This is a genomic window from Streptococcus halitosis (genome assembly GCF_003143695.2).
GTDB lineage: Bacteria > Bacillota > Bacilli > Lactobacillales > Streptococcaceae > Streptococcus > Streptococcus halitosis.
The window spans coordinates 286,943-342,924 of the sequence record NZ_QEMY02000001.1 but is presented as its reverse complement, the minus strand read 5'-3'; the positions used below and the strand labels follow the sequence as shown (position 1 = coordinate 342,924).

General features: G+C 42.0%; 63 protein-coding genes and 1 riboswitch (2 of these 64 running past the window's edge). Of the genes, 46 read left to right on the top strand and 17 right to left on the bottom strand.

Going from position 1 to position 55,982, the window contains the following annotated elements:
- The 3 genes from DB729_RS01790 to tig all read left to right on the top strand — a co-directional run.
- Positions 1-328 carry the 3' portion of a response regulator transcription factor gene (locus DB729_RS01790; RefSeq protein ID WP_070800113.1) on the top strand. It extends 305 nt beyond the left edge of the window, so 328 of the gene's 633 nt are visible here — the last part of the coding sequence; its start codon lies off the left edge, out of view; it ends in the stop codon at positions 326-328.
- Positions 329-985, top strand: coding sequence for a DNA alkylation repair protein (locus DB729_RS01785; RefSeq protein ID WP_109289664.1), 657 nt, complete (start codon positions 329-331; stop codon positions 983-985).
- Positions 986-1,075: 90 nt separating this feature from the next.
- Complete coding sequence (tig, locus tag DB729_RS01780) at positions 1,076-2,359, top strand: trigger factor (protein WP_109289665.1); 1,284 nt, start codon at positions 1,076-1,078, stop codon at positions 2,357-2,359.
- 47 nt (positions 2,360-2,406) lie between these two features.
- On the opposite strand, the gene recD2 is transcribed toward tig, so the two are convergent.
- The 3 genes from recD2 to rnhC form a co-directional block, all read right to left on the bottom strand.
- Positions 2,407-4,773, bottom strand: a complete 2,367-nt coding sequence (gene recD2 / locus DB729_RS01775) for an SF1B family DNA helicase RecD2 (protein ID WP_109289666.1) — start codon at positions 4,771-4,773, stop codon at positions 2,407-2,409.
- Between the two features lie 129 nt (positions 4,774-4,902).
- Complete coding sequence (lepB, locus tag DB729_RS01770) at positions 4,903-5,517, bottom strand: signal peptidase I (protein ID WP_001083992.1); 615 nt, start codon at positions 5,515-5,517, stop codon at positions 4,903-4,905.
- A gap of 3 nt (positions 5,518-5,520) precedes the next feature.
- Entirely contained in the window at positions 5,521-6,402 is an 882-nt protein-coding gene (gene rnhC / locus DB729_RS01765; RefSeq protein ID WP_109289667.1) for a ribonuclease HIII, read from the bottom strand.
- Positions 6,403-6,488: 86 nt separating this feature from the next.
- Here rnhC and zapA point away from each other — a divergent pair, with 86 nt between their 5' ends.
- From zapA to DB729_RS01735, 6 genes are all read left to right on the top strand, one after another.
- Positions 6,489-6,791, top strand: a complete 303-nt coding sequence (gene zapA, locus DB729_RS01760; RefSeq protein WP_000002028.1) for a cell division protein ZapA — start codon at positions 6,489-6,491, stop codon at positions 6,789-6,791.
- Positions 6,788-7,336 carry a CvpA family protein gene (locus DB729_RS01755; RefSeq protein ID WP_109289668.1) on the top strand — a complete coding sequence of 183 codons (549 nt, stop codon included), beginning with the start codon at positions 6,788-6,790 and terminating at the stop codon, positions 7,334-7,336. The genes zapA and DB729_RS01755 overlap by 4 nt, the downstream gene beginning before the upstream one ends.
- A 100-nt stretch (positions 7,337-7,436) precedes the next feature.
- On the top strand, positions 7,437-9,773 hold the full coding sequence (locus tag DB729_RS01750; RefSeq protein ID WP_109289669.1) for an endonuclease MutS2: 2,337 nt from the start codon (positions 7,437-7,439) through the stop codon (positions 9,771-9,773).
- Positions 9,774-9,938: 165 nt separating this feature from the next.
- Positions 9,939-10,027, top strand: a riboswitch (glycine riboswitch).
- Positions 10,028-10,116: 89 nt separating this feature from the next.
- Positions 10,117-11,439 carry an alanine/glycine:cation symporter family protein gene (locus DB729_RS01745; protein ID WP_033583764.1) on the top strand — a complete coding sequence of 441 codons (1,323 nt, stop codon included), beginning with the start codon at positions 10,117-10,119 and terminating at the stop codon, positions 11,437-11,439.
- A 131-nt stretch (positions 11,440-11,570) separates the two neighbouring features.
- Positions 11,571-12,119 carry a carboxymuconolactone decarboxylase family protein gene (locus tag DB729_RS01740; RefSeq protein WP_000206775.1) on the top strand — a complete coding sequence of 183 codons (549 nt, stop codon included), beginning with the start codon at positions 11,571-11,573 and terminating at the stop codon, positions 12,117-12,119.
- 109 nt (positions 12,120-12,228) lie between these two features.
- Positions 12,229-13,128: a TDT family transporter gene (locus tag DB729_RS01735; RefSeq protein ID WP_033583761.1), complete on the top strand. Its 900-nt coding sequence runs from the start codon at positions 12,229-12,231 to the stop codon at positions 13,126-13,128.
- 23 nt (positions 13,129-13,151) lie between these two features.
- On the opposite strand, the gene serS is transcribed toward DB729_RS01735, so the two are convergent.
- The 3 genes from serS to DB729_RS01720 form a co-directional block, all read right to left on the bottom strand.
- Positions 13,152-14,426, bottom strand: coding sequence for a serine--tRNA ligase (gene serS, locus DB729_RS01730; RefSeq protein ID WP_033583760.1), 1,275 nt, complete (start codon positions 14,424-14,426; stop codon positions 13,152-13,154).
- Positions 14,427-14,638: 212 nt separating this feature from the next.
- Positions 14,639-15,010, bottom strand: a complete 372-nt coding sequence (locus DB729_RS01725) for a DUF956 family protein (protein ID WP_000079370.1) — start codon at positions 15,008-15,010, stop codon at positions 14,639-14,641.
- Positions 15,011-15,012: 2 nt separating this feature from the next.
- The gene (locus DB729_RS01720) at positions 15,013-16,377 is read right to left on the bottom strand and encodes an aspartate kinase (RefSeq protein WP_109289670.1); all 1,365 of its coding nucleotides are present in this window, start codon (positions 16,375-16,377) and stop codon (positions 15,013-15,015) included.
- Positions 16,378-16,659: 282 nt separating this feature from the next.
- Between DB729_RS01720 and DB729_RS01715 the strand changes: the two genes are divergently transcribed.
- From DB729_RS01715 to DB729_RS01650, 14 genes are all read left to right on the top strand, one after another.
- Positions 16,660-17,445 carry an enoyl-CoA hydratase gene (locus DB729_RS01715; RefSeq protein WP_109289671.1) on the top strand — a complete coding sequence of 262 codons (786 nt, stop codon included), beginning with the start codon at positions 16,660-16,662 and terminating at the stop codon, positions 17,443-17,445.
- Between the two features lie 90 nt (positions 17,446-17,535).
- Positions 17,536-17,970 (top strand): fatty acid biosynthesis transcriptional regulator FabT, encoded by a 435-nt coding sequence (gene fabT / locus DB729_RS01710; protein WP_109289672.1) that lies wholly within the window; start codon positions 17,536-17,538, stop codon positions 17,968-17,970.
- Complete coding sequence (locus tag DB729_RS01705) at positions 17,970-18,944, top strand: beta-ketoacyl-ACP synthase III (protein WP_109289673.1); 975 nt, start codon at positions 17,970-17,972, stop codon at positions 18,942-18,944. The genes fabT and DB729_RS01705 overlap by 1 nt, the downstream gene beginning before the upstream one ends.
- 57 nt (positions 18,945-19,001) lie before the next feature.
- The gene (locus DB729_RS01700) at positions 19,002-19,226 is read left to right on the top strand and encodes an acyl carrier protein (RefSeq protein ID WP_000257840.1); all 225 of its coding nucleotides are present in this window, start codon (positions 19,002-19,004) and stop codon (positions 19,224-19,226) included.
- A 117-nt stretch (positions 19,227-19,343) separates the two neighbouring features.
- Positions 19,344-20,318, top strand: a complete 975-nt coding sequence (gene fabK / locus DB729_RS01695) for an enoyl-[acyl-carrier-protein] reductase FabK (RefSeq protein WP_084872551.1) — start codon at positions 19,344-19,346, stop codon at positions 20,316-20,318.
- Positions 20,311-21,231, top strand: coding sequence for an ACP S-malonyltransferase (gene fabD, locus DB729_RS01690; RefSeq protein WP_109289674.1), 921 nt, complete (start codon positions 20,311-20,313; stop codon positions 21,229-21,231). The genes fabK and fabD overlap by 8 nt, the downstream gene beginning before the upstream one ends.
- A gap of 45 nt (positions 21,232-21,276) precedes the next feature.
- Complete coding sequence (gene fabG, locus DB729_RS01685) at positions 21,277-22,008, top strand: 3-oxoacyl-[acyl-carrier-protein] reductase (RefSeq protein WP_001177612.1); 732 nt, start codon at positions 21,277-21,279, stop codon at positions 22,006-22,008.
- A 28-nt stretch (positions 22,009-22,036) separates the two neighbouring features.
- The gene (gene fabF, locus DB729_RS01680; protein ID WP_000774050.1) at positions 22,037-23,272 is read left to right on the top strand and encodes a beta-ketoacyl-ACP synthase II; all 1,236 of its coding nucleotides are present in this window, start codon (positions 22,037-22,039) and stop codon (positions 23,270-23,272) included.
- 2 nt (positions 23,273-23,274) lie between these two features.
- Positions 23,275-23,763 (top strand): acetyl-CoA carboxylase biotin carboxyl carrier protein, encoded by a 489-nt coding sequence (accB, locus tag DB729_RS01675; RefSeq protein WP_001052309.1) that lies wholly within the window; start codon positions 23,275-23,277, stop codon positions 23,761-23,763.
- Positions 23,760-24,182 (top strand): 3-hydroxyacyl-ACP dehydratase FabZ, encoded by a 423-nt coding sequence (gene fabZ, locus DB729_RS01670; protein WP_000565515.1) that lies wholly within the window; start codon positions 23,760-23,762, stop codon positions 24,180-24,182. The genes accB and fabZ overlap by 4 nt, the downstream gene beginning before the upstream one ends.
- An 11-nt stretch (positions 24,183-24,193) precedes the next feature.
- Positions 24,194-25,561 (top strand): acetyl-CoA carboxylase biotin carboxylase subunit, encoded by a 1,368-nt coding sequence (gene accC / locus DB729_RS01665; protein ID WP_000488663.1) that lies wholly within the window; start codon positions 24,194-24,196, stop codon positions 25,559-25,561.
- A gap of 35 nt (positions 25,562-25,596) precedes the next feature.
- Positions 25,597-26,463, top strand: a complete 867-nt coding sequence (accD, locus tag DB729_RS01660; RefSeq protein WP_001173379.1) for an acetyl-CoA carboxylase, carboxyltransferase subunit beta — start codon at positions 25,597-25,599, stop codon at positions 26,461-26,463.
- Entirely contained in the window at positions 26,460-27,227 is a 768-nt protein-coding gene (locus DB729_RS01655; RefSeq protein WP_001017374.1) for an acetyl-CoA carboxylase carboxyl transferase subunit alpha, read from the top strand. Before accD ends, DB729_RS01655 begins: the two co-directional genes overlap by 4 nt.
- 147 nt (positions 27,228-27,374) lie before the next feature.
- Positions 27,375-28,076 carry a CPBP family intramembrane glutamic endopeptidase gene (locus tag DB729_RS01650; RefSeq protein WP_065371592.1) on the top strand — a complete coding sequence of 234 codons (702 nt, stop codon included), beginning with the start codon at positions 27,375-27,377 and terminating at the stop codon, positions 28,074-28,076.
- 49 nt (positions 28,077-28,125) lie between these two features.
- On the opposite strand, the gene nusB is transcribed toward DB729_RS01650, so the two are convergent.
- The 9 genes from nusB to gatC all read right to left on the bottom strand — a co-directional run bounded on the left by nusB (position 28,126) and on the right by gatC (position 35,451).
- A complete protein-coding gene (gene nusB / locus DB729_RS01645) occupies positions 28,126-28,548 on the bottom strand; it encodes a transcription antitermination factor NusB (protein WP_000203659.1) in 423 nt (140 codons plus the stop codon).
- Positions 28,541-28,930 carry an Asp23/Gls24 family envelope stress response protein gene (locus tag DB729_RS01640; protein WP_000510584.1) on the bottom strand — a complete coding sequence of 130 codons (390 nt, stop codon included), beginning with the start codon at positions 28,928-28,930 and terminating at the stop codon, positions 28,541-28,543. The genes nusB and DB729_RS01640 overlap by 8 nt, the downstream gene beginning before the upstream one ends.
- A 21-nt stretch (positions 28,931-28,951) precedes the next feature.
- Positions 28,952-29,512: an elongation factor P gene (gene efp / locus DB729_RS01635; RefSeq protein WP_109289675.1), complete on the bottom strand. Its 561-nt coding sequence runs from the start codon at positions 29,510-29,512 to the stop codon at positions 28,952-28,954.
- Positions 29,513-29,592: 80 nt separating this feature from the next.
- Complete coding sequence (locus DB729_RS01630; protein WP_109289676.1) at positions 29,593-30,720, bottom strand: SPFH domain-containing protein; 1,128 nt, start codon at positions 30,718-30,720, stop codon at positions 29,593-29,595.
- 8 nt (positions 30,721-30,728) lie between these two features.
- Positions 30,729-31,685, bottom strand: a complete 957-nt coding sequence (locus DB729_RS01625) for a zinc-ribbon domain-containing transport protein (RefSeq protein WP_033583741.1) — start codon at positions 31,683-31,685, stop codon at positions 30,729-30,731.
- A gap of 99 nt (positions 31,686-31,784) precedes the next feature.
- Positions 31,785-32,180, bottom strand: a complete 396-nt coding sequence (locus DB729_RS01620) for a hypothetical protein (protein ID WP_109289677.1) — start codon at positions 32,178-32,180, stop codon at positions 31,785-31,787.
- A gap of 57 nt (positions 32,181-32,237) precedes the next feature.
- Complete coding sequence (gene gatB / locus DB729_RS01615) at positions 32,238-33,683, bottom strand: Asp-tRNA(Asn)/Glu-tRNA(Gln) amidotransferase subunit GatB (RefSeq protein ID WP_109289678.1); 1,446 nt, start codon at positions 33,681-33,683, stop codon at positions 32,238-32,240.
- On the bottom strand, positions 33,683-35,149 hold the full coding sequence (gene gatA, locus DB729_RS01610) for an Asp-tRNA(Asn)/Glu-tRNA(Gln) amidotransferase subunit GatA (protein ID WP_109289679.1): 1,467 nt from the start codon (positions 35,147-35,149) through the stop codon (positions 33,683-33,685). Before gatA ends, gatB begins: the two co-directional genes overlap by 1 nt.
- Positions 35,149-35,451 carry an Asp-tRNA(Asn)/Glu-tRNA(Gln) amidotransferase subunit GatC gene (gene gatC, locus DB729_RS01605; RefSeq protein ID WP_109289680.1) on the bottom strand — a complete coding sequence of 101 codons (303 nt, stop codon included), beginning with the start codon at positions 35,449-35,451 and terminating at the stop codon, positions 35,149-35,151. The genes gatA and gatC overlap by 1 nt, the downstream gene beginning before the upstream one ends.
- A 165-nt stretch (positions 35,452-35,616) precedes the next feature.
- On the opposite strand from gatC, the gene DB729_RS01600 reads away from it, so the two are divergent.
- From DB729_RS01600 to DB729_RS01560, 10 genes are all read left to right on the top strand, one after another.
- Complete coding sequence (locus DB729_RS01600) at positions 35,617-36,309, top strand: YwaF family protein (RefSeq protein ID WP_033606022.1); 693 nt, start codon at positions 35,617-35,619, stop codon at positions 36,307-36,309.
- Between the two features lie 143 nt (positions 36,310-36,452).
- The gene (locus DB729_RS01595; protein WP_109289681.1) at positions 36,453-37,997 is read left to right on the top strand and encodes a peptide chain release factor 3; all 1,545 of its coding nucleotides are present in this window, start codon (positions 36,453-36,455) and stop codon (positions 37,995-37,997) included.
- Positions 37,998-38,502: 505 nt separating this feature from the next.
- Positions 38,503-38,988 (top strand): immunity protein YezG family protein, encoded by a 486-nt coding sequence (locus DB729_RS01590; protein WP_000437677.1) that lies wholly within the window; start codon positions 38,503-38,505, stop codon positions 38,986-38,988.
- Between the two features lie 144 nt (positions 38,989-39,132).
- Positions 39,133-39,942, top strand: coding sequence for an Imm47 family immunity protein (imm47, locus tag DB729_RS01585; protein ID WP_000527079.1), 810 nt, complete (start codon positions 39,133-39,135; stop codon positions 39,940-39,942).
- Between the two features lie 331 nt (positions 39,943-40,273).
- Positions 40,274-40,423, top strand: a complete 150-nt coding sequence (locus DB729_RS09485; RefSeq protein WP_244201070.1) for a hypothetical protein — start codon at positions 40,274-40,276, stop codon at positions 40,421-40,423.
- Positions 40,424-40,426: 3 nt separating this feature from the next.
- On the top strand, positions 40,427-40,726 hold the full coding sequence (locus DB729_RS01580) for a YrhA family protein (protein WP_244201074.1): 300 nt from the start codon (positions 40,427-40,429) through the stop codon (positions 40,724-40,726).
- 302 nt (positions 40,727-41,028) lie between these two features.
- The gene (locus tag DB729_RS01575) at positions 41,029-41,601 is read left to right on the top strand and encodes a suppressor of fused domain protein (protein WP_000872726.1); all 573 of its coding nucleotides are present in this window, start codon (positions 41,029-41,031) and stop codon (positions 41,599-41,601) included.
- A gap of 377 nt (positions 41,602-41,978) precedes the next feature.
- Positions 41,979-42,464: an immunity protein YezG family protein gene (locus DB729_RS01570; RefSeq protein ID WP_000437676.1), complete on the top strand. Its 486-nt coding sequence runs from the start codon at positions 41,979-41,981 to the stop codon at positions 42,462-42,464.
- Positions 42,465-42,644: 180 nt separating this feature from the next.
- Entirely contained in the window at positions 42,645-43,121 is a 477-nt protein-coding gene (locus DB729_RS01565; protein WP_001047046.1) for a hypothetical protein, read from the top strand.
- Between the two features lie 3 nt (positions 43,122-43,124).
- A complete protein-coding gene (locus DB729_RS01560; RefSeq protein WP_109289682.1) occupies positions 43,125-43,667 on the top strand; it encodes a T6SS immunity protein Tdi1 domain-containing protein in 543 nt (180 codons plus the stop codon).
- A 100-nt stretch (positions 43,668-43,767) separates the two neighbouring features.
- On the opposite strand, the gene DB729_RS01555 is transcribed toward DB729_RS01560, so the two are convergent.
- Together DB729_RS01555 and sstT are read right to left on the bottom strand one after the other, a co-directional pair.
- Positions 43,768-44,721 carry an aromatic acid exporter family protein gene (locus tag DB729_RS01555; RefSeq protein ID WP_049550255.1) on the bottom strand — a complete coding sequence of 318 codons (954 nt, stop codon included), beginning with the start codon at positions 44,719-44,721 and terminating at the stop codon, positions 43,768-43,770.
- 49 nt (positions 44,722-44,770) lie between these two features.
- Positions 44,771-45,982 (bottom strand): serine/threonine transporter SstT, encoded by a 1,212-nt coding sequence (gene sstT / locus DB729_RS01550; protein ID WP_049550256.1) that lies wholly within the window; start codon positions 45,980-45,982, stop codon positions 44,771-44,773.
- Positions 45,983-46,131: 149 nt separating this feature from the next.
- Between sstT and DB729_RS01545 the strand changes: the two genes are divergently transcribed.
- The 13 genes from DB729_RS01545 to DB729_RS01485 all read left to right on the top strand — a co-directional run.
- A complete protein-coding gene (locus DB729_RS01545; protein ID WP_001150569.1) occupies positions 46,132-46,692 on the top strand; it encodes a mechanosensitive ion channel family protein in 561 nt (186 codons plus the stop codon).
- Between the two features lie 57 nt (positions 46,693-46,749).
- Positions 46,750-47,658: a magnesium transporter CorA family protein gene (locus tag DB729_RS01540; protein WP_049550257.1), complete on the top strand. Its 909-nt coding sequence runs from the start codon at positions 46,750-46,752 to the stop codon at positions 47,656-47,658.
- Between the two features lie 17 nt (positions 47,659-47,675).
- Entirely contained in the window at positions 47,676-48,203 is a 528-nt protein-coding gene (locus tag DB729_RS01535) for a YqeG family HAD IIIA-type phosphatase (protein WP_061588413.1), read from the top strand.
- Between the two features lie 2 nt (positions 48,204-48,205).
- Positions 48,206-49,312: a ribosome biogenesis GTPase YqeH gene (yqeH, locus tag DB729_RS01530; protein WP_109289683.1), complete on the top strand. Its 1,107-nt coding sequence runs from the start codon at positions 48,206-48,208 to the stop codon at positions 49,310-49,312.
- A 220-nt stretch (positions 49,313-49,532) separates the two neighbouring features.
- The gene (gene yhbY, locus DB729_RS01525) at positions 49,533-49,844 is read left to right on the top strand and encodes a ribosome assembly RNA-binding protein YhbY (protein WP_000060171.1); all 312 of its coding nucleotides are present in this window, start codon (positions 49,533-49,535) and stop codon (positions 49,842-49,844) included.
- A gap of 50 nt (positions 49,845-49,894) precedes the next feature.
- Positions 49,895-50,524, top strand: a complete 630-nt coding sequence (locus DB729_RS01520) for a nicotinate-nucleotide adenylyltransferase (RefSeq protein ID WP_084872588.1) — start codon at positions 49,895-49,897, stop codon at positions 50,522-50,524.
- Positions 50,524-51,117: a bis(5'-nucleosyl)-tetraphosphatase (symmetrical) YqeK gene (gene yqeK, locus DB729_RS01515; RefSeq protein ID WP_109289684.1), complete on the top strand. Its 594-nt coding sequence runs from the start codon at positions 50,524-50,526 to the stop codon at positions 51,115-51,117. The genes DB729_RS01520 and yqeK overlap by 1 nt, the downstream gene beginning before the upstream one ends.
- Positions 51,118-51,468 carry a ribosome silencing factor gene (rsfS, locus tag DB729_RS01510; RefSeq protein WP_109289685.1) on the top strand — a complete coding sequence of 117 codons (351 nt, stop codon included), beginning with the start codon at positions 51,118-51,120 and terminating at the stop codon, positions 51,466-51,468.
- A 313-nt stretch (positions 51,469-51,781) separates the two neighbouring features.
- Positions 51,782-52,522 carry a class I SAM-dependent DNA methyltransferase gene (locus tag DB729_RS01505; RefSeq protein WP_109289829.1) on the top strand — a complete coding sequence of 247 codons (741 nt, stop codon included), beginning with the start codon at positions 51,782-51,784 and terminating at the stop codon, positions 52,520-52,522.
- A gap of 9 nt (positions 52,523-52,531) precedes the next feature.
- Positions 52,532-53,629: a nucleotidyltransferase gene (locus DB729_RS01500; RefSeq protein WP_109289686.1), complete on the top strand. Its 1,098-nt coding sequence runs from the start codon at positions 52,532-52,534 to the stop codon at positions 53,627-53,629.
- Between the two features lie 132 nt (positions 53,630-53,761).
- Positions 53,762-54,016 (top strand): type II toxin-antitoxin system Phd/YefM family antitoxin, encoded by a 255-nt coding sequence (locus DB729_RS01495; RefSeq protein ID WP_000388572.1) that lies wholly within the window; start codon positions 53,762-53,764, stop codon positions 54,014-54,016.
- 3 nt (positions 54,017-54,019) lie between these two features.
- Positions 54,020-54,274, top strand: coding sequence for a Txe/YoeB family addiction module toxin (locus DB729_RS01490; protein ID WP_084940058.1), 255 nt, complete (start codon positions 54,020-54,022; stop codon positions 54,272-54,274).
- A gap of 444 nt (positions 54,275-54,718) precedes the next feature.
- Positions 54,719-55,982, top strand: the 5' portion of a protein-coding gene (locus tag DB729_RS01485; RefSeq protein WP_244201069.1) for a P-loop NTPase fold protein. The gene runs 74 nt beyond the window's last position; the window shows 1,264 of its 1,338 coding nt (coding positions 1-1,264); it begins with the start codon at positions 54,719-54,721; its stop codon lies off the right edge, out of view.

Here is a 55,982-nt window from a genome sequence, read left to right as displayed (position 1 = left end):
TAAGACTTCAAGTGCAGATGAATTGCTCCATGCTGTCCGTAAGGTGGCTGCTGGCGAGCTGGCCATTGAACAAGAGGTCAGCAAGAAGGTTGAATACCACCGTAATCATATGGAGCTTCATGAGGAGCTGACTGCGCGTGAGCGAGACGTACTTCAACTCATCGCCAAGGGCTACGAAAATCAACGCATTGCAGATGAACTCTTTATCTCTCTCAAGACGGTCAAGACCCATGTGTCCAACATCCTTGCCAAGCTTGAGGTCAGCGATCGCACTCAGGCGGCGGTCTATGCCTTTCAGCACCACTTGGTCGGGCAGGAGGACTTTTAGATGAGTCTTGCAGATTTACTTGAGGAGCTAGAAGCAGCAAAAGACCCTGAAAAAGCAGGGCCTATGGAAGCCTATATGCGCCATCAATTTCCCTTTCTAGGTATTGCAGGTCCTGAAAGAAATGCCCTCTATAAAAAGTATTTTCCAGAAGCGAAAAAAACAAGAGTTATTGACTGGGATTTTGTAGATATCTGCTGGGAAAAGGAGCCTAGAGAATACCAATATGTAGCTGCCAACTATTTGAAAGCCATGCAGTCTTATCTAACGAAGGATGATTTGCCTAAGCTTGAGCGTCTGGTCGTGACCAAGTCTTGGTGGGACACGGTAGATATCCTAGATCGAGTAGTAGGAAGTTTGGTAGCCGACCATCAGGAGCTTGAAGAAGTGCTTTTAAAATGGAGCCTATCAGATAATATCTGGTTGAGGCGAGTCGCTATTGACCACCAGTTGTTAAGAAAAGAAAAAACAAACGTTCAACTGATGGAAAAGATCCTGGTCAACAATCTGGACCAGACAGAATTTTTTATCAACAAAGCCATCGGCTGGGCTCTAAGAGACTACTCTAAAACCAATCCCGAATGGGTAGCACGTTTTATTGAAAAAAATAAGAAGAGAATGGCTGAACTTAGTATCAGGGAAGCGAGCAAGTACCTCTAGCACTATTGAAAAGCGCATTCATTACTTGAAAAAAGTCGCTATTATATGGTATAATGGACTGTATTAAAAATTTTAAGGAGAAATGACAGAATGTCTGTATCATTTGAAAACAAAGAAACAAACCGTGGTGTCTTGACTTTCACTATCTCTCAAGACCAAATCAAACCAGAATTGGACCGTGTATTTAACTCAGTAAAGAAAACTCTTAACGTTCCAGGTTTCCGTAAAGGTCACCTTCCACGCCCTATCTTCGACCAAAAATTTGGTGAAGAAGCTCTTTATCAAGATGCAATGAACGCACTTTTGCCAAACGCTTATGAAGCTGCAGTAAAAGAAGCTGGTCTTGAAGTGGTTGCGCAACCAAAAATTGACGTAACTTCAATGGAAAAAGGTCAAGACTGGGTTATCACTGCTGAAGTCGTGACAAAACCTGAAGTAAAATTGGGTGACTACAAAAACCTTGAAGTATCAGTTGATGTAGAAAAAGAAGTAACTGACGCTGACGTTGAAGAACGTATCGAACGCGAACGCAACAACTTGGCTGAATTGGTTATCAAAGAAGGCGCTGCTGAAAATGGCGACACTGTTGTCATCGACTTCGTTGGTTCTATCGACGGTGTTGAATTTGACGGTGGAAAAGGTGAAAACTTCTCACTTGGACTTGGATCAGGTCAATTCATCCCTGGTTTTGAAGACCAATTGGTTGGACACTCAGCTGGCGAAACTGTTGATGTTATCGTAACATTCCCAGAAGACTACCAAGCAGAAGACCTTGCAGGTAAAGAAGCTAAATTCGTAACAACTATCCACGAAGTAAAAGCAAAAGAAGTTCCAGCTCTTGACGATGAACTTGCAAAAGATATCGACGAAGAAGTGGAAACTCTTGATGAATTGAAAGAAAAATACCGCAAAGAATTGACTGCTGCGAAAGAAGAAGCATACAAAGATGCCCTTGAAGGTGCAGCAATTGATAAAGCTGTAGAAAACGCTGAAATCGTAGAACTTCCAGAAGAAATGATCCACGAAGAAGTTCACCGTTCAGTAAATGAATTCCTTGGAAACTTGCAACGCCAAGGGATCAACCCTGATATGTACTTCCAAATCACTGGAACTACTCAAGAAGATCTTCACAAACAATACGAAACAGAAGCTGAGTCACGTACGAAGACTAACCTTGTTATCGAAGCAGTTGCCAAAGCTGAAGGATTTGACGCTTCAGAAGAAGAAATCCAAAAAGAAATCGAGCAATTGGCAGCAGACTACAATATGGAAGTTGCACAAGTACAAAACTTGCTTTCAGCTGATATGTTGAAACACGATATCACTATCAAAAAAGCTGTTGAATTGATCACAAGCACTGCAACAGTAAAATAATCTTAAAAGAGAAAAAGCCCACCTGACTAGGTGGGTTTTCTGCTTGTCTATTTTCCAAAAATCTCTTTGAGGTCTGCATCTGTAATTCCAATCATAGCGGGAATACTAGACCAGTTTTCTTCGGTGAGGATGTAGGATTGTTCAGAGTCACTTGCTGTGGCAGTTTCAGAGAAGGCTTGTTTACTTTCTTCAATATTTTCAATTAAATCACTGAAGCGCTCAATCAGATAGGTCTTGCGGGCAGTTCCGATGTGCTTGACTGCATAGTCAAAGGCCTGTAATTCACCAAGAAGGATGAGCTTGCTCTTGGCCCGTGTGATAGCTGTGTAGATGAGATTGCGTTCCAGCATGCGCTTGCTAGCACTGGTGATGGGTAGGATGACAACAGGAAACTCACTTCCCTGAGACTTATGGATGCTCATGGCATAGGCCAGGCGAATCTTGTACCATTCGTTACGTGGGTAGATGACCTCATTGCCATCAAAATCAATGACAATCTCGTCTTGTTTGGACTCGGTGTATTTTCCAGGAATCAGGTCTGTGATGTAGCCTAGGTCTCCGTTAAAGACATTGACCTCGGCATCGTTGACTAGGTGAATGACCTTGTCCCCTGTTCGATAGTGACACTGAGTTGCTTCAAAGCTAACTTGCCTCTTTTGCTGAGGATTGAGCAGGTCTTGCATGAGTTGGTTGATGGCGTCAATGCCAGCAGTTCCTCGATACATAGGCGCTAACACCTGAATATCATGAGCCGGAATGCCACTTCTGAGGGCAGCACCGAGGATTTTCTCAATGGTAGCTGGGATATGGCCACTAGCGATTTCAAAGTAGGAGCGATCAGCTTTTTTCTGGGTGAAATCTGCTGGCAAGATGCCTTGTCGAATCTGGCTAGCTAAGGTGACGATAGTTGATTCTTCACTCTGACGATAAATCCGTTCCAAGCGCGTCTGCGGAATCAGAGGTATCTGGAGCAGGTCAGCCAGGACTTGTCCAGGACTAACAGAAGGTAACTGGTCGCTATCACCCACGATGAGAATTTTGCTGTTAGAGGAGATATTGGAGAAGAGTTGGTTGGCTAGCCAAGTGTCCACCATAGAAAACTCGTCCACGATGATGAAGTCGGCATCCAGATAATCTTCCAGATGGCTGGTATCATCGTCACCCGTCATTCCCAAATGGCGGTGTATAGTAGCGCTAGGCAAACCTGTCAATTCATTCATGCGCCGAGCCGCTCGACCAGTTGGTGCAGCGAGAAGAATCGGCAGGTTGCTTTTTTTCCTGAGGTCAAGTCCTTCTAAGAGTGCATAAACAGTGATAATTCCATTGATAACAGTCGTCTTACCTGTACCAGGCCCACCTGTTAGGATAAAGACCTTGTTCTGGATAGCGTCGCAGATAGCTTGTTTTTGAATAGTATCGTACTGAATCCCCAGTTCTTGCTCGACAGTAGAGATATGCTTGTGAATGGTTTCCAAATCCTGACTTTTCTGCTTTTCTTTTTCAAGGATACGAACCAAGTGACTGCGGATGCCTTCTTCGGCGAAAAAGAGGCTGTTATCAAAGATTTTGGTATCAATCTGCTGAACCTTATCTTCTTCAATCAGATGAGATAATTCCTGAGCTACTTGGCTGGGATCGAGTTCCACGGGGCGAGAAGATTCAAGGAGAGTCAGGGTTTGTTCCAGCAAATCTCGGGCTTCCATATAGGTATCGCCCGTATCCATACATCCCTGAAAAAGACTATGGACAAGGCCAGCACGGAAGCGTTCAGGAGCTTGACTTTCGATGCCTAGTTCGGCAGCTAATTGGTCAGCAATGGTAAAACCCAAGCCCTTGATATCTTCAACCAGTTGGTAGGGATAATTTTCAACCACATCCAGTGTTTCTTCCTTGTAAAAGTCTTGAATCTGAAAGGCTAGTTTATTGGGAATCCCGTAGTTGGCTAGTTTGGCTAAGACCATTTCTGTCCCATAGTTGAGACGGAGGGTGGAGACAAAAGCCTCACGGTTTTTGGCAGAGAGTCCAGCAATGCTTTCCAGCTTTTCAGGATGCTCCAGAATTTCGTCTATGGTATTGTCACCATAGCTATCAACAATTTTTTGGGCCGTTTTGAGACCAATCCCCTTGAAATGACTGCTAGAAAAGTATTTGACTAGCCCATTCTTAGTGGGTTTTGCTCGCTCATAACGACTGATCTGTAGCTGTTCCCCATACTTGGAGTGCTGAACGATTTGTCCCCAAAAAGTATAGTCTTCACCCTCGATCACGTCCGCCATGGTTCCGGTAACGATGATTTCAAAATCGTCAAAGTCCTCCGCATCGGTATCTTCGATATCTAGGAGGAGAATGCGATAAAAATTACTGGGATTTTCAAAAATAATCCGTTCAATGGTGCCTGAAAAATAAACTTCCATAGGTTTCCTTTACATGAGTTCGTGAGAGTTGGACCCTTAGCTTCTTTCAACAAGCTAGGAGACTAAAAGTCCTTCTTCTCGCAATAGAAAAAGAGACTGAGACTTAGCATTCTCGGCCTCTTCCTTATCTTAAAAAGTTCCGATACGGTTAAGTGGCCAGAAACGGAATTTTGCTTCGCCTTTGATATCGCTGGCCTTGAAGGTACCAACGTGGCGGCTGTCGCTAGAGACTAGACGATCATCACCAAGGAGAAGGTACTCACCTTGAGGGACAGTAAAGCTGAAGCTGGTATTGGAATTGACATCGACTGTAAAGGCCTGTGCCTTTTGAGCAAGTTCTCTAAAGTAAACTCCCTTATTGCCTTCAAATCCTTTTCCAGTATAGGTGTTTTGCAACTTTTCTGTTTTGAACAAGTTGAGGTATTCAGCTAGGTAAGGTTCATTCGTTTCTTCACCGTTGATAAAGAGTTTGTCATTTTCGTAGCGGATGGTATCACCAGGCATGCCGATAACCCTTTTGACAATATCTTTATTTCCGTCTTCCTCATGCGCAACCACGATGTCGAAGCGGTCAATTGGGAGATGTTTAACAACGAAGAGAACTTCTCCGTCGGCTAGGGTAGGGTCCATCGAGTGTCCTTCTACACGGACATTGCTCCAAAGAAAGATACGGCTAAGACCGACCAGTGCGATAATCAGGAAGAAAACTCCCCATTCTTTTAGAAATGTTTTAAACGAATTCATAATTTACCTTTCTAGAAGTGTTTTTGCTTTTTCAGTGTTTTTAAAATGTAGTTTGGCACAGAAATGAAGTCCCTTCATGCCATAGGCCTGAAGGATTTTGCTAGCAACCTTATCAGATGCAGTTCCAGCACCACTTGGCAGTTGATAGCCTAGTTCTCGTCCAAGATTTTCCAAGTTTTCGAGGAAGAGATCCCGCGCGATGATAGAGCTAACTGCAACAGCCAGGTATTTGCCCTCGGCTTTTTCTTCTAAGCTAATTTTGTTTGGAAAACGGTTGGCTTCTTGTGCCAAGTACTTGTCATAGTTTTTAGGACTTGTAAAAGCATCAATCACGATTTTTTCTGGCTGGACTCCTTTTTGAAGAAGGAGAAAGATAGCCTGATTGTGAAGGGCAACCTTTACAGAAACAGCATTGTAACGCTCTCCAATAATTTCGTTGTACTTGCTCGGTGAAAGGAGGAGCGCTTGGTGCTGGATTTTTTCCTTGAGGATAGGGGCAATCTGACGAATCTTTTGGTCTGTCAGGGTTTTTGAATCCCCCACACCGAGTTTTCGCAAGAAGTCGTGCTGGTCCGGTGTCACAAAGGAAGCTACGACAGCTAGCCCACCAAAGTAGGAACCATTTCCCACCTCATCGGTTCCAATTATAGGAAAATCTTGTCCACTGTTTTCTTGTTGAACTTGGTAGCCAAAGAAACTGGCGTACTGCTCAGCAGCTTCGCCCTGCAGGAGGACTTTTCCAGAAGTATAGATGGAAACTGTTGCCTGAGGCAGTCTCAAAAAATAGCGAATATAAGGATTTTTACTAGGACTGAGAGCCTTCTGATACTGACTTAAAAAGCTCTGAATTTCCTGTTCACTTGGTGTGAGTGTGATACTTGCCATAGTCTCTATTGTACCACAAAAGCAGGAGAATTGGTAAAAACTGACAAAGTTAGCGAAATTTGGTATAATATCGTGAGGTGAATTTTATGGCAAATCTAAATCGATATAAGTTTACATTCGGGAAAAAGACATTAACCTTGACAACCGAGCATGACAACCTCTTTATGGAGGAAATTGCCAAGGTTGCGACTGAAAAATACCAAGCAATTAAAGAACAAATGCCTGGGGCGGATGATGAAACCATTGCGCTTCTTTTGGCGGTCAATTGTCTGTCTACACAGCTCAACCGTGAGATTGAATTTGATGACAAGGAGCAAGAGTTGTTAGAACTCCGCCACAAGTTGATTGCTGTCAAACAAGAACAGAGCAAGATTGAGGACTCCCTATGATTTCAATCCTACTCTTATTGGTTCTGGCTTGGGGCTTTTACATCGGCTACCGTAGAGGCTTGGTCCTGCAAGTTTATTATTTCCTCGTGGCAGTGATTTCAGCCTTTGTTGCGGGACAGTTTTATAAATCATTGGGAGATCACTTCCACTTGCTTGTCCCTTATGCCAATCCTCAGGAAGGACAGGGAACCTTTTTCTTCCCTTCAGACCAGCTGTTTCATCTAGACAAGGTCTTTTATGCGGGCCTAGCCTACCTTTTAGTTTTCGGAATTTGTTATAGTATCGGACGTTTTATCGGTTTGTTCCTGCACTTGATTCCAACTAAAAAGCTCGATGTCAAATGGTTGCGTATCGGAGCAGGCCTTTTATCTCTATTGGTAACCTTATTTGTCTTGCAAATGGCTCTGACCATCCTTGCAACGGTGCCTCTGGCAGTCATTCAAAATTCACTCGAAAAAAGTATAGTAGCCAAACACATCATCCAAAGTGTCCCTTTTACGACAAATCTTATCAAACAACTCTGGGTGACAAATTTAATCGGATAAAAAGGGCGGGATTTTTCCTAGCCCTTTGTTTACAGATTGGACGACTAAGTCAAAACCCCTAGTTGCTATAATCTTGTAAACCAGTATACAAGGAAAAAATATGAATACAAAAATACTAGAAACCTTAGAATTTAATAAAATCAAAGCCTTGTTTGAACCGCATCTCCTGACAGAACAAGGACTAGAGGAGCTAAAAGGCTTGGCCCCAACTGCCAAGGTGGATAAGATCAAGCAAGCCTTTACAGAGATGGAGGAAATGCAAGCTCTATTTGTGGAGCAACCCCACTTTACCATCCTAGCGACACGTGAGATTTCAGCTGTCTGCAAGCGTCTGGAGATGGGGGCGGACCTCAATATTGAGGAGTTCCTGCTCCTCAAACGGGTCTTGCTTGCTAGCAGAGAGTTGCAAGGTTTTTATGCCAATCTTGAAAATGTACGTTTGGAGCAGTTGGCGAGATGGTTTGAAAAACTACATGATTTTCCACACTTGCAAGGAAGTCTCCAAGCCCTAAATGATGCAGGATTTATCGAGAATTTTGCCAGCGAAGAACTGGCACGCATCCGTCGGAAAATCCATGATAGCGAGAGTCAAGTTCGAGATGTCTTGCAAGACTTACTCAAGCAAAAAGCGCAGATGTTGACGGAAGGTATAATCGCTAGCAGAAATGGCCGTCAAGTTTTACCAGTAAAGAACACCTATCGCAATAAGATTGCAGGTGTTGTCCATGACATCTCTGCCAGTGGGAATACGGTCTATATCGAGCCACGTGAGGTGGTCAAGCTGAGCGAAGAAATCGCTAGTCTGCGAGCAGACGAACGCTATGAGATGATTCGCATCCTGCAGGAGCTCTCAGAACGCGTCCGCCCTCATGCTGCTGAGATTGCTAATGACGCTTGGATCATCGGCCATTTAGACTTAATTCGTGCCAAGGTACGTTTCATCCAAGAAATGCAAGCAGTTGTTCCTCAACTTTCAGAGAATCAAGAGATTCAACTCCTTCATGTTCGCCATCCTTTGGTCAAAAATGCTGTTGCAAACGATGTACACTTTGGTAAGGAATTAACAGCCATTGTCATTACAGGTCCTAATACTGGTGGGAAGACCATCATGCTCAAAACCCTGGGCTTGACTCAACTCATGGCCCAATCTGGCTTGCCTATTTTAGCTGATAAGGGGAGCCGTGTCGGTATTTTTGAGGAAATCTTCGCAGATATTGGGGATGAGCAGTCTATCGAGCAAAGCTTGTCTACCTTCTCCAGCCACATGACCAATATCGTAGATATTCTTGGCAAGGTCAATCAGCACTCGCTCTTATTGCTAGATGAGCTCGGGGCAGGTACCGACCCGCAGGAAGGAGCAGCGCTTGCTATGGCTATTCTGGAGGATCTTCGTCTCCGTCAGGTCAAGACTATGGCGACGACCCACTATCCAGAACTCAAGGCTTATGGTATCGAAACAGCCTTTGTGCAAAATGCCAGCATGGAGTTTGACACAGCCAGCCTGCGTCCGACCTATCGCTTTATGCAGGGAGTTCCTGGTCGAAGCAATGCCTTTGAAATTGCCAAACGTCTGGGCTTGTCAGATGTCATCGTAGGAGATGCCAGCCAGCAGGTCAACCAAGATAATGATGTCAACCGTATCATTGAGCAATTGGAAGAGCAAACGCTTGAAAGTCGCAAACGCTTGGACAATATCCGTGAGGTGGAGCAAGAAAACCTCAAGATGAACCGAGCACTCAAAAAACTCTATAACGAGCTCAATCGTGAAAAGGAAACTGAGCTCAACAAGGCGCGTGAACAGGCTGCCGAGATTGTGGAACTCGCTCTAAGTGAGAGTGACCAGATTCTCAAGAATCTTCACAGCAAGTCTCAACTCAAGCCCCACGAAATCATTGAAGCCAAGGCAGAACTGAAAAAACTAGCTCCTGAAAAAGTCGACTTGTCTAAAAACAAGGTTCTTCAAAAGGCCAAGAAAAAACGAGCTCCAAAGGTGGGGGATGATATCATTGTTCTCAGTTATGGTCAGCGTGGTACCCTGACCAATCAGCTTAAGGATGGTCGCTGGGAAGCCCAAGTTGGCTTGATCAAGATGACCTTGGAAGAGAAAGAATTTGACCTTGTTCAGGCCCAGCAAGAAGCCCCAGTCAAGAAGAAACAAGTCAATGTTGTGAAACGAGCTTCTGGTCGTGGTCCGCAAGCCAGACTGGATCTTCGTGGCAAACGGTACGAAGAGGCCATGAACGAGCTGGACGCCTTTATTGACCAAGCCCTGCTCAATAACATGGCGCAAGTCGATATCATCCATGGTATCGGAACAGGTGTCATCCGTGAAGGAGTCACCAAATACCTACAAAGAAACAAACATGTTAAGACTTTCGGCTATGCTCCACAGAATGCTGGCGGTAGTGGCGCCACCATTGTGACCTTTAAAGGTTAAAAAAGAGTACGTCTCTTTTTTTGAAAAAGAAGTGAAAATCCATCTTTTTTCAAATAATATATTGACAAAGACTAACTTTTCTTGTAAAATAATAAAAAATTAAATACCAACACCGAATGAAGTTTAATAGAAGTGGAGAAAGGTTTGTTTTCCATGACTGTAAATGGACGGAACTCTGGAGAGACCGTAAAGGCACCGAAGGGGCAAGGCAGGCAACTGCTCAAACTCTCAGGTAAAAGGACAGAGCTAAGATAGACCGCTTTTTGGCATTTATCTAAGCATTCCAGAGTACATGTATCTTGCATGTGCTCTTTCTTTTGGGGTTGAAAGATAGGAGAAGGATATGTTAGAATTGCTAAAAGCGCTTGATGCTTTCGTTTGGGGGCCTCCCCTCTTGATCTTATTGGTCGGAACGGGTATCTATTTGACCATCCGACTGGGTATTTTGCAGGTAGCTCGTCTCCCTATGGCCTTTCAGCTGATCTTTACCAAGGATAAGGGGCACGGCGATGTGTCGAGCTTTGCTGCTCTCTGTACGGCTCTAGCAGCCACAGTTGGTACGGGAAATATCATCGGGGTAGCGACAGCAATTAAGGTTGGAGGACCAGGGGCCCTCTTTTGGATGTGGATGGCAGCCTTTTTTGGGATGGCGACCAAATATGCCGAAGGCTTGCTGGCCATCAAATACCGTACTAAGGATGCAAATGGAGCTGTAGCTGGAGGACCCATGCATTACATCCTTTTGGGGATGGGAGAAAAGTGGCGTCCACTTGCTATCTTCTTTGCCCTAGCGGGTGTATTGGTAGCCCTTCTAGGGATTGGTACCTTTACCCAAGTCAATTCGATTACAGAATCCATTCAAAATACAGCTCAAGTTGATCCAGCTATCACAGCTCTTATTTTATCCATTTTTGTAGGGATTGCCGTCTTTGGTGGCCTCAAATCCATATCAAAAGTTTCGACAGCAGTGGTTCCTTTTATGGCTATTGTCTATATTTTAGGAACTCTTACAGTTATTCTCTTTAATATCGAGAAAATCCCAGCCACACTTGCACTGATCTTTACTTCAGCCTTTAGTCCAGCTTCTGCGGTAGGTGGTTTTGCAGGTGCCAGCATTCGGATGGCTATCCAAAATGGTGTGGCGCGAGGAGTCTTCTCTAACGAATCTGGCCTTGGTTCAGCTCCCATTGCAGCTGCTGCAGCTAAGACTAATGAGCCTGTCGAGCAAGGCTTGATTTCCATGACAGGAACCTTTATTGATACCCTCATTATCTGTACGTTGACTGGTTTAACAATCTTGGTAACTGGGGTTTGGAGTGGTGATTTGAATGGAGTTGCCTTGACTCAGTCAGCCTTCTCAACAGTTTTTTCACACTTTGGACCAGCTCTTTTGACCATCTTCCTTGTACTCTTTGCCTTTACGACGATTCTCGGATGGAACTACTACGGAGAGCGCTGTTTTGAGTTTCTCTTTGGTGTCCGCTTTATCTGGCTTTACCGTGTAGTCTTTGTAGTCATGGTTCTGTTGGGAGGATTTATCGAATTGGACATGGTCTGGATTATTGCAGATATCGTCAATGCCTTGATGGCCTTACCTAACTTGATTGCCCTTTTAGTCTTGTCGCCAGTCGTCATTGCTGAGACTAAAAAGTATTTTAAACATTAACCTAATCACACTTTTAGTGTGATTTTTTTCATTTCATAGACATTTCTTATCAAGGCGATTGAAAATATATATTATCCAAGGGGAAAATTCTATGATAGACTAAATGACAATAAAATGAAAAGAGGTTTCTTATGACAACATTTACAATCCACACAGTAGAATCAGCACCAGCAGAAGTAAAAGAAGTTCTTGAAACAGTACAAAAAGACAACAACGGCTATATTCCTAACCTAATCGGTCTCTTGGCCAATGCCCCGACCGCGCTTGAAGCCTACCGAACTGTCGGAGCTATCAACCGTCGCAATAGCCTGACACCAGTGGAACGCGAAGTAGTGCAAATCACAGCTGCCGTAACCAATGGTTGTGCTTTCTGCGTCGCAGGTCACACAGCCTTTTCAATCAAACAAATCCAGATGAATGATGATCTTCTCCAAGCTCTCCGCAACCGCACTCCGATTGAAACAGATCCAAAACTAGATACTCTAGCTAAGTTTACCTTGGCGGTCATCAATACCAAAGGGCGTGTAGGAGATGAAGCCTTGGCTGAATTTTTGCAAGCTGGCTACACGCAACAAAATGCCTTGGATGTGGTTCTCGGTGTTAGTCTTGCCAGCCTTTGCAACTATGCCAACAACCTAGCCAATACGCCTATTAACCCAGAATTACAACCTTATGCCTAGTTCGAATCAGAAAGAAAAATGAAGACTGAGCAATCCAGTCTTCATTTTTCTATGCTATTTTAAGCGCTTTTATGCTATACTAATAATAACATGATTATTGGAGGTTCGGATGAAAAAGCTCCCCTTGGTATTCTCTGGCTGTTTATTAGGTTTAGCAGGTGCAGGAAATCTGATTGCAGATACTTTGCCTGTTCTGTCGCATTTATTGAGTCTGACTGGTTTAGTTTTGTGGATTTTCTTTCTGATTCTTCATCTTTTTAATTGGGAAGAAACCAAGAAAGAATTGACTAAGCCCCCTCTTTTATCTGGGATGGCCACCTTTCCCATGGCTGGGATGATTTTATCGACCTATGTCTTTCGCGTATTCCCTGCTCTTCCTATAGTAGCACAAGGGATCTGGTGGTTTTCATTTCTCTTGGATTTGGCTTTGATTGCTACTTTTACCACCAAATTTGCCTGTCCAGGTCGGAGGGTCAATGCGACTCCTAGCTGGACGGTACTCTATGTGGGGATAGCAGTAGCAGCCTTGACCTATCCTCTTGTCGGTATCATTGAAATTGCCTATGCGACCTTGAGTTTTGGTTTTGTCTTGACCTTCTATCTCTATCCCCTTATTTATAGTGATTTAAAGAAAGATCCACTCCCAGTGGCCTTGCTTGGACAGGAAGGAATCTACTGTGCTCCCTTTTCCCTACTCTTAGCTTCTCTAGTTCGAGTTGGAGGAGCAGGCCTACCGACTTGGCTCTTGATTGTCATGATTTTGGCATCTCAGTCCTTCTTTTTCTTTGTTTTAACTCGCCTGCCCAATATTTTAAAACAAGGATTTCAACCAGCCTTCTCAGCCCTCACCTTCCCAACCATTATCACAGCTACTTCAATCAAGATGGCTCAGGGGATCTTGAAACTTCCATTTCTGGATTATCTGGTGTTTGCTGAAACTGTTATATGCCTCACTATTTTATTCTTTGTATTGGGTGCTTATCTGATTTGGTTACGAAAAAAGGTCTAGCTAGAAATAGCTAAACCTTATTTTTATGGTTTGATAACTTCAGCTCCACCCATATATGGACGAAGTACTTCTGGAATGGTTACAGAACCATCTGCATTTTGATAGTTCTCAAGAATAGCAGCAACCGTACGTCCAACTGCAAGTCCAGAACCGTTCAAGGTGTGGAGAAGTTTAACCTTACCATCTGCTTCATCACGGTAACGGATTTGGGCACGACGGGCTTGGAAATCTTCTGTATTTGAACAGCTTGAGATTTCACGATAGGTATTTTGGGCTGGAATCCAAACTTCCAAGTCGTAAGTCTTAGCAGCTGAGAAGCCCATGTCCCCAGTAGAGAGGGCAACGACACGGTATGGAAGGTTGAGTTTTTGAAGAATATTTTCAGCGTTGGCTGTCATTTTTTCCAATTCTTCGTAAGATTCTTCTGGTTTGGCAAATTTGACCATTTCAACCTTGTGGAATTGGTGTAGACGAATCAAGCCACGTGTATCACGACCTGCAGAACCAGCCTCAGAACGGAATGATGGGCTCATAGCAGTGAAGTAGATTGGTAGGTCTTTACCGTCAAGGATTTCATCACGGTAGTAGTTTGTAAGAGGCACTTCAGCTGTAGGAATGAGGACATAATTAGTGTCTTTCAATTCAAAAGTGTCTTCCTTGAATTTTGGATATTGACCAGTACCAAACATAGAATCATGGTTAACCATGTATGGTGTGATGACTTCAGTATAGCCCTCTTTTCCATGCTCGTCCAACATAAAGTTGTAGATAGCACGTTCCAAACGAGCCCCAAGTCCTTTATAGAAGAGGAAGCGAGCACCAGTAACTTTTGCTCCACGTTCCCAGTCAAGGATACCCAAGTCTTCACCAAGATCCCAGTGAGCTTTTGGTTCAAAGTCAAACTCGCGTGGAGTTCCCCAACGACGGACTTCCACATTGTCATCTTCGTCGGCTCCGATAGGAACACTGTCAGCAGGGATATTTGGAAGAGTAGTGGTAAATTCTGTCAATTTAGCATCGATGTCCGCCAATTCCGCATCCAAGGCTTTGACTTCAGCAGATAAGTTTTGCATCGCAGCAATCTTGTCATCGGCATTTTCCTTGTTGCGCTTGGCTTGGGCAATCTCAGCTGAAACTGTGTTGCGTTCTGCCTTGAGGTTTTCAACCTTGACCAAGATGTCACGACGTTTAGCATCGATTTCTTTCATCTCGTTTAAGACAGCAGGATCTACACCACGTGTAGCCAATTTTTCTGCGACAGCATCAAAGTCTGTACGAATACGTTTAATATCTAACATAAGAACTCCTTTATGAAAAAACACACCTGACAAAGCGTTGGAGTGGCAGGGCCACGGTTCCATCCAACTTCACAGGTGTGCACTTGATTGTGTATGTAATTGTTACTAACGGTAGAATTTCACTTACCCCTCCTATCTGCTCGCAGCACCCGCAGACTTTCTGGAAGAAGAGGATAACCTACTTATCCGTTGCTATGATTATACTAAAGTTTCTACTTTTTTGCAAATAGATTTTTGAATTTTTGACCAATGGTCTGGAGTAGAGTCGGAAGTTTCACAACCTTGTCATTGCCAAGTTTTTCCCGAGCGATTTTGAGAATGGCTCCAGAGTCTTTGGAAGCAAAGAGGAATTTTCCTTGATCAGTGAAGACTTCAAAGTGGCGACTGATTTTGCGACCACTTACGTTGGCTCCAATTTGCTGAATACTTGACCAGGGAATTTGGATATATTGTTCGACATTGACATCAGGATAAAACTCTAAGGCTTGATCCCCAACTAGAAATTTTCCGACTTTTCCCGAGATGGAAAGATAGGATGTTCCAGTGGTTTGTAGGTCAATGACTTTATTGAGTGATTGGGCCATGATTAATCTTCCTTACTTTCATCGAAAAAGGCGTGGTAGAGAGCCTTGATAGCTGCCTTTTCTTGCTCTTTATTGACAACAAACATGATGGAAACTTCACTTGAGCCTTGGGACATCATCTGGATGTTGATTTTGTTTTCAGATAGAGCGCGTGTTGCCGTAGCTGTTACCCCGATATGACTCTTCATCTTTTCTCCGACAATCATAATGATTGAAAGGTCGTGTTCGATTTCAGCATGGTCCACTTCGGCTTTTTGAACTAACTGACGCAGAATTTCTTCCTCCTTGATAGGAGTCAATTCACGGGAACGAAGGATGATTGAAAGATCGTCGATACCTGTTGGCATATGTTCCCAACCAATGTTAAGATCTTCAAGGATTTGAAGAATCTTACGACCGAATCCAACCTCGCGGTTCATGAGGTATTTTGACATGTTGATGCTGACGAATCCAGAATCACCAGCGATCCCAACGACTGGGAATTTATCGCTACTGTGTTTTAGAACGATACGAGTTCCTGGATGATCAGGGTTGTTGGTATTCTTGATAACAAGAGGGATTTTTCCGCGGTAGGCAGGTAGAAGGGCCTCATCATGAAGGACAGAAAATCCGGCGTAAGCCAACTCACGCATTTCACGGTAGGTTAATTCAGGAATGGAGTGTGGTTGATGGATAATACCAGGGTGGGCAGCGAAGATACCGTCTACGTCCGTAAAGTTTTCATAGAGATCAGCCTTAACACCTGCTGCGATAATGGAACCAGTAATATCTGAACCCCCACGTGAGAAAGTACAGATTTGATTTTCCTTAGTCACACCAAAGAAACCAGGGATGACAAGGACTTCGGTGCTATCAGCCAAGCCTTCAATCTTGTCATAACTAGATGGAATGATACGTGCGTTTCCTGGTTCACTTGTGACAACGATTCCAGCTTCTCTTGGATGAACATAACGTGCATCAATGCCGTTTTGGTTAAAGTAGGCTGCAATGAGTTTGGCATTGTTATTTTCTCCAGCTGCTAAGAAAGTATCGTAGAGAAATTCATTGTCCTCTATAGGAAGAGTTGCCAAGGCCCGAATACTTTTAGAGATTTTTTCTAAAACAGCAGGTTTTAACTCTAGTTCACTAACCATAGCGGCATAACGGTCAATGATCCAGCTTTGGCTAGCACTGATGTCATTTCCAGCCACATAGTCGCGATAGTATTTAATCAAGGCATCGGTTACTTTAGTATCTTCAGCATTGCGTTTTCCGGGTGCAGAAACGACTACAAAACGGCGTTCCTTATCACTTTTAACGATGTTTAAAACTTTTTCTAACTGACCAGCAGAGGCAAGCGAACTTCCACCAAATTTTACAACCTTCATAAGGACTCCTCAAGTAAGTATTTTATACGATTATAGCAGAAAGAGGGGCATTTTTCAATGAAGAAAATAGCTTCCTATTACAATAGAAGTAAATGCTAACTTATTCTGAAAAGCGACAACAGTTTAAAAGTAAGAGAGTCAAATTTCACTCACACTCATAAATGATGGGTAAATAATCAGCTGAGACACTTTCCTTTAGTTTTTCCTTGCCTCTTTATCCAAAAAAAGGTATACTTTGAAAATAAAATAATTTCATTGCCTTACAAAAGAAAAGGAGAAGCTATGAATCATATCTTATATCAGATCGTAGATGATCTTGCTATTATTACTTTGAATCGTCCAGAAGTGGCAAATGGTTTCCATATCCCAATGTGTGAGGAGATTTTAGAAGCTTTGACCCTAGCAGAGCAGGATCAAGCTGTTCAGTTCATCTTGATTAATGCTAATGGGAAGGTCTTTTCAGTTGGGGGAGACTTGGTTGAGATGAAGCGTGCAGTGGATGAGGACGACATTCCTTCTTTGAATAAGATTGCAGAATTAGTCAATACAATTTCTTTTAAAATCAAGCAAATTCCTAAACCTGTTTTGATGGAGGTAGATGGAGCGGTTGCCGGTGCTGCAGCAAATATGGCAGTAGCAGTTGATTTCTGTTTAGCGACTGACAAGGCAAAATTCATTCAAGCCTTTGTTGGAGTTGGATTGGCGCCAGACGCTGGTGGGATTCATCTCTTGAGTCGTAGTATCGGGGTAACACGGGCTGCACAACTTGCTATGACAGGTGAAGCCTTAACTGCTGAAAAAGCGCTAGAATGGGGCGTGGTATACCGTGTTTGTGAAGTTGACAAATTAGAAAAAACAAGAGAACAAGTTCTGAAAAAATTAAGACGAGGTTCAGCAAACTCATACGCAGCGATTAAAAAATTGGTTTGGGAAAGTCAATTTAAGGATTGGCAAGATTATGCCGAATTGGAATTGAAACTGCAAAAATCTTTATCTTTAACTGAAGATTTTAAAGAAGGGGTCCGAGCACATTCTGAAAGGAGAAGACCAAAATTTTCAGGAAAATAAAAAAATACTTGCACAATTCTTTGAAGTTTGTTATACTTCTTCTATCAAATGTTTTGATTGTGAAAGTTTTTTGAGGAGGAGGGAAAAAGTTTGGACTACCAACAAGTAAATGATTATTTAACATCTATTTTCAATAACGTCCTTGTGATTGAGGAGGTTAGCTTACGAGGTAGTCGATTCAAAGACATCTCCATCAAAGAAATGCACACGATCGATGTGATTGGGAAATTCCCTGAGGCGACGCCTAGTAAGGTTTCCAAAGAACTGATGGAGACCCTGGGAACAGTTACGACGAGCTTGAATAACCTAGAAAGAAAGGGTTACATTGAGCGTATTCGTTCTGATCAAGACCGTCGTGTGGTCTATCTGCATTTGACAAAGAAAGGTCGTTTGGTTCACCGCCTTCACAAACGATTCCACAAGGCCATGGTCGAAAGAATTATTGACGGCATGAGTCCTGAGGAAAAGAAAGTCATGGGCAGAGGCTTGACGAACCTTTATCAATTTTTGGAGGATTTGAAATAATGGCCTTTGCTAAAATAAGCCAAGTTGCTCATTATATTCCAGAGCAAGTGGTCACTAATCATGACTTGGCTCAAATCATGGATACAAGCGATGAGTGGATTTCAAGTCGGACAGGAATTAAACAGAGACATATCTCAAAAACGGAATCTACAAGTGACTTGGCGACAGAAGTTGCGAAGAGCTTATTGGATAAAGGGAGCTTAACAGCGGATCAGATTGATTTTATCATTGTAGCGACGATTACCCCAGACTCGATGATGCCTTCCACAGCAGCTCGAGTTCAGGCGAATATCAGAGCGCATAGAGCTTTTGCCTTTGATCTGACAGCAGCTTGCAGTGGCTTTGTATTCGCTCTCTCAACTGCAGAAAAGTTTTTAAGTTCTGGACAGTTCAAAAAAGGGATTGTTATCGGGGCTGAAACCTTATCCAAGGCAGTTGATTGGTCTGATCGTTCGACAGCTGTTCTCTTTGGAGATGGTGCTGGTGGCGTTCTCTTGGAAGCGAGCGAAACACGGCACTTCCTCGTGGAAAGTCTCTATACAGATGGCTCTCGGAGCGAGTGTTTGACCTATGGTCAAACGGCTTTGGCTTCGCCCTTCTCAGATCAAGAGACAGTTCCTGCTTTTCTGAAGATGGATGGACGAGCAGTTTTTGATTTTGCAAATCGTGATGTTGCTAGATCGATCAAGGAAACCATTGAAAATGGTCCAATCGCAGCATCGGACTTGGATTATCTCTTGCTTCATCAGGCAAATATCCGCATTTTGGATAAGATGGCTAAGAAAATCGGTGTAGACCGAGATAAGCTTCCTGCTAATATGATGGAGTATGGAAATACCAGTGCAGCAAGTATCCCGATTTTGCTCTCAGAGTGTGTGGAGAATGGCATGATTCGTTTAGATGGTAGCCAGACGATTCTCCTATCAGGCTTCGGTGGAGGTTTGACATGGGGCACACTCATTCTTACAATCTAGGTAATCATGTGGTAAACACATAGTTATAAATTTTTTATATTTTAAAGGAGTCCTATCATGGCAGTATTTGAAAAAGTACAAGAAATTATCGTTGAAGAACTTGGGAAAGACGCATCAGAAGTAACACTTGAATCTACTTTTGATGATTTGGATGCAGATTCATTGGACTTGTTCCAAGTAATCTCTGAAATCGAAGATGCTTTCGATATCCAAATCGAAGCAGAAGATAACTTGAAAACAGTTGGTGACTTGGTTGCCTACGTTGAAGAGCAAACAAAATAATTAACATATTACTAGAAGGAGTAGGGGGGACCCGCTCCCTCTTGTTTAGGTAATAGTTTGAAACTCAAATGATAAACTTATCGAACTATTACGTAAGCAAGGAATGATGGAGGCACTATGAAAACACGTATTACAGAATTATTGAACATTGATTATCCTATTTTTCAAGGAGGAATGGCCTGGGTTGCTGATGGCGACTTGGCTGGTGCAGTATCAAAAGCTGGTGGTTTGGGGATCATCGGTGGTGGAAATGCACCTAAAGAGGTCGTAAAGGCTAATATCGATAAAATCAAATCACTTACGGATAAACCTTTTGGTGTCAACATCATGCTCTTGTCACCTTTTGTAGAAGATATCGTTGATCTCGTGATTGAAGAAGGGGTTAAGGTGGTTACAACTGGTGCTGGAAATCCAAGTAAATACATGAACCGTTTCCATGATGCAGGAATTACAGTTATTCCTGTTGTTCCTAGTGTTGCTTTGGCAAAACGCATGGAAAAAATTGGTGCAGATGCCGTCATTGCAGAAGGTATGGAAGCTGGTGGACACATTGGTAAATTAACAACGATGACCTTGGTTCGCCAAGTTGCTGCAGCTGTTTCAATTCCAGTTATTGCTGCTGGTGGTATTGCAGATGGTGAGGGGGCAGCGGCTGGGTTTATGCTTGGCGCAGAAGCTGTTCAAGTAGGAACTCGTTTTGTAGTTGCCAAAGAGTCTAATGCTCATCCAAACTATAAAGCTAAAATTTTAAAAGCTCGTGATATTGATACAACGATTTCAGCACAACATTTTGGCCACGCAGTTCGTGCCATTAAAAACCAGTTGACTCGTGATTTTGAGCAGGCTGAAAAAGATGCCTTTAAACAAGAAAATCCAGATTTAGAAATCTTTGAGCAAATGGGTGCAGGAGCTTTAGCTAAAGCTGTTGTCTATGGTGATGTGGATGGCGGTTCAGTGATGGCCGGCCAGATTGCAGGTTTGATTTCTAAAGAAGAAACTGTTGAAGAAATCTTAAAAGATATCTACTACGGTGCAGCTGAAAAAATTCAAGAAGAAGCTGCTCGTTGGGCAGGAGTTACAAGAAATGACTAAAACAGCCTTTCTATTTGCTGGTCAAGGATCTCAATACCTAGGAATGGGTCGCGAGCTCTATGACCACTATCCTATCGTCAAGGAAACAATCGATCAAGCTAGCCAAGTCTTAGGTTATGACCTTCGTGATTTGATTGACAATGATGAAGCAAAGTTAAATCAGACTCGTTACACGCAGCCAGCTATTCTAGCTACATCCGTTGCTATTTATCGACTATTGAAAGAAAAAGGATATCAGCCAGATATGGTGGCAGGACTGTCTCTTGGGGAATATTCTGCTCTTGTAGCAAGTGGTACCTTGGACTTTGAGGATGCAGTTGCCTTGGTTGCTAAGCGTGGTGCTTATATGGAAGAAGCTGCACCTGCAGGCTCTGGGAAGATGGTTGCCGTTCTTAATACTCCAGTTGAAGTGATTGAGGAAGCTTGTGAAACAGCCTCTAAAGTTGGAGTAGTGACTCCAGCCAACTACAACACCCCAAGCCAAATCGTTATCGGTGGCGAGGTGGCTGCAGTTGACCGAGCAGTTGAACTCTTGCAAGAAGCAGGAGCAAAACGATTGATTCCTTTAAATGTATCTGGTCCTTTCCATACAGCCCTTCTTGAGCCAGCCAGTCAGCAACTAGCTGGAGCTCTTGAGGGAGTGAGTTTCGCTGATTTTACTTGCCCACTAGTCGGCAATACGGAAGCTGCTGTTATGGAAAAAGGTCGAATCAAAGAGCTTTTGACGCGTCAGGTCAAAGAACCTGTTCGTTTTTATGAAAGTATTGCTGTGATGCAGGATGCTGGGGTAACCAACTTTATTGAAATTGGTCCTGGAAAGGTCCTGTCAGGCTTTGTAAAAAAAATCGATAAAACAGCTCAGCTAGCTAACGTTGAAGACCAAGCAAGCTTGGATGCTTTGTTAGGAAACTAATGATCCCTTCTCCCACAAAATACAACAGGAAACAGGAGAAATAGAATGCAACTTACAAACAAAAATGTCTTTGTAACAGGTTCAAGTCGTGGTATCGGACTTGCCATTGCTCACAAATTTGCCCAACTAGGCGCTAATGTAGTTTTGAATAGTCGCGGAGCAATCTCAGAAGAATTGCTGGCTGAGTTTTCAAACTATGGTGTCAAAGTAGTACCGATTTCAGGTGATGTCTCAGACTTTGCAGATGCCAAGCGTATGGTAGATCAAGCGATTGCAGAACTCGGTTCTGTTGATGTCTTGGTCAACAATGCTGGGATTACTCAAGATACGCTTATGCTCAAGATGACCGAAGAAGACTTTGAAAAAGTGATTAAGATCAACTTGACAGGTGCCTTCAACATGACGCAAGCAGTCTTGAAACAGATGATCAAGGCACGTGAAGGTGCGATTATCAACATGTCTAGTGTGGTCGGTTTGATGGGAAATATCGGACAAGCCAACTATGCAGCTTCTAAAGCAGGCTTGATTGGTTTTACCAAGTCAGTTGCACGTGAAGTTGCCAATCGCAACGTACGAGTAAATGCTCTTGCACCAGGGATGATTGAGTCAGATATGACTGCTGTTTTATCTGATAAGGTCAAGGAAGCGACATTGGCCCAAATCCCAATGAAACATTTTGGTCAAGCAGAACATATCGCAGATGCTACAGTGTTCCTGGCTGGACAGGATTATTTGACTGGACAAGTTCTCGCTGTTGATGGCGGACTTAGCATGTAAAAAATAAGGAAAGATATAGGTAAGACAGATGAAACTAAATCGAGTTGTAGTAACAGGTTACGGATTGACCTCTCCTATCGGAAATACTCCGGAAGAATTTTGGAACAGTTTGCAAACTGGGAAGATTGGAATTGGAGAAATCACTAAGTTTGACCACAGCGAATTTGCTGTGCACAATGCGGCAGAAGTTCAAGATTTCCCATTTGATAAATACTTTGTCAAAAAAGATACCAACCGTTTTGACAACTATTCTTTGTATGCCTTGTATGCGGCTCAAGAAGCGGTGACAAATGCAAATCTTGATGTAGAAGCAATCGATAAGGATCGCTTTGGTGTCATCGTGGCTTCTGGTATTGGGGGAATTAAAGAAATCGAAGATCAGGTTATCCGTCTTCATGAAAAAGGTCCAAAACGCGTTAAACCAATGACACTTCCAAAAGCCTTGCCAAATATGGCTTCAGGAAATGTTGCCATGCGTTTCGGAGCAAACGGTATCTGTAAATCAATCAATACAGCCTGTGCCTCATCAAATGATGCCATTGGAGATGCCTTCCGTTCTATCAAGTTTGGTTTCCAAGATGTCATGTTAGTTGGTGGATCAGAATCATCTATCACTCCTTTTGCTATCGCTGGTTTCCAAGCTTTGACCGCCCTATCAACTACAGAGGATCCAACTCGTGCTTCTATCCCATTTGACAAAGACCGTAATGGTTTTGTGATGGGAGAAGGTTCAGGGATGTTGGTTCTTGAAAGCCTTGAACATGCTGAAAAACGTGGTGCAACTATTTTGGCTGAAGTAGTTGGTTATGGAAATACCTGTGATGCTTATCATATGACTTCACCTCATCCAGAAGGTCAAGGAGCGATTAAGGCGATTAAACTAGCTTTGGAAGAAGCAGAAATTTCTCCAGAGCAAGTGGCTTACGTCAACGCCCACGGAACTTCAACTCCTGCTAATGAAAAAGGAGAAAGTGGTGCGATTGTAGCTGTCCTTGGTAAAGAAGTACCTGTATCTTCAACCAAGTCCTTTACAGGACACTTACTTGGCGCTGCAGGGGCAGTAGAAGCCATCGCTACCATTGAAGCCATGCGTCATAACTATGTACCAATGACAGCTGGAACAAGTGAGTTATCAGACTATATCGAAGCGAATGTCGTTTATGGACAAGGCTTGGAGCAAGAAATCCCTTATGCTATTTCAAACACTTTTGGTTTTGGTGGACACAATGCGGTTCTTGCTTTCAAACGTTGGGAGAATAAATAATTATGAATTTAAATGAGATCAAGGACTTGATGGCTCAATTTGACCAATCAAGTTTGAGAGAATTTTCTTATAAAAATGGAACGGACGAATTGCAGTTCAGTAAGAATGAAGCAAGAATGGTTTCTGAAGCACCAGCTCAAGTTGCTCCAGCGCCAGCTGCAGTGGCTCCTAGTCCAGTAGTTTCGGCCCCTTCAACTCCAGTAGAGAGTGCAGTGGAAGAAGCTCCAGCACCAGCTGAAACGACGGTTGCTCCGGAGGGTGATGTCGTTGAGAGCCCACTTGTAGGGGTGGCTTACTTGGCCGCTGGACCAGATAAACCTGCCTTTGTCACAGTTGGAGACAGTGTTAAAAAAGGTCAGACTTTGGTGATCATTGAAGCCATGAAAGTCATGAATGAAATCCCTGCACCTAAGGATGGTGTGGTGACAGAAATTCTCGTTTCAAATGAAGAAATGGTTGAGTTCGGTAAAGGATTGGTACGCATCAAATGATCGATATTCAAGGAATCAAAGAAGCTCTACCCCATCGCTACCCCATGCTCCTAGTGGATCGTGTCTTGGAAGTGAGCGAGGATACCATTGTTGCCATTAAAAATGTCACCATCAACGAACCTTTCTTTAATGGTCATTTTCCTCAATACCCAGTCATGCCAGGTGTTCTTATCATGGAGGCCTTGGCTCAGACTGCTGGTGTCTTGGAATTGTCCAAACCTGAAAATAAAGGGAAACTGGTCTTCTATGCTGGCATGGACAAGGTTAAGTTCAAGAAGCAAGTTGTACCAGGTGATCAATTAGTCATGACGGCTACTTTTGTCAAACGTCGTGGTACGATTGCCGTGGTTGAAGCAAAGGCTGAAGTAGATGGTAAGCTTGCAGCGAGTGGTACTCTTACCTTTGCAATTGGAAACTAAGGAGGATCTCCATGTTTCGTAAAATTTTGATTGCCAACCGTGGTGAGATTGCGGTTCGCATTATTCGAGCTGCGCGTGAATTGGGCATTGCAACCGTGGCAGTTTATTCAACTGCTGATAAGGAAGCTCTTCACACACTCCTAGCGGATGAAGCTATCTGTATCGGACCTGGTAAGGCAACAGAGTCTTATCTCAATATCAATGCAATTTTGTCTGCTGCGGTCTTGACAGAAGCAGAAGCCATCCATCCAGGCTTTGGTTTTCTTAGCGAAAACTCCAAGTTTGCCACTATGTGTGATGAAGTGGGGATTAAGTTTATTGGCCCTTCTGGCGCTGTAATGGATACTATGGGAGATAAGATTAATGCGCGTGAGCAAATGATCAAGGCTGGGGTTCCAGTTATCCCAGGATCTGATGGTGAAGTTCACACGGCTGAAGAGGCCCTTGCAGTTGCAGAAAAAATTGGCTATCCAGTCATGCTTAAGGCATCGGCAGGTGGTGGTGGAAAGGGAATTCGTAAGGTTGAAAAGGCAGAAGACTTGGTCGCAGCCTTTGAAACAGCATCCAGTGAAGCCAAGGCCAATTTTGGAAATGGCGCTATGTATCTTGAGCGTGTGATTTATCCAGCTCGCCATATCGAAGTTCAGATTCTTGCGGACCAAGAGGGTCATGTTGTCCATCTTGGTGAACGGGATTGTTCACTCCAACGGAATAACCAAAAGGTCTTAGAAGAAAGCCCATCCATTGCGATTGGCAAAACCCTTCGTCATGAAATTGGTGCTGCAGCCGTTCGTGCAGCAGAGTCTGTAGGCTATGAAAATGCAGGGACGATTGAATTTCTACTCGATGAAGCGAGTGGCAATTTCTACTTCATGGAAATGAATACTCGAGTGCAAGTTGAACATCCAGTCACAGAGTTTGTTTCAGGTGTTGATATTGTGAAGGAACAGATTCGCATTGCTGCCGGGCAACCTTTACCTTTCAAACAAGAAGATATTGTCCTACGAGGTCACGCTATCGAGTGCCGGATCAATGCGGAAAATCCAGCATTTAACTTTGCTCCAAGCCCAGGGAAAATTACCAATCTCTATCTACCAAGTGGTGGAGTTGGCTTGCGCGTGGATTCAGCAGTTTATCCAGGTTATACCATTCCCCCTTACTATGATAGTATGATTGCCAAAATCATTGTTCATGGGGAGAATCGCTTTGATGCTCTTATGAAGATGCAACGGGCACTTTATGAACTTGATATTGAAGGAGTGCAAACCAATGCAGACTTCCAGTTGGATCTGATTTCAGACCGCCGAGTTATCGCTGGTGACTACGATACTTCCTTCTTGATGGAAACTTTCTTGCCAAAATACCAAGAAAAAGAATAGACTTTCAAACAGTATGAGAACTAAAAGGGGGAGTTATGGCTCTATTTAGTAAAAAGGATAAGTATATTCGGATCAATCCTAACCGTTCCGTAAGGCAGAAACCACAAGCCAAGCCTGAGGTTCCGGATGAACTCTTTTCCCAGTGTCCTGGTTGTAAACACACCATTTACCAAAAGGATCTTGGGAGCGAACGAATTTGTCCCCATTGTAGCTATACTTTCCGTATTTCAGCTCAGGAACGCTTGGATTTGACGATTGATTCTGGTAGCTTTGTGGAGATGTTTACAGGTATTGAAACTCAAGATCCATTAAACTTTCCTGGCTACCAGAAAAAACTGGCTACTATGCGTGAAAAGACAGGTTTGGATGAAGCCGTACTAACTGGTACAGCTAGCATCAAGGGACAAAAAGTTGCCCTTGGGATCATGGATTCAAACTTTATCATGGCTTCTATGGGAACCGTTGTGGGTGAAAAAATCACGCGCTTGTTTGAGTATGCAACGGTAGAAAACTTGCCAGTCGTTCTCTTCACAGCTTCTGGTGGAGCCCGTATGCAAGAAGGAATCATGAGCCTGATGCAGATGGCTAAAATTTCTGCGGCAGTTCAACGTCATTCCAAGGCAGGACTTTTTTACCTCACTATTTTAACCGATCCGACAACAGGTGGAGTGACCGCTTCTTTTGCTATGGAAGGTGATATTATCCTAGCGGAACCCCAAAGTTTAGTTGGTTTTGCTGGGCGTCGTGTTATCGAAAATACAGTTCGTGAGACCTTGCCGGATGACTTCCAAAAGGCAGAATTTTTGCTTGAACATGGATTTGTTGATGCAATTGTCAAACGGAGAGAATTGCCTGAAACAATTGCTAAATTAGTGAGATTGCATGGAGGAAGTCGCGGATGAATATTGCAAAAATAGTCAGAGAGGCACGCGAGCAGAGTCGCTTGACTGCACTTGATTTTGCCAATGGAATCTTTGACGAGTTTATCGAATTGCATGGAGATCGCTCTTTCCGTGATGATGGTGCGGTCATCGGTGGAATTGGTTGGTTAGGTGAACAGGCAGTAACTGTCCTTGGTATCCAAAAGGGAAAGAGTCTTCATGATAACCTCAAACGAAATTTTGGGCAACCACATCCGGAAGGCTATCGTAAGGCTCTTCGCCTGATGAAACAGGCAGAAAAGTTTGGCCGTCCAGTTGTGACCTTTATCAATACGGCGGGTGCTTACCCAGGTGTTGGAGCCGAGGAACGTGGACAAGGTGAAGCAATTGCTCGAAACCTGATGGAAATGAGTGACCTCAAGGTTCCAATCATCGCGATTATTATCGGTGAAGGTGGATCTGGTGGGGCCCTAGCTCTAGCCGTAGCTAACCGTGTCTGGATGTTAGAAAACTCAATCTACGCAGTACTTAGCCCGGAAGGATTTGCCTCTATCCTTTGGAAGGATGGAAGTCGTGCTATGGAAGCGGCGGAGCTGATGAAAATCACTTCACACGAACTTCTAGAAATGGGAATCGTAGACAAGGTAATCTCAGAGGCAGGACTGTCAAGTAAAGAACTGCTAGATTGCGTTAAAAATGAATTGCGTGCAGAACTAGATAGGTTGAAAGAACTACCACTCGACCAACTTATCGAAGAACGTTACCAACGCTTTAGAAAATACTAAGAAAATTTAAAAGCTAGAACATTTTGTTCTAGCTATTTTGATAATAGACCATGGATAAACATGAATACTCTAGATAAATAAGAAAAACAATCAATGGTCTATCCTCTATAGAGCCCTAATAGAGAGTTTACCGTTAGGAGAGAAAGAATGAAAAAGACAATACATTTAGGAATCTGTATGATTTTAATGTTCCTGTACATTTATTTAACGCCATTAGGAGCCATAACTCTAGCTAGGATCTTTGGTTTAGGAATGGACAGCTATATAATCTTCCTAGTTGGAGAAGTGTTACTTATTTTCTTTTTATTCGTTTTGTGGTTGAAAAAGAAGAAGATGCTCTTTATCTTCGAGAAAAAGAGTTGGCGCTGGTCTTATCTCGCTTTCTTAGTGGCTTGTTTTCTTATCTATTCTTTTTTAAATGGATTTAGAATGCAGAATATTCGATTAATTAACCATAGCTTTATTTTCCAAGACCTTCTTTCAGAACTTTACTCAAACGGAAGAGAAACGACTCTATCAAGTCTTATATTTTTAATCTTTAACATTTCGATTGTACCTGTTGTTGAGGAGACAATCTATAGGGGTTATTTTATGAATACCTTCTTTCCGAAGTCGGAATTTTATTTGGATGTGTTCTTGTCTTCTTTCATCTTTGGGCTCAGTCACTTGGTTCTATCTCATCGTGACCCCATCAGTCTCATCATTTATAGTATTCTTGGTCTTCTATTTGCAGTTGCTTATCGAGTTACGGGTAGTCTTCGATTTACCATTGTTTGTCATAGTTTCTATAATGCGATTCCCTATGCTCCGTCGATCTTATTTTATATCTATTATTTGATTTTTAGATAGTGGTAGGCAAAGAAAAAAGTGTTTGATAATTGTCAAACACTTTTTCTATTTACTGTTCTTCTGTTACAAACTGGCTGAGCAGTCCGTTGATAAAACGGGCAGATTTTTGATCTGAGAAGTCCTTTGCAAGCTCGATAGCTTCATTAACCGCAACCAGCTGTGGGGTGTCAAATGAAGTGATTTCAAAGACTCCCAAGCGAAGGAGGTTTCTCTCCACGAGAGTTAAACGCTCGATGGTCCAACCTGCTTTTAAATGCTGAGTGATTTGCTTGTCTAGTTCTTCCTTTTTAGCCTGAACACCAGAAACTAGCTCTGTCAAAAAGGCTGGAAGTTGCACATCCGTATCTTCACGATCATGAGTATAGGCGAAACGACAAGCAGTTTCGACATCCGTACCGAATTCAAGGCTCATGAGAGCTTGAAAAGCGCATTTACGGAGTTGGCGTCTAGATTCTAATAGTGGACTAGTCATTGAGGAAGTCCTCGTCAAATAGATCTTTCAATTCTGGTTTTGGTGTTTTATCTGGAACGATACCTGCAACGTGAATATTGATAGCAGCGAGTTCTACATCAGCCATATTACGAACGGCATCTTTGACAGCTTTCTGGATAGCAACCGCTACCTTAGGAACTTTTACTCCGTACTCAAGGTAGAGATAGATATCAGCTGTGAGCTCTTCGTCCACGTTTTTTAGATAAACACCACGGCCTAGAGAAAGTTTTGAAAGGGTATCAGACACTGATTTGTTTGAAAAAGAGTGTACACCCTCTACTTTTGCAGTAGCAATAGCAATGATTTTTTCAAGTACACGTGGGGCGATAACGATTTCGCCAAGTTGTTCTTCAATTCCCATAGAATGACCTCTTTCTAGAGATTAGGCACGAGAAACGTAAGTTCCTTCTGCAGTGTTGATAACGAGTTTTTGTCCTGCTTCGATGAAGTCTGGAACGTTTACGACAAGTCCAGTTTCCATCGTTGCTGGTTTACCAGAACCTGTAACAGTAGCACCTTTGATAGATGGTTGAGTTTCTGCAACTGTCAATTCGACAGTAGTAGGAACGGTAACACCAATCACTTCAGTTCCGTAGAATTGGATCTTCACATCAGAGTTTTCAAGGATGTAAAGCAACTCGTTTTCAACATTGACTACAGGAATTTCGTATTGGTCGTAAGTTTCTGTGTTCATGAAGTAGGCTGTGTCATCCATTTTGTACAAGTATTGAGCAGGAACAATCTCGATGATAGCTTGTTCAAATTTTTCCTCTGGACGGTAGCTTGTGTCAAATGTAGAACCAGTACGGACATCACGCAATTTCATACGCATGATTGTGTTTCCTTTACCTGGTTTGTGGTGGCTAGCTTCCAAAACGCGGATCAATTTTCCGTCAGCTGTTTCAAAGGTCATTCCAGCCTTTAATTTACTTGCTTCAATCATGTTTTTACCTCTTTAATAAATAATTTACTCTTTATTGTACCATAAAAGACAACATTACTCAAATGTCAGAAGGAGCTTAATTAGTTGACTGGTACGATATTTCCATCTTCGTCTTTGGTGACGAGGACGTATTTTCCATCGACTTCGATATAAAAATTCTTGCTAGTAGCTTGCCCAGTGTTTTGAGCAGGTGCTTGATTTTGGACTTGTTGGCTTAGTTGACCACCGAGAGTTTGGCCAAGATTCATGCCCATAAACATGTTCATCCCATTGCCATTTCCTTCGTTGGCAGCTGCAGCAATGAGCGCTTCGTTGCGAGCACGGCGTTCTTCGATTTCAATCGTGTTGTACTTCATTGCCACGAGCTCACTATCAAGCTTGCGAACGATATCAAGACTTTCTTGGTCGTAGCTGAGGTCTTCAAGCAAGATATTAGTTGCTTCAATTCCGTAGAGGCCTGTCCAAACCTTGTTGACCTCTTGTTTAGCGAGTTCGTTAAAGGTATCTTGGTTGGCATTGAGGCTATAGATATCAACCTTGTTTTCGTTGGTATATTTGGCAATGGTAATCGCGATTTTTGGTGCGATATTTTGACGGAGCGTTCCTTGAGCTACATCTTGGAGAGTAAATGGCTGTCCGTCAGTAATTTGATGGCTAACAGAACTCACGTAGAAGAGGACTGGATCTGCTATTTTTACATCAAACAAGCCATAGAAACGGATATTAAGCAGCTGTTGGTAACGTTCGCTGAAGTATTCGACCGCATTTTGTGTGCCGAACTTATTACCTGCAATAGGTTGCATGCGGATATAGATAATTTCTTGTTGGGTGATGACTTGTCCACCGAAAGAGAAACGGTTTTTAAAGTTTTCCCAAGTGCCTTTTAAACCACCTTTTTCAAGGAGCCAGGCATTATCACCAGCTTGCCATTCGTGGCTACCAGCTTCGAGGACTTCACCAAGGAAGGTACCATTGTTTACCAAAACAGCGGTATAGCCTTGGGGAACGATAACCACACTGCCATCTGACAAAAGTCCAGTATTTTGATTGCTGTGACGAGAACGTCCATCTGGGTCTTTTGTGAGTAATTGACCCTTGACGGCCAAGGCATCGCCAGAGACATTATCTGGAAGGACAATGGCTTCCTTGAATTTACTATCATTAAAACTATTTAAGCCTGCTGATAAGGCTGCACGTATAAATCCCATAATTCCTCCTAATTATAAAGCTCGTCTTCATCCACAACATCATAGGTATCAAGTACCCATTGGTTTGGACTGCGAGAGAGATTGGCACCACAGTAGTCACACTCGCTAACTGCAGAGATTTTTAATGGGGCGCCACAGTTTGGACAGTGGTCGCTCACAACTTGGTCTGGATTGACTGCTTGCGTTTGGCTACCATGTTGACGGATAAAGTTCAATTGATACACGGTGAAGAGATCTTTTTTAGGATTTCCTTCGAGGACACGACGAGTCTCATCGTCAATGACATAGTCCCGCAAGGTAGATGACAGAATCACCACTAAGGTATCATTTCCGTCAGGATTTTCAATGAACTCCTTGATGCGAACGTTTTCGATACAAACTTTCTCTAAAACATTGGTTGTTTTAGCTCGAATATGGTCCTCGAGTTGGGTACTATGTTGGGAGTAGAGACTAGTACTTTCTAGCGCACGGACTGAATTCCAGTTTTTCTCAGTCCAGGCAACCTGCAATTTAAGATAAACTTCCTTAACCCAAGATGTGAAGGCATCAGCGTCAAAGTTTGGATCCCCATTTTTAACACGACTAATGGCCAGTGTGTTGTGTTCAACTCGACGATGGAGCGTTTGATAATCATTATTAGTGTAGGTTGAACTCGAATCTCCAGACTTACTCTGCAAGGATTTGACGATAACAACTAGTATGATTCCTCCAACTAATATGAACATAAATCCTAGATAGGGAGAGCTAGTAGAACTGTCAGAGGATGAGCCGTATCCAGAGCGGTAGTAGTGGTAGGATGAGCCGCCAGAACGACTTCCACCTCCACTTGAGCGGCTGCTACTTCTGGAGCTACTGCGGCTGCTCCCTCCACTTCTGGAATGTCCGACACCCGCATCAACGATTTGAGGCACGGATAGAAAAACAAGTAATAAGCAGGTCATTAAAAGAGCGTAAAACTTTTTCATGTGTCTCCTAACTATATGATTGAAAAGGTAGCATTCTGAATTCGAATGATTATTAAACTATTTAATAACCTTTAAAAATCATTTAAGATATACTAGGCGTTATTTACTAGCATTTAGCTTCTTTATGGAATGGCGTTCGATGAGCCATCCCACAATCCATCCTATTGCTAGCAAGTAATTTTCAAAAACACCGATAGCATTTACAGGAGAGTGATACTCCATATAATTGAGTAAGTGATTTGTTCCTATTCCAATTCCGCCAATAATGAGAGCAAGAAGTGCGATTCGTAGATAGAACCAATCGTATTTAATATTGATAGCGAGAATAATAATCAATACAGCTAAATTCCATATTCCAATTTCTCGTTGCCAACCAGCAGATATTCCGTACCCGGAGTGGCTTCCCATGTACGATGGAAAGAAAATTTGTAGTATAGAAGCGCCTAACATAGCGATGATGACTAAGACAAATAGCAATCGTAAAAATTTGTTCATTTATTCTCCTTGTCTCATTCTCGTCTTAAAAGTAGAAAAAAGTGTATAAAGAGTAAATTACTCACTTTCTTTCAACTTGGCCAATTCCTGTGCAAGGAGTTTAAGGGCAACTTGTGGATTGGCTTGCCCTTTGGTTGCCTTCATAAGGAATCCTGTGAAGGCCTTGTCTGCGTTGCGTTTGCCTGATTTGAAGTCGGCAACGGCAGCTTCGTTATCCGCAAAGACTTGGTGGATGATTGGGATCAAGACATTTGGATCTGAGATTTGCACCAAGCCTGCTTTTTCCACGTATTCACGCGCGCCACCGCCATTTTTAGCCAGGTGGACAAAGACTTTCTTGGCAATCTTAGAAGAAATCGTACCATCTTCGATGATGGCAATCATTTCTACTAAGTTTTCTGGTGTCAATTCGATTTGTTCCAGTGTTTTGCCTTCAGCATTCAAGAACTGAGCGACTTCACCTTGGAGCCAGTTAGAGACTTGTTTGGCATCGCCACCGAGGGCAACAGCTTTTTCAAAGAAGTCAGAAGTGACTTTGTTTGCAGTCAACTGGCTGGCATCGTAGTCTGACAAGCCAAGGTCAGATACGTAGCGCGCACGGCGTTCTTTTGGAAACTCTGGCAGTTCAGTACGCATTTCCTCAATCCACTCGTCTGAAATTTCAAAGAGTGGGAGGTCTGGTTCTGGGAAGTAGCGGTAGTCTGCAGTACCTTCTTTGACACGCATGAGGATGGTTGCTTTGTTGGCTTCATCGTAACGGCGTGTTTCTTGGCGGATTTGACCACCTGAGCGAAGGATTTCAGCCTGACGTTGGACTTCGTATTCGAGACCCTTGCGAACGTTTGAGAAGGAGTTGAGGTTTTTCAACTCAGTCTTGGTACCGAATTTTTCTTGACCATAAGGACGAAGGGAGATATTGGCATCCACACGCATGGAACCTTCTTCCATCTTAACGTCAGAAATGCCAGCGTACTGGATGACTTCCTTGAGGGCAGTTAGATAAGCATAGGCTTCTTCTGGGGAACGCATGTCCGCTTCAGATACAATCTCAATCAATGGCACCCCTTGGCGGTTGAGGTCAACATAAGAGTAGCCATCTGTACCGTGGGTGTTTTTACCAGCGTCTTCTTCTAAGTGGGCGCGTTCGATACCGATTTTCTTGGTCGTACCGTCTTCTAGCTCCACTTCAATCCAGCCGTTGTAGCCGATTGGCTCATCAAATTGAGAAATTTGGTAGGCTTTTGGATTATCAGGATAGAAGTAGTTCTTGCGGTCAAAGTGCATCTTTTTGTGGATGTCCATGTTGAGGGCAAGAGCAGCCTTGATACCGGCATCGACAACACCTTTATTGAGAACTGGCAGAACTCCTGGGAAAGACCAGTCAATCACGTTAGTGTTGGCGTTTTGGTCATTTCCAAAGTGGGCAGAAGTAGGTGAGAAGATTTTTGAATTGGTGTTGAGCTCTACGTGGACTTCAAGTCCAATGACTGTTTCAAAGTTCATTAGTTGTCACCTCCAAAAATCACGGGTTGTTGTTTGTGGTAGTCTGTTGTTGCTTCAAAGGCAGCAGCAGCTTGGTAAATGGTCTCTTCTGAGTATTTAGGACCGATCAATTGCAGACCGACAGGTAGACCTTGAGCGAATCCAGCAGGGATCGAAATTCCTGGGAGACCTGCTAAGTTGACAGGAATGGTCAAGAGGTCAGCTAAGTACATGGCAACTGGATCGTGGTTGAGTGAATCCAAGTCATAGGCAACGCTTGGAGCAGTTGGTCCCAAAATCAAGTCGTAATCCGCAAAGACGTTTTCGAAATCTTGGATGATGAGGGTACGGACTTGTCCAGCCTTCTTGTAGTAGGCATCGTAGTAACCTGATGAAAGGCTGAAAGTACCTAGCATGATACGGCGTTTCACTTCTTCACCGAAACCTTGGCTACGGCTGTTTACATAGATTTCATCAAGGTTACTTGCATCTTCTGCGCGGTAGCCATAACGGATACCGTCAAAGCGTTGCAAGTTTGATGAGGCTTCCGATGAAGCGATGATATAGTAAACGGCAACACCGTATTTAGAATGAGGAAGGCTGACTTCTTCGACGATAGCACCAAGTTTTTCGAAGTGTTTGGCTGCATTCAGAATGTTTTCCTTAACCTCTGGGTCAATCCCTTCACCAAGGTATTCCTTAGGCAAAGCAATTTTCATTCCCTTGATGTCTTGACCAATTTTTGAAGTAAAGTCGGCAATGCGGACAGGAGCAGAAGTAGAGTCTTTAGCATCTTCGCTGGCAATCGCATTGAGCAAGAGGGCATTTTCTTTAACAGTTGGTGCAAAAGGTCCAATCTGGTCTAATGAGCTACCGAAGGCAATGAGACCGAAACGTGAAACCGTTCCGTAGGTTGGCTTGAGACCAACGATCCCGTTGAAGGCAGCAGGTTGGCGGATGGAACCACCCGTATCAGAACCAAGTGACAAGCGGACTTGCCCAGAAGCTACAGCTGCGGCAGAACCGCTTGATGAACCACCGGGAACCTTGCTGTGGTCCCAAGCATTTTTAGTGGCACCGTAGTAAGAAGTTTCACCTGATCCACCCATGGCAAACTCGTCCATGTTGGTTTTTCCGACAACAATCATACCCTTAGCTTTGGCATTGGCAACGGCTGTCGCATCAAAGATTGGCTCGTAGTTGTAGAGCATTTTTGAGGCAGCAGTTGTGAGGATGCCGTCAGTAGAAATATTATCCTTAACAGCCAGTGGAATTCCTGAAAGGACATTATCCGCGTCAATTCCAGCTTCATCAATGGCTTTAGCTTGAGCAAGGGCTTGTTCTTCAGCGATAGTGACAAAAGCATTGATAGCTTTCTCGCGAGACTTGATATCTTCAAGCGTGGCTTGTGTCAATTCAGTAGCAGAAATTTCCTTAGAGACAAGGAGGTTGTGCAAGTCTTCAATAGTTTTGTTATTAAAAGTCATTAGGCATCTCCTCCATCATCTAGGATAGCTGGTACCTTGATATAGTAGTTTTCTTTTTCAGGTACGTTTTTAAACAAGCGGTCACGGTCTGTTCCTTCTTCGGCCACATCAGGGCGGAGTACGGTCTTGCGGTCAGCCAGGGTTGTAGTAGGTGCGACACCAGTTGTGTCGACTTCGCCCAGCAATTCAACCATATCAACAATCTTAGACAAGGTTGTTGCAAAGGCAGCAGTTTCTTCTTCAGAGAATCTTAATTTTGAAAGATTGGCAACGTGTGTTACCTCTTCTTGCGTAATTTTCATCTTGCATCCTTTCGTGAAATGATGATTTTTAGTCTGTTCTATTTTACCATATTTTCCTATAAATAAGGGAGCCAAACTGAAAAGAAATAGAAATTGAAAAATCGCTTTTAATTCGCTATAATGGTTAAACTAGAGAATAGAGAAAATAAGAGTTAGGATAAAAATATGTTCCATCAATTTATCACCAGATCTCAGACGGTTCCTCCTCCTATTCCACTCTTTTGGTATGGGGCTATGATGCTTCTTTTAGTGCTTTGTATTTATGGAGCACTTGCTTATCACCAAAATCCGAAATTTGTCCGCTTGTTTAAGTGGATTCAGATTCTCCAGTTGCTAGCCCTATATAGTTGGTATGTTGGTTTTGGGATTCCATTTTCTAATAGCCTTCCATTTTATCATTGTCGTTTGGCTATGTTTGCGGTGGTTTTCTTGCCTGATAAATGGCGGAGCAAGCAATATTTTGCCCTTTTAGGAGCAAGTGGAGCGGTCTTTGCTTTGGTTTACCCCGTTTTTGACCCCTATGATTTTCCTCATATTACCAGTTTTTCATTTTTGATTGGCCACTATGCCCTTTTGGTGAATTCCTTGGTTTACTTGATGAATCACTATGATAAGACCTTGCTCAAGAAATATATGATTGTAGCCTATACCTTTATCCTCAATCTCTTTCTAGTTGGGGTTAATCAGGTGACGGGTGGAAATTATGGTCTCTTAAGAGATACACCGTTTATCTCGAATGCTCCTCTATGGCTAAAGTACCTCCTTGTGTCGGCCATCCTTTCACTGGCTCTTGTTCTCTTTGATATCTTGTTCAAGAAACGGTGGAAAAAGAGAAATCAGGCGCAATCTGTGCTCTAGCTTGCCTTTTCATCGGATGAGCAATTGAAAAACTCCCCAAAATCCGATATAATGGAGAGTTGAAAGGAATAGTAAAATCCAATGTAAAAATCATTCTTAACTACTGAAACAACTAAAAATAGAAAATCAAAGAAAGAGAACTTATGACTATTCAAAAAGAAATCAAGAAACGCCGTACCTTTGCCATTATTTCTCACCCGGACGCGGGGAAAACAACCATTACTGAGCAGTTGCTCTACTTTGGGGGCGAGATTCGTGAGGCTGGTACAGTAAAAGGAAAGAAAACAGGGACTTTTGCCAAGTCTGACTGGATGGATATCGAGAAACAACGTGGTATTTCGGTAACCTCATCTGTCATGCAGTTTGACTACGACGGCAAGCGCGTGAATATCCTCGACACACCAGGGCACGAGGATTTCTCAGAAGATACTTATCGTACCTTGATGGCGGTGGATGCTGCGGTCATGGTCGTGGACTCTGCCAAGGGTATCGAGGCTCAAACCAAGAAATTGTTTGAGGTTGTGAAGCACCGTGGCATCCCAGTCTTTACCTTTATGAACAAGCTGGACCGTGACGGTCGTGAGCCACTGGACCTCTTGCAAGAACTAGAAGAAGTCCTAGGTATTGCGAGCTATCCTATGAACTGGCCAATCGGGATGGGGAAAGCCTTTGAAGGCTTGTATGACCTTTATAACCAACGCTTGGAGCTCTATAAAGGGGGTGAGCGTTTTGCCAGTCTGGAAGAAGGGGATAAGCTCTTTGGAAGCAATCCTTTCTACTCTCAGGTTAAGGACGACATCGAACTTTTGCAAGAAGCGGGAAATGAATTTTCAGAAGAAGCTATTTTAGCGGGTGAATTAACACCAGTCTTCTTTGGTTCAGCCTTGACAAACTTTGGGGTGCAGACCTTCCTTGAAACCTTCCTCAAGTTTGCTCCAGAACCACACGGACACAAGAAAACAGATGGCGAAATTGTGGATCCTTATGACAAGGATTTCTCAGGATTCGTTTTTAAAATCCAAGCCAACATGGACCCTCGTCACCGTGACCGCATCGCCTTTGTCCGTATCGTATCGGGCGAATTTGAGCGTGGGATGAGTGTTAACCTTCCTCGTACTGGGAAGACTGCCAAGCTTTCTAATGTCACCCAGTTTATGGCGGAAAGTCGTGAGAATGTGACCAATGCCGTGGCAGGTGATATTATCGGGGTTTACGATACTGGTACTTATCAGGTTGGGGATACCTTGACAGTTGGAAAAAATAAGTTTGAATTTGAACCACTGCCAACCTTTACCCCTGAGATTTTCATGAAAGTTTCTGCTAAGAACGTTATGAAACAAAAATCTTTCCACAAAGGGATTGAGCAATTGGTGCAAGAAGGAGCCATTCAGCTTTATAAGAATTACCAAACTGGCGAGTACATGCTAGGGGCTGTGGGACAACTCCAGTTTGAAGTCTTTAAGCACCGCATGGAAGGCGAGTACAATGCAGAAGTAGTCATGAGCCCAATGGGTAAAAAGACCGTTCGTTGGATCAAGCCTGAGGACTTGGATGAACGGATGTCCTCAAGTCGAAATATCTTGGCAAAAGACCGCTTCAACCAACCAGTCTTCCTCTTTGAAAATGACTTTGCCCTTCGCTGGTTTGCAGACAAGTATCCAGACGTAGAGTTGGAAGAGAAAATGTAACTCAGCACCAACAATTGGAACTAAAGTTCCTAATTGTTGGACGCTAGTCGCTATTTGGCGAACTAGCTAACTGCCTTACTAACTACGTTTGGCAAATAGAATCGATTTGCCAAACTCCGTGTCGTAGTGTAAAATCGGCTTACCTAAACGCTTCACTAGGAATAATCCACGAATATTATAGCTTCGTGGATTTTTCCGTCGTAACCACGTTTTACAAATGAAATCGATTTGTAAAACTTAGTGTCGTAGATTACGGCCATTAATTAGTATGGCATTTTGCTTAAATACGTCGTAAGAAAAGTCCGCGAATGCTTTCGATTCGTGGAGTTTTTTGTTGGAAAGGATAGAAAGTTGCTATACCTAGAGATATGATTGGTCTATTTTACTGTTTTATTGAGGCAATTTTGCCCTATTTGAGCAAATTTTATAAGAGTAAGTTGGTTTCTGTTCTTTATGGTATACTAGAGATACAGATAAAATTTGAACACCCCAACCGGAGGAACATATGGAACAACAGATTAATGAGAAAGTAATGGAAATTGCTCAGAGTGTCCATAAGACTATACCTGTAGCTTGGGAAAATCTTTTTATTAATATTACCCTGACTTTTGATGGTGGAGAAGTCTACTATTTCTTCAACGAAGAAGGAAAAAGTGACTATATCTATAATCTCTATATTCCCAAGAAGTATGAGTTGCCTAATTCAGAATTTAGAGAAAATGAAAGACGCACCTTCAAATTAGCTTGGGAATTGAGGGAAATCTTTAAAAATGAAGAGCAGGCTTTATGGACAACATGTGTTATAAAGATTATTGGTACAAAATTGACTGCTACATTTGACTACGCACCCTGGTTTGAGAGTGGGTTTACCTCAGGCCAACAAATGGATTTCTTTGAATACAAATACCTCGGCAAGCAACCAGCTAATGAAAAAGAACTTGAGTTGTTCAAGGCTATGGAAGCCTTCCAGCAAAAATATAACGAGAACTAGTTTCATGGATAAACGGCCACCCTAGAGGTGGTCTTTTATGGTATACTGGGATTGTAGAGTCAGTAAATTTGGTGATAACTTAGCATCGGTCAGAAAGCAAGTAACAAATTTCCAAAAAAGTATTGAGATAAAAGGAGAATGGGGATGGGAAACAAACTGTTAATGCCAGGAATGTCGTTCGGTCACGTTAGTTCAGTAGCGCTTGAAGATTTAAAAAGGGGCTTACTTTCAGTAAATGATGAGAGAGAATGTGTATTGCTGATTGCTGAAATCTTAAAAAAGGGAGATTTTACAGTAAAAAACTTGCTGATTGACTTGATGAACCAGACAAAAGATGAAGCAGTGCTCAATCTTTGTATTCGATTGTTTTGTTCAGTTTGTACACATGATGATTTAAAAAAGGTTGAAAATTTTCATTTTTTAAGTTCGGCTTCAGAATTTGCGATATTTACTTTTGTTGGTGGCGCTGTGGAAACAATGTCCTATGAAGTCGTTCCTTATCTTCTTACTCTGTGGGAGGAGTGGGAAGATACTGAAACCGAAGTGGAGTACGCTACTCAAGATGCTTTGGATAGCTTTCTCAACTATCGTTCAATTATAGAGGAGAATGCAAGATTAGAAGAAGTTGGAAGTTTATATTTTGATGTAATAAAGAACAAGAACTTAGATTGCTATTATTACAAAACTCTTCAGGTTTTTCCTGGTTTGTTTACACAAGAAATTATGACTGCTCTATACATCGCTACTCAAAAAGAACAGAAATACCATCTTTATCTTCAGGCTTCCCTTCTGTCTATTTACACAGGCAAGCAGGTCCCAGTGGATACCAATACTCTTATTTCAAAAAATGAAATTGATTTGATGGTTGGTTATATTGATGACTTATCAGATAAAGACTGGACGGAAGGTATGAAATATTTTTACGGCCATCCAGTTGAAGAACTTGTAAAATAATGAAATGGACGATTGATAACAAAGGACTACCCTCGAGGTGGTCTTTTATTGTTTTCCAAACGCTAGTCCATGGGGTTTATGGTATACTAGGATTGTAGAGTTGATAAGACAGAAGACCCATTTGAACCTAAATTGGAGGATGCGTTGGAAAAACAGATTTATGAGAATATGAGAAAGTGATGGAAATCATATTTTTAAAGATAATAAATCTTACAATAAAGTTATTACCAGTTATCAAAAGAGTATTTTGTAGAACAATGAAAATAAAGGATAGTAAGGAAGTTTTGTGGTAATTGTTGGAAAGGACATATATAATTAGTGAGGTAAATAAATGTGGCTTGAACTTTTAAGAAGAGTAGATAGAATTGAATCTGGTTATGGGGAAAAGCTAAATTCTCCAATTGATTTAGAGAAAATTAAATTTCTTAGTCAAAATGAAACAAACGAAGTTAAGACATTCATGGTGCAAGAATATTCATGATTTATAACAAAAGTAAATGGTCTTGAATTTAATGGGTGCGTTCTTTATGGTTTAAAAGCAGATGATAGTTGTTCTTCAGAGATTTATGATTTCTTTGAGTATAATAAAATTTGGCATGAAGTCGAAGAAAATAAACAGTTTGTTTTTATTGGAGAGAATAATATTAGTTGGTTTGTATATAATCCTAGTAATGATGAATATTTAGAATTGGATATACCATCTGCGGATGTAGTTGAAAAATTTAATTCTTTAGATGATTTACTTGAAAGTTTTCTTTCAGATGCTCTTGAATATGCCTCTTAAAAAGATAGGTAAAATATGATAAATAATTTTCCAACGGTAGATATGGAAATCCATCCAGAAGGAACATAATGGAAATAGTTTGAACTGATAAACGGCCACCCTCGAGGTGGTCTTTTATTGTTTTTCAAACGCTAGTACATGGGGTTTATGGTATACTGGGATTGTAGAGTCAGTTAATTTGGTGATAATCTGGCAGAGGTATCATCAAGCTCTGACGCCTTCTGTGAGAATTTTTAGAAGAGTATAGTGAAACTGAAAGATAACATAGCTCATGCTGGAGCAAACTTTAAGAGGAGAATCAAATGAAATACGATAAAATTAAAATTGCACAGGAAATAGCCAGAGCTGTAGGGGGAGTTCCTCAAGCCTATACATTTAGAAATCACGATAACAAATTAGATTTATTTATTGGAGAGAATCGTCCGGACGATTATTTAACAACTGCAGCAACAATCGGTTTATCAGAATATACCATTTATCGTCGAATAAATGATAAGCCTTTAAGAGTTGAAATCATTGGAGCAGCTGATGCAGAGCTGGAATATTTTCCAAATATTATAGCAGATTGTGGTTTTAATATCGTGAGAGGAGAATATAGCATCTCTCCTGGTGCAGTCTATCCAAATATAATTCGAAATTACTATCCTAATGCGAAAGTAAATCATATATTTTTCACTCAGCCTTTCTTGTGGGAATTGGAGTCTTTTGATTTTGATGAAGAGTATGTTACGTGGCTACAAGCTATCCCTATTACAGAAGCTGAGCTTCAATTTATAGAAAAGCATGGAGCCGAAGTAGGAGCGCAGAAGTTAGAAGCATTGTTTGAAGAGCATCAGATAGATGTTTATGATTTTATGAGGCCTTCTGTAGTGTAATCAATTTTTTATCTTTTTTCAGGAGCAGGAGTAGAGACCTGCTTTTTTTAAAACTCATCAATATCCGTTGTATGTCCGATCTTTCTTTCAGCTGATGTGCGAATTCCGTCATTGATTGAATCTACTACATATCTGATGGAAAATGAGATATGCAATTTGATAGAGTAGCTCTCCGAAAGGAGCTGGTAGCTACGATGAATACTCTATGGATTTGAATTTTTCTATTATACTTTATTAGTTCAAAAATTAGTTCAAAAATTTTTTTGCTCTAACCACCTTCGAGGTGGTCTTTTTGCAGTTTATCAAGGAGTGGGATATAGGGTTTATGGTATACTAGGATTGTAGTGGAATAATGATAGAATCAATTGGAGGGGAATATGGAACAACAGATTAATGAGAAAATTATCGAAATCGTGCATCAAGTTAACGATATGATTCCGGTCGAGTGGGATGATTTGTATATCAATTTTGAAGTGGATAGAACTTTGAGTGGAGAAATTTATTTCTTCTTTGAATACAATGGAGAGTACCATTATTTCTTTTATATCCCTCAAGAATTTGGCATATCCAAATCGGAATTTTTTGACGAATATCGTTTACTATTTAAGAAAGCTCAGGAACTAAAAAAAGTATTCATGGATAACGAATTGAGTGATTGGTCAGCAGGCTTGATTCATTTGGATGAAAATAATAAGTTATCAGTGGACTTTGATTATGCCCCATGGCTTGAAAGTGACTTTGGACCAAGTGCTAGAACCTCTTTTTTCCAATATAAATACTTGGACAAGCAGCCTGACAACGAAAAAGAACTAGAGAAGTTCAAGGCAATGGAAGCTTTTCAGAAGGAGCATAATCAAAAGTAGAGTAAGCTTGATTACATTTTGAAGAATGCGATTTTTGAGTATTGCTGTTAATGCGAATTGGAGGATAAAATGTTAGAAAACTTTGTCAAAGTGGCAGATAAGCCACAAGAAGTGATTGAAAATATAAGGAAATTGCTAAAGAATACGGAGTTGAACTAAGATTTACAAAGGAGTAGACAGATGAATTTAGACAGCAGAGTTGAACAGGCTTTGCAAGTTATAAATTTTGTGGAGCGCTATAAGGAGCTTTCAGATAAATTTAGCTTAGATAGAACGCCTAAAGAAAAACGCTTAAATATTATTACAGGTGAGTTGATATTTGATGTTTTCGAAGATTTAGGATATAGAGCTAAATTTGATGGGCGTGAAAAATTCTTTTATATTGAACCGATTAAAGAAAATGGTTATACTTTTGGATTCCATATTGGTATCTTTAAAGGATTAGTTGAATTGATATGGAGTGTTAGGGACTCTCAAAACAAAGTTATACTAGGGACTCCACTGATGGAGTTTTCTAGGAGACTCATCTCTCCGGACTATAGAATCATGGATCCAGTGATTGCTAATTATGATGACTTTGAAAATGTCATGAAAATTGCTTTTGAGATGTACGAAGACTTTAAACAGGCTTTTATGAAGATTGCGACAGAGGATTAATAGATGTTAAAAGATTTTGTCAAAGTGGCAGATATGCCCAAAGATGTTGTTGAAAAATATAAAAATCAAGTTCCAGCTGAGTTAGTTCAAATTTGGCAGGAAGATGGTCTAGGAACTTTTCTTGATGGTTATCTGAAGGTAATTAATCCGGATGATTATCTTGAGCTTCTCCAAGATAGCTATTTCAGAGGAGATGACGCTTTTCCTATGTTCGCGACGGCATTTGGGGACATTATAACTTGGGAGAAGAACGAATTTTTGGGGATTATTAAATATAAAGATGGCACATTTGATATTTTTTTAGAAAATTTATCACTTTTTATCAAGTTTCTACCTGACAAAGGTTTTACAGATGATTATTTTGATATCCCACTCTATAAAAAAGCTGTTGCCAAACATGCTCAATTAGCCTACGATGAGTGTTTCGGTTTCGTTCCACTTCTAGCATTAGGTGGCTTTAAAGATGTAGACCATATGGATAGGGTAAAAGTCTTGGAGCATATTTATCTCATGTACCAGCTGACAGGTGGTGTGATGGACGACTAGGAGTTGCTATTTCTTTTTTGAGAATAGTACGAGAGGAAGAACTTTTCTCCAAATCCAAAACACAAGAACCTCAGAGGAATTCTCTGAGGTTCTTTGCGTTTTAGTTTCCATATTTCTGATAAAAATCGACCTTAACCTGGATAAAGGTTTCGGCTTCGCGTAGTAGTTGCAGGAGGGTGGCACGGGTTTCAAACTCCTCACGTGTTTTCGGGAGACTCCGATTGCGGAAGACTTGCAGATAGCGTTCGATGTCATCAAGTAAGTCATGAGCAGGATTGGTCTGGCTTAGCTGGGCAGCAATCTTTGAAAAGAGCTGGGCCAAGATCAAACTCTCACTTGCGGCCAGATGACAGGTATTGATCTGCTGGGCCATATTTCGCAGGATACGACTTTGTCGCTGTCTCATCTCAAAGTAGTGGATGTGGTAGTCCGTCTGGTGAAAGAGATGGTCCGAGTGATCCAGGTAGACCAGTTTGAGAGCTTCATCAAGGAGCTTGTCTAATTGGTCAACGAGTTGGGCTTGATTGCGACCGTCTCCCCTAGACAGATAGTATTTAAAGCGAAGCAGGATGTCTTTTAATTTTTCTTCGACCTGAAGGTGGTAGCTTTGGATGGCTTTCTCACGAGAGGGCATATAAAGGTTGACCAATAGAGCAAAGCTTGTCCCGATGAGAAAGAGGAGTACTTCATTAAGCAAGAGATTTGGGGAAGTAGACTCCTGTACCAAGAGATGACCTACCAAGACACTGCTAGGGGTGATGCCGATTTCCCAGCCCATTTTGTAAGCAAGAGGGACATAGAGAGCCAGGTAGAGGCCCAGACTCCAGATGTGAAAGCCCGTCAGCTGAAAGGCTAGAACACCGATAGCGAGCGCTAGGAGCATGGAAAAGAGGCGGTTACGTGCTAATTTCAGCGTGCTTCTGCGCGTGTCGGAGAGGCTTAAGAGAGCTATGATTCCAGCTGAAACTGCTGATGATAAATCTAAAAAATAAGCGAGAAAACAAGCGAGACAGGTCGCTAAGACCAGTTTGGTCGTACGTTGAGTGAGGGACATGAAAATTTCCTAAACTAATAGAATCAAGTTTTTAACGAGGAGTTAGAGACTAGGGACGAAGTTTTCGGTTTGTAGCATACTCGGCAACCGCTGTAAAGAGGACATCTGTTGAAGAGTTCAGAGCTGTTTCGCAGGAGTCTTGAACGACTCCGATCACAAAACCGACTCCGACAACTTGCATAGCCAAGTCGTTGGAAATCCCAAAGAGGCTACAAGCCACAGGAATGAGGAGAAGGGATCCCCCAGCGATTCCAGAGGCACCGCAGGCAGAAATGGCAGCCACGACACTGAGCACAAATGCTGTCCCAAAGTCTACCGAGATTCCGAGTGTATTGACGGCAGCTAGAGTCAGGACATTTATGGTAACAGCAGCACCAGCCATATTGATGGTTGAACCAAGCGGGATGGAGACAGAGTAGGTGTCAGGATTCAGCCCCAAGTCTTGACAGAGTTTCATATTGACAGGGATATTTGCAGCAGAGCTACGAGTGAAAAAGGCTGTAATACCACTGACACGTAGGCATTTCAAAACAAGGGGATAGGGATTTTTCCTCATAAAGAGAAAGGCGATGAGCGGGTTGATGATGAGAGCAACAAAGGCCATAGTAGCAATCAAAAGTCCTAGGAGGATACCGTAGTTAGCCAAACTGGCAATGCCCTTGTCAGAGATGGTCTTGAAAACCAAGCCTAAAATCCCAAAGGGAGCTAGGTTGATAATCCATTCCACGATTTTAGAGGTGACATCTGCCATGGTTCTCAGTAATTCTTTACTGTGTTTACTTGCCTCTCTCATAGCCAAGCCAAAGATGACTGCCCAAGAGAGAATCCCGATATAGTTGGCTTCAACAATAGCATTCAAAGGATTATCCACCAGTTTGAGCAAGAGGTTGCTGAGGACTTGACCGATACCGTCAGGAGCAGCAACTTCTGTATTTGCACTGGTCAGGGTGATTTGCACAGGCAGTAAGAAACTAGCTAGAACGGCTACCAATGCAGCAGCAAAGGTTCCGAGCAAGTATAGGAAAATAACAGTTTTCATATTGGTGTTTTGTCCCTTTTGGTGTTGGGAAAGGGCGTTGGCAACAAGGGCAAAAACCAAAATAGGAGCGATAGCTTTCAGTCCGCCTACAAAGAGGTCTCCAAGCAGGCCAATTCCTGTAAGGTTTGGAAAGAGCATCCCTAATGTAGCTCCCGAAATCATTCCAATAAGGATTCGTTTGATGAGGCTTGCCTTGGTCCAGGCTCTAATGATTCGTTTCATAGCAGTCTCCTTCAAATGTATTGTTTATAATTATAGTATAAATATGCTATAGAGGCAAGTGATATTTTGAAAATAGGGCCGATAATTGAATAATTATGAAAGAAAAGAGAAGGGCGATTTTATGGTATAATAGGAAAAAGGAGTTTTATATGCAAGATTTTTTTCAACGCTATTTTGATAAACTTGATTTAACAACCATATTAGAGAATCTCTTGACCAAGGTGATTTCTCTTTTGATTTTGTTTTTACTATTTTATATAGCTAAAAAGATGCTTCATGCGACTGTACGAAAGATTGTCAAGCCCTCACTTAAATTTTCAAATCGAGATGCAGGAAGGCAAAAGACCATCTCGCGTTTGCTGGAGAATGTCTTTAACTACATTCTTTATTTCTTCTTGCTCTACTGTATCCTGTCTATTTTAGGACTGCCAGTTTCTAGCCTCCTTGCTGGTGCGGGGATTGCTGGGGTGGCCATTGGTATGGGGGCGCAAGGCTTTCTATCTGATGTCATCAATGGCTTCTTCATTCTTTTTGAACGCCAGCTTGATGTGGGTGATGAAGTCGTTCTCACAAATGGACCGATTACCGTTTCTGGAAAGGTCGTTAGCGTAGGGATCCGTACAACGCAACTGCGAGGTGATGATCAAGCCCTTCACTTTGTTCCCAATCGCAATATCACCGTCGTCAGCAATCTATCTCGTACTGAATAGGCCGGCTATTTTAGCAGATTTATGGTACAATAGAAGGAGTTTGGTAAAGGAGAGAGTATGCTATTTGTAGAGAAAAAATTAGGTCACGATTGTACATGGATAGATCTTGATGTAGACAAGATCAAAAACATGGAAGACCTTTCGGATGTCTATGGATTGGACAAGGAAACTATCGAGTATGCTCTGGATAGAAATGAGCGTGCCCACATGGACTATCACCGTGAAACGGGAACGGTAACCTTCATTTATAATGTTCTTGATTTAGAAAAAGATAAAGAATATTATGAAGCGATTCCGATGACCTTTATCGTTGAAAAACAACGGCTGATTACAATTAGCAATCACAAGAATAGTTATGTGATTAAACGTATGGCAACCTACCTTGAAAGCCATGAAGTTGTTTCAATCTATAAATTTCTTTTTGCCAGTTTAGAGATTATTAGCAATGCTTACTATCCAGTGATTGAAGAGATGGATAAAAGTAAGGATGAAATCAGTGCACTTCTTCGTCAAAAAACAACTAAAAAAAATCTTTTTGCCCTCTCTGACTTGGAAACTGGTATGGTTTACCTGACAGCAGCTGCCAAACAAAATCGTCTCCTCTTGGAACACATCCAAGGGCATGCTCTTTATCGCAATTTTAATGAGGTAGAAAGAGAGCAGTTTGACGATGCCATGATTGAAGCACATCAGTTGGTTTCGATGACAGACTTGATTTCTCAAGTTTTGCAACAACTCTCAGCCTCTTACAACAACATCCTAAATAATAATCTAAATGATAATTTGACAACTTTGACAATTATCTCAGTCTTGTTAGCTATCCTTGCGGTTATTACAGGATTCTTCGGAATGAATGTTCCTTTACCGTTTGCAGATGAACCAAATGCTTGGATTTATATTTTGATAGCTAGTCTCATTTTATGGGTAGTCTTAGCCCAATGTTTAAAGAATATTGCTAGAAATTAAAAAGAAAAGGAGCCAGAATGGCGATTGAAAACTACATGCCAGATTTTGCTGTGGAAGCAGTCTATGATTTGACAGTCCCAAGCCTGCAGGCGCAGGGAATCAAGGCTGTTTTGGTCGACTTGGACAATACCCTCATTGCTTGGAACAACCCTGATGGGACACCAGAGATGAAGCAATGGCTACATGATCTCCGTGACGCAGGTATCCGCATCATCGTAGTCTCAAATAACACCAAAAAACGGGTTCAACGTGCAGTTGAGAAATTTGGGATTGATTACGTTTATTGGGCCTTGAAGCCTTTCACATTTGGGATTGACCGTGCTATGAAGGAATTTCACTACGAGAAAAATGAAGTAGTCATGATCGGCGACCAACTCATGACAGATATTCGCGCAGCCCATCGTGCGGGTATTCGCTCAATCTTGGTCAAACCCTTGGTCCAACATGACTCGATTAAAACGCAGATTAACCGAGCTCGCGAGCGCCGTGTCATGCGAAAAATCACTGAAAAGTACGGACCGATTACATATAAAAAAGGAATTTAACTATGGAAGAAATTCTCTGTATTGGTTGTGGAGCAACCATTCAGACGACAGACAAGGCTGGTCTTGGATTTACTCCTCAGTCGGCACTTGAAAAAGGTTTGGAGACTGGTGAAGTTTATTGCCAACGCTGTTTCCGTCTCCGCCATTACAATGAAATTACTGATGTCCAGTTGACGGACGATGATTTCCTCAAGCTCTTGCATGAGGTGGGAGACAGTGATGCCTTAGTGGTCAATGTCATAGATATTTTTGACTTTAATGGCTCTGTCATCCCAGGCTTGCCACGTTTTGTATCGGGCAATGATGTCCTCTTGGTCGGAAATAAAAAAGATATCCTGCCCAAGTCAGTTAAGCCGGGCAAGATTAGCCAGTGGCTGATGGAGCGTGCCCACGAAGAAGGGCTTCGTCCAGTGGATGTCGTCCTAACTTCGGCACAAAACAAGCATGCCATTAAGGAAGTCATTGACAAGATTGAACACTACCGTAAGGGCCGTGATGTCTATGTGGTCGGTGTAACCAACGTTGGAAAATCAACTCTAATCAATGCTATTATCCAAGAAATTACGGGTGACCAGAATGTCATCACGACTTCGCGCTTCCCAGGGACAACCTTGGACAAGATTGAGATTCCACTTGATGACGGATCTTATATCTACGATACGCCGGGAATTATCCACCGTCACCAGATGGCCCACTACTTGACGGCTAAAAACCTCAAGTATGTCAGCCCTAAAAAGGAAATCAAGCCCAAAACCTATCAGCTCAATCCTGAACAAACCCTGTTCTTAGGTGGTTTGGGACGCTTTGACTTCATTGCAGGTGAGAAGCAAGGTTTCACAGCTTTCTTTGACAATGAACTCAAACTCCATCGTACCAAGCTTGAAGGCGCTAGTACCTTTTATGACAAGCACCTTGGAACCCTTTTGACACCACCAAATAGCAAGGAAAAAGAAGATTTTCCAAAACTAGTCCAACATGTCTTTACCATCAAGGACAAAACCGACCTAGTCATCTCAGGCCTAGGCTGGATCCGCGTAACAGGCACCGCCAAAGTCGCCGTCTGGGCACCAGAAGGCGTCGCCGTTGTCACACGCAAAGCAATTATTTAAAAGTATTATAATAAAATCGCTGAGCGAACAAAGTGAGCTCATACAAAGATAGTTATTGCTGTGGTGTGATTGCCAATCGATAGATTGGCAAAGGGTACAATTGAGACCAAGGCTCAATTGTGAGGTCAGGAAATCCATTTTTCAAAGATGAATTCTTTTGAAAATTAGTTCCGACCGTCCCTCACCACCTAAAATAACTATCCAAAAAGGAAGAAAGAATATGTCATTAACATCGAAACAACGTGCCTTCCTCAACAGCCAGGCACATACCCTCAAACCCATCATCCAAATCGGGAAAAATGGACTCAACGACCAAATCAAAACCAGCGTCCGTCAAGCTCTTGACGCCCGTGAATTGATTAAAGTTACGCTCTTGCAAAACACAGATGAAAACATCCACGAAGTAGCTGAAATCTTGGAAGAAGAAATTGGTGTGGATACAGTCCAAAAAATCGGACGCATCTTGATTTTGTATAAACAATCCAGCAAGAAAGAAAATCGCAAGATTTCTAAAAAAGTCAAAGAAATCTAAAACCTACTCCAAACAACTGTTTTTACAGAGAATTAAAGGAAGACGAGCCTATGGCAATCGAATTATTGACTCCCTTTACCAAGGTAGAGTTGGAGCCAGAAATCAAGGAGAAAAAACGCAAACAAGTCGGGATTCTAGGGGGGAATTTTAATCCCGTTCATAATGCCCATCTTATCGTTGCGGACCAAGTCCGACAACAGTTGGGACTGGACCAAGTCCTGCTTATGCCCGAATACCAACCTCCTCATGTAGATAAAAAGGAAACCATCCCCGAGTACCATAGGCTCAAGATGCTTGAATTGGCAATAGAGGGGATTGAAGGTCTGGCCATTGAAACCATTGAGTTAGAGCGCAAGGGCATTTCCTACACCTACGACACCATGAAGATTTTGACAGAGAAACATCCAGACACGGATTATTACTTCATTATCGGGGCTGATATGGTGGACTATCTGCCTAAATGGTACCGAATTGATGAGCTGGTCGACATGGTTCAGTTTGTTGGAGTTCAGCGCCCGCGCTACAAGGCAGGGACTTCCTATCCAGTTATCTGGGTGGATGTGCCTCTCATGGACATCTCGTCCAGCATGGTGCGTGACTTCATTGCCCAAGGTCGGAAGCCCAACTTTCTCCTACCTCAGCCAGTGCTAGACTACATCGAGAAGGAGGGGCTTTACTGATGGCATACCAAGACTATATCAACTGTTCCCGTGAGGTTTTGTTAGAAAGAATGGCAGAGCTTCTACCTGAAAAACGTTTAACCCATTGTTTGGGGGTGGAGCGTGCAGCCATAGAGTTAGCGGAGAGATTTGGAGTCGATACCGAGAAAGCGGGTCTAGCAGGCCTTCTTCATGATTATGCTAAAAAGCTGTCAGATCAGGAATTTCTAGACTTGATTGACCGTCATCAGCTAGACCCTGATCTCAAAAACTGGGGAAATAATGTCTGGCATGGCATGGTTGGCATCTACAAGATTCAGGAAGATTTGGATTTGCATGATCCAGAAATCCTGCGAGCTATTGAAATCCATACAGTTGGGGCTGGTCAGATGGGCGACCTAGATAAAGTTGTCTACGTCGCAGATTATATCGAGCACAATCGTGCCTTCCCAGGCGTGGATGTGGCGCGTGAAATTGCGGAGCTATCTCTCAATAAGGCAGTGGCCTATGAAACAGCTCGTACCGTTGAGCATCTAGCCTATCAGGGATTTCCCATCTATCCCCAAACCCTTGAAACCTATAACGCCTTTGTGCACTATTTGAAAGAGGACTAAATGAACGAAAAAGAATTATTAGAATTAGTCGTGAAAGCGGCTGATGAGAAACGTGCGGAGGATATCCTTGCACTTGATGTACAAAATTTGACCAGCGTGACGGACTACTTTGTCATCACGAGCTCAATGAATAGCCGCCAGTTGGACGCTATCGCTGACAATATCCGTGAAAAAGTAGCTGAAGCTGGCTTTAAAGGCAGTCATGTCGAAGGAGATGCAGCTGGAGGCTGGGTTTTACTAGACCTCGGCGGTGTTGTTGTGCATATCTTCTCAGAAGAAATGCGTGCCCACTATAACCTAGAAAAACTATGGCATGAGGCGGATTCTGTAGATTTATCTGAAACTTTATAGTCTTTTCCTTTATCTTCTATTACGGCGTTAACTCATTTTGTCTAACCCTAGTTATGCCTGCAATTCGTTGCCTAGTACTAAAAGCAAACGAAAAGACTATAGCGTTACAATTGAACTCAGTTGTAGTCAACTGGGTTTCTTTGCTTATTTTAGAAAAAAATGGATAGAAAGGTGAGAGCGTCGTGTTTTGTTCATCTCGAAACTGAACACGAGCTAAAAGCTGCGAGAAAAAGATAAACTTCCTTTGTATCTGGCGATACAGCAGAAAGTTTCCTATTTTCTCCTTGCTTTTAACGCTCTTTGTATCTTAATTATGGCTACTTATGAAACCTTTGCGGCGGTCTATGATGCGGTCATGGATGATAGTTTATACGATAAATGGACGGATTTTTCGCTACGTCATTTGCCTAAGACCAAGGAGAGAAAGAAGCTTTTGGAATTGGCTTGTGGAACAGGTATCCAGTCTGTTCGCTTTTCTCAGGCTGGCTTTGATGTGACAGGACTTGACTTGAGCGCGGGTATGCTGAAGATTGCGGAGAAGAGAGCTACTTCAGCCAAGCAAAAGATTGATTTTATTGAAGGCAATATGCTGGATTTATCTAAGGCTGGTAAATATGATTTTGTGACTTGCTACTCGGACTCTATCTGCTACATGCAGGATGAGGTAGAGGTAGGAGACGTCTTTAAGGAAGTATACAATGCCCTCAATGAAGACGGAGTATTCATCTTTGATGTGCATTCGATCTACCAGACAGATGAAGTATTCCCAGGCTATTCCTACCATGAAAATGCGGAAGATTTTGCTATGCTTTGGGACACCTATGAGGACGAAGCTCCTCACTCCATCGTGCATGAGTTGACCTTCTTTGTCAAGGAAGTGGACGGTTCCTTTAGTCGCCACGATGAAGTGCATGAGGAGCGGACCTATGAGGTCTTGACCTATGATATCTTGCTGGAACAGGCTGGTTTCAAGTTCTTCAAACTCTATGCGGACTTTGAGGATAAGGAGCCGACAGAGACAAGTACCCGTTGGTTTTTTGTAGCGCAAAAGTAGGAGAACATCATGACCATCACAGGTATTATCGTGGAGTTCAATCCTTTTCATAATGGACATAAATACTTGCTTGAGCAGGCGAAGGGACTGAAAATCGTTGCCATGTCTGGGAATTTCATGCAGAGAGGGGAGCCTGCTATCGTGGATAAGTGGACTCGGGCTCAGATGGCGCTTGAAAATGGAGCGGATCTGGTAGTGGAATTGCCCTTTTTAGTCAGTGTTCAGGCGGCAGATTTCTTCGGTCAAGGGGCTGTGGATATCTTGGCGCGGTTAGGTATTGATAGCCTAGCTTTCGGGACAGAGGAAGTTCTGGATTATCAGAAAATTGCTGACTTATACACAGAGCGAGGTACTGAGATGGAGAAATTTGTGGAAAATCTGCCTGATTCACTATCTTATCCCCAGAAAACCCAGGCCATGTGGAAGGAATTTGCTGGTCTTGATTTTTCAGGCCATACCCCCAATCATGTTCTGGCTTTGGCCTATGCCAAGGCGGTTGCAGGACGAAACATCAAGCTTCAGCCGATTCAGCGTCAGGGAGCGGGTTACCATTCTGTGGATAAGGATGTGGACTTTGCCTCGGCAACAGCTCTCCGTCAGCATCAATCAGACCAAGATTTCTTAGAACGCTTTATGCCTTCGGTTGCCCTCTTTGAGCAGGCGAGTAAGGTGAGCTGGGATGACTATTTTCCCTTGCTCCGCTATCAAATCTTGTCAAATCCAGACCTAACCACGATCTATCAGGTCAATCAAGAAATGGCTGTGCGCATCAAGGAAGCTATCAAGACGGCTCAGTCTGTTGACGAATTGGTCGAGGTAGTTGCGACCAAGCGTTATACCAAGGCGCGTGTCAGACGCCTCTTGACCTATATCTTGGTGCAGGCTAGAGAAAGTGACTTGCCAGAAGCCATTCATGTCCTTGGCTTTACCGAAAAAGGCAGACAACACCTCAAGTCTCTGAAAGGGCAGGTCCATCTAGTCAGTCGAATTGGCAAAGAACCTTGGGATGCTATGACTCAAAAGGCAGACCAGATCTACCAACTAGGACACCCAAGTATTGCAGAGCAGAATTTTGGCAGAGTGCCTATCAAAATAGAATTAAACTAAGTCTACTGAAAGGTGGACTTTTTTAGAAGATTTTCGAATAAATAGATGGAAAAGAAAAATCTTGTACAAGTTCCTGACAATTTCTTTCTTTTTGTGTATAATAGTGGAAAAGAGGTAAAATGAGGTATGGTTATGGAAGCAGTTCTTTACTCAACATTTCGAAATCATTTAAAAGACTACATGAAAAAGGTAAACGATGAATTTGAACCTTTGACGGTGGTCAATAAAAATCCAGATGAGGATATTGTAGTCCTTTCAAAGAGCGAGTGGGATAGTATTCAAGAAACCCTGAGAATCGCTCAGAACAAGGAGCTTTCTGACAAGGTCTTGCGAGGAATGGCTCAAGTTCGTGCTGGAAGCACTCAGGTGCATGTGATTGAGGAGTGAGAAATGCTGCTCAAGTTTACGGAAGATGCCTGGGCAGATTATTGCTATTTTCAAAACCAAGATAAGAAAACATTAAAAAGAATCAATAAATTAATCAAGGATATTCAACGCGATCCTTTTGTAGGAATGGGGAAACCAGAACCACTCAAATACGATTACCAAGGAGCCTGGTCTCGTCGCATTGACTCAGAAAATCGCCTGATTTATATGATAGATAGAGATAGCGTGGCTTTCTTGTCCTTCAAAGATCATTACTAAGTCTACTGAAAGATAGGCTTTTTTATTGTAGAAATTTTAGCTAGTAAATTGAAGATAAAGTTTTTGGAAAATGACAGATTTCCTAAGTTAAGAAATCAGTGAAAAAATATTAGTATAATAGTTAGATTCTTGTCCCTTGAATCCGCTTTATAACTCTTATTTTGTGGTATAATCATGATAATATAGATTAAAAGGGGTATATATGAAAAATATAATGACGAGGATTCTTAATTTTTTTCTGAATTTCAAACCATTGAAATATTTATTGAAAAGACCATCATGGAGTAGTAATGTTAGAATTGCTGAGTGGTACAAAATATTTATAGCTAGTATATGGGTACTGTATCTTGTACTTGAGATTGAACAATTTAAACGCTTTGCTTTACCTATTTATAATTTGTATCTAATTATAATTTTTTAAAAGATATTATTTCAATTTTGTATATGAATCGTGTAATAATATTGTTAGTACTGACTATACCAACAATACTATTCTGGTTTTTAGACATAATTTTTAAAAAAGTTAGTTATAAGAAACTGGACCCAGAGCTATTTCCGGAATATGACTTGGATGACTATCCTTATCAAAGTCATCTGGTGGAGTTTTTAAATAGTTCAGATTCTATTCATAATGTCTTCTGGTTGGATGGTTCTTGGGGAAGTGGGAAAACATTTTTTATAAAGACGTTTTTTGAAAATCAAATTTATAAAAAGAAAGAAATCTATTATATTTCCTGTTTTGGGATCAAAACAAGAGATCAAGCCGAGAAAATATTGATTAATGAGATAGAAAAACAATCCATACTCGGAAATTTGGACTTTATTCCATTTATTGGAGGAGTTTTTAAATGGTTCTTTAAAATAGTTGGAGCCAATTTAATGAAGCGAGATTCTATCGTTATTTTTGATGATCTTGAACGGGTTTCATATGTAGCAAAATCAGATGAGCGTTTAGATGAAGCAAAATCTGATAACCCTTCAGATTACAATGATTTATTGGGTTATATTGACTATCTTTCTGAGAATAAAAAATTTAAAATTATTGTAATTTTAAATAGTAAGGAAATAGAATCAACAAAGAAATATCTCATTGATAATAAATTTAAGCTGAATCATAATAGAATGGTATCTACAGGAGAAGTCATAGATAACATTTTGAAAAAGAGTAAATTGAGAGATGATGACTTTGGGAAAATGTTATCATTGATTTTTAAAATTTATTATGTAGATATAGAGGAAAGAGTTGTACAAGATAAAAATAATAATTCAAAAGCAAAAAAACCAAATCTGAGAGAGTTCCAGAAGTCGTTAGAAGAACTTTCAAATAGAACTGATAATAATGAGAAAGCAGACTACATTATTAAGTGGATGAATGGTTGCGAGGAAACAGAGAGTGTACTTATGTCACTTGTGAAATATTTTGAAGAGAAGCCGACAGAATATATGGGGTATCTGTATGACACCTTAGATAGTGAACTTTATCGGGATGAGATTGATAAAGCAATTCTAAAAGAGGAATATTCTAGTATTACTTCGGAAAATATTATCGAAGTTATTGATAAGAAAAAATCGTATTTTGAAGAGTTGTTATATTTTTTATGGAAAAAAAGTTCGGAGATAAATGAGTTAAGAATCTTGGGGTATGAATACAATCGAAATGACGACTTTGAATTTGAAATTTCTAAAAAATATCCTTATTATGATTATG

Excerpts from the sequence above, each read along its gene's own strand:
- DB729_RS01785 (WP_109289664.1), top strand. The coding sequence starts at position 329 with ATGAGTCTTGCAGATTTACTTGAGGAGCTAGAAGCAGCAAAAGACCCT.
- tig (WP_109289665.1), top strand. The coding sequence starts at position 1,076 with ATGTCTGTATCATTTGAAAACAAAGAAACAAACCGTGGTGTCTTGACT.
- recD2 (WP_109289666.1), bottom strand. The coding sequence starts at position 4,773 with ATGGAAGTTTATTTTTCAGGCACCATTGAACGGATTATTTTTGAAAAT.
- lepB (WP_001083992.1), bottom strand. The coding sequence starts at position 5,517 with ATGAATTCGTTTAAAACATTTCTAAAAGAATGGGGAGTTTTCTTCCTG.
- rnhC (WP_109289667.1), bottom strand. The coding sequence starts at position 6,402 with ATGGCAAGTATCACACTCACACCAAGTGAACAGGAAATTCAGAGCTTT.
- zapA (WP_000002028.1), top strand. The coding sequence starts at position 6,489 with ATGGCAAATCTAAATCGATATAAGTTTACATTCGGGAAAAAGACATTA.
- DB729_RS01755 (WP_109289668.1), top strand. The coding sequence starts at position 6,788 with ATGATTTCAATCCTACTCTTATTGGTTCTGGCTTGGGGCTTTTACATC.
- DB729_RS01750 (WP_109289669.1), top strand. The coding sequence starts at position 7,437 with ATGAATACAAAAATACTAGAAACCTTAGAATTTAATAAAATCAAAGCC.
- DB729_RS01745 (WP_033583764.1), top strand. The coding sequence starts at position 10,117 with ATGTTAGAATTGCTAAAAGCGCTTGATGCTTTCGTTTGGGGGCCTCCC.
- DB729_RS01740 (WP_000206775.1), top strand. The coding sequence starts at position 11,571 with ATGACAACATTTACAATCCACACAGTAGAATCAGCACCAGCAGAAGTA.
- DB729_RS01735 (WP_033583761.1), top strand. The coding sequence starts at position 12,229 with ATGAAAAAGCTCCCCTTGGTATTCTCTGGCTGTTTATTAGGTTTAGCA.
- serS (WP_033583760.1), bottom strand. The coding sequence starts at position 14,426 with ATGTTAGATATTAAACGTATTCGTACAGACTTTGATGCTGTCGCAGAA.
- DB729_RS01725 (WP_000079370.1), bottom strand. The coding sequence starts at position 15,010 with ATGGCCCAATCACTCAATAAAGTCATTGACCTACAAACCACTGGAACA.
- DB729_RS01720 (WP_109289670.1), bottom strand. The coding sequence starts at position 16,377 with ATGAAGGTTGTAAAATTTGGTGGAAGTTCGCTTGCCTCTGCTGGTCAG.
- DB729_RS01715 (WP_109289671.1), top strand. The coding sequence starts at position 16,660 with ATGAATCATATCTTATATCAGATCGTAGATGATCTTGCTATTATTACT.
- DB729_RS01705 (WP_109289673.1), top strand. The coding sequence starts at position 17,970 with ATGGCCTTTGCTAAAATAAGCCAAGTTGCTCATTATATTCCAGAGCAA.
- DB729_RS01700 (WP_000257840.1), top strand. The coding sequence starts at position 19,002 with ATGGCAGTATTTGAAAAAGTACAAGAAATTATCGTTGAAGAACTTGGG.
- fabK (WP_084872551.1), top strand. The coding sequence starts at position 19,344 with ATGAAAACACGTATTACAGAATTATTGAACATTGATTATCCTATTTTT.
- fabD (WP_109289674.1), top strand. The coding sequence starts at position 20,311 with ATGACTAAAACAGCCTTTCTATTTGCTGGTCAAGGATCTCAATACCTA.
- fabG (WP_001177612.1), top strand. The coding sequence starts at position 21,277 with ATGCAACTTACAAACAAAAATGTCTTTGTAACAGGTTCAAGTCGTGGT.
- fabF (WP_000774050.1), top strand. The coding sequence starts at position 22,037 with ATGAAACTAAATCGAGTTGTAGTAACAGGTTACGGATTGACCTCTCCT.
- accB (WP_001052309.1), top strand. The coding sequence starts at position 23,275 with ATGAATTTAAATGAGATCAAGGACTTGATGGCTCAATTTGACCAATCA.
- fabZ (WP_000565515.1), top strand. The coding sequence starts at position 23,760 with ATGATCGATATTCAAGGAATCAAAGAAGCTCTACCCCATCGCTACCCC.
- accC (WP_000488663.1), top strand. The coding sequence starts at position 24,194 with ATGTTTCGTAAAATTTTGATTGCCAACCGTGGTGAGATTGCGGTTCGC.
- accD (WP_001173379.1), top strand. The coding sequence starts at position 25,597 with ATGGCTCTATTTAGTAAAAAGGATAAGTATATTCGGATCAATCCTAAC.
- DB729_RS01655 (WP_001017374.1), top strand. The coding sequence starts at position 26,460 with ATGAATATTGCAAAAATAGTCAGAGAGGCACGCGAGCAGAGTCGCTTG.
- DB729_RS01650 (WP_065371592.1), top strand. The coding sequence starts at position 27,375 with ATGAAAAAGACAATACATTTAGGAATCTGTATGATTTTAATGTTCCTG.
- nusB (WP_000203659.1), bottom strand. The coding sequence starts at position 28,548 with ATGACTAGTCCACTATTAGAATCTAGACGCCAACTCCGTAAATGCGCT.
- DB729_RS01640 (WP_000510584.1), bottom strand. The coding sequence starts at position 28,930 with ATGGGAATTGAAGAACAACTTGGCGAAATCGTTATCGCCCCACGTGTA.
- efp (WP_109289675.1), bottom strand. The coding sequence starts at position 29,512 with ATGATTGAAGCAAGTAAATTAAAGGCTGGAATGACCTTTGAAACAGCT.
- DB729_RS01630 (WP_109289676.1), bottom strand. The coding sequence starts at position 30,720 with ATGGGATTTATACGTGCAGCCTTATCAGCAGGCTTAAATAGTTTTAAT.
- DB729_RS01625 (WP_033583741.1), bottom strand. The coding sequence starts at position 31,685 with ATGAAAAAGTTTTACGCTCTTTTAATGACCTGCTTATTACTTGTTTTT.
- DB729_RS01620 (WP_109289677.1), bottom strand. The coding sequence starts at position 32,180 with ATGAACAAATTTTTACGATTGCTATTTGTCTTAGTCATCATCGCTATG.
- gatB (WP_109289678.1), bottom strand. The coding sequence starts at position 33,683 with ATGAACTTTGAAACAGTCATTGGACTTGAAGTCCACGTAGAGCTCAAC.
- gatA (WP_109289679.1), bottom strand. The coding sequence starts at position 35,149 with ATGACTTTTAATAACAAAACTATTGAAGACTTGCACAACCTCCTTGTC.
- gatC (WP_109289680.1), bottom strand. The coding sequence starts at position 35,451 with ATGAAAATTACGCAAGAAGAGGTAACACACGTTGCCAATCTTTCAAAA.
- DB729_RS01600 (WP_033606022.1), top strand. The coding sequence starts at position 35,617 with ATGTTCCATCAATTTATCACCAGATCTCAGACGGTTCCTCCTCCTATT.
- DB729_RS01595 (WP_109289681.1), top strand. The coding sequence starts at position 36,453 with ATGACTATTCAAAAAGAAATCAAGAAACGCCGTACCTTTGCCATTATT.
- DB729_RS01590 (WP_000437677.1), top strand. The coding sequence starts at position 38,503 with ATGGAACAACAGATTAATGAGAAAGTAATGGAAATTGCTCAGAGTGTC.
- imm47 (WP_000527079.1), top strand. The coding sequence starts at position 39,133 with ATGGGAAACAAACTGTTAATGCCAGGAATGTCGTTCGGTCACGTTAGT.
- DB729_RS09485 (WP_244201070.1), top strand. The coding sequence starts at position 40,274 with ATGTGGCTTGAACTTTTAAGAAGAGTAGATAGAATTGAATCTGGTTAT.
- DB729_RS01575 (WP_000872726.1), top strand. The coding sequence starts at position 41,029 with ATGAAATACGATAAAATTAAAATTGCACAGGAAATAGCCAGAGCTGTA.
- DB729_RS01570 (WP_000437676.1), top strand. The coding sequence starts at position 41,979 with ATGGAACAACAGATTAATGAGAAAATTATCGAAATCGTGCATCAAGTT.
- DB729_RS01565 (WP_001047046.1), top strand. The coding sequence starts at position 42,645 with ATGAATTTAGACAGCAGAGTTGAACAGGCTTTGCAAGTTATAAATTTT.
- DB729_RS01560 (WP_109289682.1), top strand. The coding sequence starts at position 43,125 with ATGTTAAAAGATTTTGTCAAAGTGGCAGATATGCCCAAAGATGTTGTT.
- DB729_RS01555 (WP_049550255.1), bottom strand. The coding sequence starts at position 44,721 with ATGTCCCTCACTCAACGTACGACCAAACTGGTCTTAGCGACCTGTCTC.
- sstT (WP_049550256.1), bottom strand. The coding sequence starts at position 45,982 with ATGAAACGAATCATTAGAGCCTGGACCAAGGCAAGCCTCATCAAACGA.
- DB729_RS01545 (WP_001150569.1), top strand. The coding sequence starts at position 46,132 with ATGCAAGATTTTTTTCAACGCTATTTTGATAAACTTGATTTAACAACC.
- DB729_RS01540 (WP_049550257.1), top strand. The coding sequence starts at position 46,750 with ATGCTATTTGTAGAGAAAAAATTAGGTCACGATTGTACATGGATAGAT.
- DB729_RS01535 (WP_061588413.1), top strand. The coding sequence starts at position 47,676 with ATGGCGATTGAAAACTACATGCCAGATTTTGCTGTGGAAGCAGTCTAT.
- yqeH (WP_109289683.1), top strand. The coding sequence starts at position 48,206 with ATGGAAGAAATTCTCTGTATTGGTTGTGGAGCAACCATTCAGACGACA.
- yhbY (WP_000060171.1), top strand. The coding sequence starts at position 49,533 with ATGTCATTAACATCGAAACAACGTGCCTTCCTCAACAGCCAGGCACAT.
- DB729_RS01520 (WP_084872588.1), top strand. The coding sequence starts at position 49,895 with ATGGCAATCGAATTATTGACTCCCTTTACCAAGGTAGAGTTGGAGCCA.
- yqeK (WP_109289684.1), top strand. The coding sequence starts at position 50,524 with ATGGCATACCAAGACTATATCAACTGTTCCCGTGAGGTTTTGTTAGAA.
- rsfS (WP_109289685.1), top strand. The coding sequence starts at position 51,118 with ATGAACGAAAAAGAATTATTAGAATTAGTCGTGAAAGCGGCTGATGAG.
- DB729_RS01505 (WP_109289829.1), top strand. The coding sequence starts at position 51,782 with ATGGCTACTTATGAAACCTTTGCGGCGGTCTATGATGCGGTCATGGAT.
- DB729_RS01500 (WP_109289686.1), top strand. The coding sequence starts at position 52,532 with ATGACCATCACAGGTATTATCGTGGAGTTCAATCCTTTTCATAATGGA.
- DB729_RS01495 (WP_000388572.1), top strand. The coding sequence starts at position 53,762 with ATGGAAGCAGTTCTTTACTCAACATTTCGAAATCATTTAAAAGACTAC.
- DB729_RS01490 (WP_084940058.1), top strand. The coding sequence starts at position 54,020 with ATGCTGCTCAAGTTTACGGAAGATGCCTGGGCAGATTATTGCTATTTT.